This window comes from Methanosarcina mazei S-6 (assembly GCF_000970205.1).
Taxonomy (GTDB): Archaea; Halobacteriota; Methanosarcinia; order Methanosarcinales; family Methanosarcinaceae; genus Methanosarcina; species Methanosarcina mazei.
In genome coordinates this window covers 2,016,036-2,073,706 of sequence record NZ_CP009512.1, presented here as the reverse complement: position 1 = coordinate 2,073,706, position 57,671 = coordinate 2,016,036, and the positions used below count along the sequence as shown (strand labels likewise).

The window sequence follows — 57,671 nt, the reverse complement described above, 5'->3', positions numbered from 1 at the left end:
ATACTTTTTTTGAAGAGCAGTTTAAAAGCATATCTATGAATATTTATTACAATATTTTGTTTAAGAATAATGACAGTCAAAACAACTGACTTCTTTCTAAATCATATGACCTGTATTGTATTTTCTCATACAGAAACGAAAAATAGTAATATTTAATAACCTTTAAATTTCAGTAATTATTCAATAATGATATTAAGTTATCCTGAATTATTTTACCTTCTCTAAAAAATCTACCCAGAATAAACGGAATCCAGGCCTGCTCAAGTTGACCTCATTCTGGAATGAAGTGAAAGACTATGGAAATAAGTCCTGCAAAGATAATTGTACTGTTTATTATCCCGATTTTTCTGCTGGCATCAGTAGATCTCGCCCTTGCCAGCTATTCTTATGAGGGCATGCCCTTTGCTCCTGATGCCCAGGGCACATTCAGAGGAGAATTCTACATGGATGGAGGTCATGGACTTGGTTTTTCTCCATACTCCCAGAATTTTGATGTTCCTGAAGGTTCTGTCCTCTGGGCTCGCCTTTATATTGGAGTCTGGGGTGGTACGGATAGTGATGAAGGCTGGGTCCAGCCTGAGTTTAACGGGCAAAGGCTTGAAAAACTACATCTTGAAGGAATCAATGATGAAAACGAAAATGTTTTCTGTGCAGGCCACGGGGTTTACTGGGTGGCTTATGATGCAGGCAATCTTATTAAAAACGGTGAAAATACGGTAGAAATCCTTACAAGCACAGGAGAACCCGGAAAAAAGATGGACGGGAGGATTTATGGTACAGTGCTTGCTGCTGCCTGTGAAAACCCGAAAGCTCCCATGGTCTCCTACCAGCTCCTGACAGGGAACATAAACCTTCATGGGGAAGGCTGGAGTGAAAACATAAAGGAAGTAAATGACAGGGCAGAGGTTAATTTCAGCGCAGGGCAGGCTTTAAACAATATAGATTCTGCAAACCTTTCAGTCGTGTATCTTACAGGGTCAAAAGGTCTTCCTGATTATATTGAATTCAACGGAGAAATACCCGGGGTTCCGCCTCAATACCTGGTCGAGAAATGCGGAGAAAATGTAAGGGATATCGCAAATGAGGTCAGCTTTGATAGCTCGGGAGACAAAGGCGCAGCCTCAAGCTATTTCGATATGGAACACATTGATGTGCTCAATTATTTGAAGGCAGACAACTCCGCAGTTTTTGTAAGAGGATTTGATATTAACGGAGACGGAAAAATAGACGACCAGGAAGGGGAAGACTACCTTCATCCTGTCCTTGCAGCCCTGGTCCTTACTTCTAAAAATACCGAATCCGTATTTCCTGACCTTTACCCGGAGATAAGAGTCTCTGAAGAAGAGCTGATTGATGGGAAACCTGTGGAAATTTCCCTTACAATTAATAATCCCGGAGGAATCTGTGAGGAAAACTGTACTGCTGTTTTCCTGGTAGATGGAAATGAGATCTCCCGGGTCCCGATCCAGATGGGGGCAGCTGGAATACACAGGTCAGGCATTTTGTGGTCCGGTATTAAAGGCGAGCACAGGCTTGAACTCTTTCTGGACCCTGAAAACAGTATAAAAGAGTCCAGTGACAAAAACAATAATTGTGAACTGAATATCCTGGTCAGGTCCGCACCCGACCTGTCGGTTTCCCTTGGGGAGCCTGTAAAAATAGAGAACAAAGAGATCTCTTCAGCTTCGACAATCCTTCTGGGTTTTATCGCTCTTTTCAGCATCAGGAGAAAAAAACCCATTTTTCTCATCCTGCTGGTCGTTCTCATAATAGCGACTTTTAGCGGCTGTGTTGAAGAAACCCAGAAAACAGCTAAAACCGATTATTCAATTTCTGTAAAAATTACGAATAATGGAGAAGCTTCAGCCAGGGATTTTGATGTAAACCTCTACCTTGATGGGGAAAGTGTTACTGTCCTGAACATCCCGGAACTTGAAGGTCAGACCTCAATTGTTGAAAATATAAGGATTGATACTCAGAAGGGGGAACACGCCCTCAATGTGAATGTAGATGAAAATAACCGTATTACCGAGTCGGATGAGAATAACAATGAATTTGAAATCAGCTGTACTTTTAATTAACCTCCTGCTGCTTATTATGCCGGCTTCAGCTTCATATGCCGGAGATAAAAACCTGCAGACAGTCATTCATGATGAGCACTGTGGAACCCTTGATTTTTCTCTTGGGGACAGCAGATACAGTGGAGAGCTCGAATCAGGTGAAAGCTATACTGTTAACTTCAGTGTCAATCCTCCGGAAGGTTCTTCCATAAAGGTTGCAAGAGCTTATATTTACTGGACATGGAGCAAACAGGGGCTTGATGGCATATATCCGGAGTTTAAGTCTTCTCTTGTACATTCCGGAAGTTCTGTACTTTTACTGGAAGAAAAAAGGTATACGGACACAAAAGGTTTCGTCTCAAGATACGATTTTTTTTCGGGAACTGACGTTTATGACCTGAGTGAAGATATTTCGGAGGCTGGCAACTATTCTATATCGCTTGTAAATGCTGGTGGTGACGAAAAAACCTTCTGTGTACAGGGCGCAGGGCTTCTGCTCGTTTATGAAAACCCGGATTTACCACAGACAGAGTACTGGATTAATGAAGGCTGTGATGTGCTGTATGCAGAATACGGGATCGATCCTGATATGGCAACAACAACCACTTTCTTTGAAGGAGATATTTGCCCTGAAAATATTGAAAATGCACGGCTGATAACAGTTTCTCCTTCAGGAGGCTATAGTTCAGGCACAGAAGCCAGAAACAGGCTTTTTTTCAATGAAAAAACCGGGAGTATTCCGGTTATCGGAGACATCATAAAGCTTCTGTTTGCGGGTGGAAAAAGCTGGAAGAATGTATACCAGACAAACGAAACTGTCCAGATAGCCCTGGATGAAAGGTCGGTAGGAAATTACCTTGATTCTAATGGGAATTTTGCCAGTATTCAGGATAATGGAGATTACCTCATGGCTACGAATGCAATACTTTTGCTCGAGTTCAAAGAGCCTGAAAATCCTGGAAAGAGATACGGATGATTTTTGCAGGAACTGAGTACAAACAGGAAGTGGACAGAAATGAATATTGTCGAAACCAGAGATCTATCAAAGTGTTACGTGTTTGATTCCGGGTTGCGTGTGGAAGCCTTAAAGGATATAAATGTGAAAATTGAAGAGGGAGAATTTGTTTCCTTTATGGGACCTTCCGGATCCGGGAAGTCCACTCTGCTTAACATTGTCGGGTGTCTTGACCAGCCCAGTTCTGGAAGAGTCTTTATAGAAGGAAACGAAGTGGACTACAGGAATTCTCCCGCCATTGTAAGGCTGCACAGGCAGACAATAGGATTCGTATTCCAGGCTTTTAACCTGATACCTGCAATGGATGCTCTTGAGAATGTCTGTTACCCGATGCACTTTAATGGAGTAGGTCGTTCCAGGCAGAAACAAAGAGCATCTGAACTTCTTAACCTTGTAGGTCTTGAGGATAGAATGTGCCATCTACCTTCCGAATTATCCGGAGGAGAGCAGCAGAGAGTTGCCATAGCAAGAGCGCTTGCAAACAGCCCGAGAATTATTCTGGCAGACGAGCCTACTGGAAACCTTGATTCAGGAACCGGAAGAAAAATCACGGACCTCATGAAAAACATAAATCGAGAGCAGAATATCAGTTTTATCGTTACAACTCATGACCCTGAAATGGCCAGAGCTGCGGACAAGGTGCTGAAGCTGAATGACGGAACAATCATAATCTAAAAATAAAAGTTGTTAATAAATCTCTAAAATGGCCAATAAAACCTTAAAATGTTAGTGGAGCTATAAAAACGGTTTATGAAATTATGAAGGAACAATTTTAACATTCAATTTTATTTCCTGTGGAGGTTCTGCAAGAACCGCGTATATCGAAAAATCCGAAATGTCTGCTGATATTCTATTTTCATTCACAATACAGTCAGTTAGATTCCAGATGGAATTACTTCCACAGTAGCGGTAAATTGCAGGAAAATTGCCTTTTACCGAGTCACTCAGGCTAAGATCAAGCCTGCAGAAAGGATCAAATTCAGCTCCTTCAGGTTCAAGTCCATAGCATTTTTCTGCAAGGAGCAGGGATGCGGGCAGTGAAGGCTGGTCTACCTCTGTTATTGTTATTGCTTGAATGGACTCTTTATGGCTATCAAGAAGCCTTGTCCCCTTTGGAATGAATATAAATGCATCAAGCTCCTTATTTTCCACCCGAATATCCAGAAGAGAGTATCCGTTTTTGTCCAGATAAGATGAGAGATCAACCCCTGAAGAAATGGTCACTTCTGTATGAGTTTCGTTTCTGTATGGCAGGTATGAAATATTTTCAAATATAGTGATTATATTATCGGAATCGGAACATTCATTATAGGTCTGCCCGCATAGATTTGAGTATGTATGGACTTGCGGCACTCTGTGAGCTCCAGGCTGGTCGGATTTTATATAGTAAGAAAAGGTCTTTTTTTCTTCCGGAGCAAGTACAAAATTCCAGTTTAAATAATCCGGACTTTCCGGGCCCATGCCATCACCATCTGACCTGGAAATGCTGGTTACTGTAAATGTTGCTGGAGGCAGGTCAAGCAGTGAAACATTGACCTTTCTTTTCTGGATATTTTTTACGGAAATAGTAACACACACGGGGTTCCCTGAAAAAGCTTCCAAACCTGCACTTTTGTATATTTTCAAGGGCTCTATAAGCTCAATTTCTACATCCTGGTAAAGAGAATGCTTACCGGAATTATCTTCCCAGTTCAGAGTTACAGTAATATTATATGATTCTTTTAGCCTTTCAGGAAACCTGAGCCTGAGTTCACAGGACTTTTTTGAACCCTTATCGAGCGTTATAATTTCCGGACCTCCTTCTTTGACCAGAAGCCCGTCAGAATCCAGATCAAGCCTTATTCTGTCGGATTTCACTTCTCCTACGTTTCTGAGCTCCATATCAATAATTATATCTTCATCAAGAAAGTACTCGTCTTTATTCGCTTCCAGATCAAGCTCCAGAACCACATCATCTTCAACAATTTTTTTTGTTTCAAATACGATTTCTGCTTCAGGAGAGCAGAGGCTTCCAAACATTGGAAGAGTTTTCTGGTCTGTGACATTGCACGCTTTTAGCCTTACATTGTTGCTATCCAGATAACACCAGGCAGTACTGTTATTCTCAAGTACGGCATCTCCAAGTCTTTCATCTTCTTTTGAAACCTGGACCAGAACCATCCCGTACCCGTCGAATTTTAATGCTTCCAGAATGTATACGTCTTTTGAGACAATGGAGTTTTCAGGACTGAGGGTAACTATCAGGCTGTCCCAGTCGTCTTCATTCGCCGAGGCAGGGGTAAGGCACATTACCAGATACAATGTGAGGAAAAAAGCTGTAAAGGCGAGAAAAAAACATTTTCTGCTCATGATTCTGCTCATACCTGTTTTCCCCTTTTTTTATCTCTCAGGAACAAAGCCGCAAAAATTAGTCCGAGTTCTCCATAAAACCCCGGAAACACGGCATCCTTTTTATGTATATCACTCCGGTAAACCGGGATTGTACTGCTAACCGGTTCCGCGTTAACTTTCCGGTTAACATGCTCTCTTTCACCACCGGACACAAAGGATTCATTGTTACCAGATCCGGAAGAAATTCCTGTAACAAGAATGAACTCTTTTCCGGTGTTGTTTGTTCCGTCTACTGCAGAAACAACTATTTTATTGGGTCCGGGGGCAACAGGTATGTCTGCACTCCATCTTTTGTCTGCAAGCAAAGCTTTCTGGCCGTTAACATCTACTGTAGTGTTCCGGCTGGTATCTTCAACTGTTCCACTGACCTTCAGGTATCCTGAGCTTACTGAACTGCCGTCAAGAGGAGAGTCAATTTCAATCTCAGGAGGAGTCAAATCAATAATATTGGCAAGAAAAGGAATATTCCAGTTGTTTATTTCACAGAGTTCTTTTTTCCTGTTAGTGTAGTCAACAGATACCTTCAGAACATGTTCCCCACTGCGTCCGGGTTTCCAGTTGAAATCAATGGTTTTACTTTTCCCGCTTGAAAGTGAAGACACAGAAGCGGTTGAGACTATTTCGTTGTCAGCGTAAAGTGCAGCCTGAAAGCCATATGCAGAATCCCGGCCTATGTTTTTGATATTTGCCTTTATGATGTTTTCCTGCCCTGCATAAAGTACAGGTAGAGTAACTCCTGAGACTATAAGGTCAGAACTTCCTTCTTCTTCCGTTCCCAGACTCAGTGCGGCAAACACAGGATGTAAATAGTCTTCATCATCCCTCTGAAACCTGAGTTCGTTATCATCCTCTGCAAGAAAATCAAGTACATCAAAGAATTTTAAATCGAAATAACTCTTAGAATTTGCAATATCGTTACTGTTTTCTCCGTCAGAAAGCTGTTCATCATTGAAGTACAGGGAATCTCCGAGCCCCGGACTGCCACAGAGGTATACGGCAGCAAGATTTGCAGTCTTATACCTGTCCACATCCACTTTTCCCGAGAAATCAGCATATGCTTCATCGTGGGTTGAGGACGCTTCTTCACTCCTGCCTTTATCATGGAGGTTTATGTTTCCTTCTTCAACCCAGTACCTTGTATCCTGTCCTTCTTTATCTTCATATACTGCTGCAAGGACTATTCCATAGATCCTGCCGTCGATATCCCCGCTTGTTTCGGCTTCTACCTTTACAGGTCCCGTACTTAGAGCAGTCCCCATGTCATAAGCCACCCAGTAAATCCCATGACCTGCACAGTATATAGAAGGGTTCTGGTCTTCGTTATCTCCCTTATCTCCCGTACCTTCCAGCTCCACGCTTTCGAAACTATTTCCATTCACATTAATGTCCAGAGTACCGGTTTTTTCTTCATTCCCCCCCCATATACCCACATATATCTTTGCCCATGTTACCGAATCTCCGGGAATATTGAATTCCTGCACATAAGGAGTCGGGCCAAGCCCTTCCCCGCCATCAACATAAAGTCCTCCTTTTACCGTACCTGATGTTACTTCAACCAGTTCGTCCTGTTCAGGAGTACCTTCAAAATTATAAGTTGCCAGACATGGAGTAATACATATAAAAAATATAAAAAATCCTGCAGTATACAGGAAAAACCTTTTCAAACCCCATGCCTTTGATAACACATATAACATACTGAACCAGCTTCTTTTCCAGATATTCCAGGTTCAAGCCGTGCTTTTCTGAATAACCTTCAAGCTCTGAAAACCACCAATAATAATCAGTTCTCAGGCTTCAAAGAATATAAATTCTCACGAATTTTTAATTTTGTATTACTTTATATAGTATGTGTATATTAATTTTTCGAATTAGTGGCATTTTGTATTTAAAAAATATCATTAATATATCTTCTCAAATAAAGTATTTCAGTAAGCGATTGGAAGATAGATAAAGTAAATTAAATCCTACCTTTTAGCATAAAGAAAAGATAAAATTTGTTTAACGAAAAAGAGAACTGAATGTTCTTATCTGAATTATAAAATCGGCGCTGGCTTACCTTTCAAAGCTATCAATACTCTCAGGGAGCACCTGAAACATTCGGCTGAAATCCAGGCTGGAATTCATTTTTTCGAGCAGGGACATAATCTGGCTACGCATATAGCTAATTCAGATCACTTTTTAGAATTCTGTAAGCAGGCCAATATGGAATTGATTCTTTAGAATTTCGTAAAAGGTCAATAATCATAGATTCATACTTTATGCCTTAAAAAATGAATCGGTTTATTGCAGTTTGAAATATAAATGAATTAGTTAGATAGAGCTCCAAAATAAAAAAAGTATTCTTTACTGTTCTCTTACAATTATGTACTGGTTTTTATATAATGGAGCAGATTCAGGATTTGATAATCTGATGCCTATTGTAAATCTTTTGGCATGAAAGTTCTCTCAAGTACTTTCATTTTTTGGGCATGTTATTTGAAGAATATCATGTGTGTTTTTTGTCTATTATTTTTTTGTAATATATATTATGAAAAATTTTTTAATATTTGTTATTAAACTAAAGAATATTAATAATTATTAAATTAATTTTCAAATTATGATAAAGATAAATAAGCCCATTTATATAATAACAGCTAATTATTTTGGCGGCTCCACAGTTTTGATATGATTTATTAAAAAAATCGCAACAAAAGACGTAAAAATACCACAGGACAGCTGGATAATCTTCTAGGATGTCTGATTTATTGTGAAATTATTATTCAATTTACACAAAAAATTAAGTATAAGTACTTTTAAGAAGCATTTAGAAAGCTTAATATATCTGAAAAATTGTTACTAAAAAGATTATTTGTAATAATAATCAACTATTAACTGGGAAAACCCTTAAGGAAAGATTTTGGAAAATCTGTGGAAGAGAGTCTCATTAGAAGCAGGAATATATTTAATCTCACTTGTCATCAAATCGAGTAATAGGGTATTTTTTCCCCATATACCGCAGAAATTATCTGGCCCTATTTTTACTGACAACTGCTAAAATTCCTGTTATATATTAATGGGAACCGATTGTGCACAGAGTTCTGGAATTCTTTCTCTAACTTATTTACAGGAGGAAGATCTACGAACAGAAAAATTATTTTGGTGTTGCTAATAATGGTTCTGAGCAGTGGAGTCTGCTCGGCCGATAATTACGTAGGTGGAATCCCCCTCACCTCCGCCCACAGCGGAACAGTAAGCGGTGGGGTATATTGTGATAGCTATTACGGAATGGGAGACCAGGAAGCAAAAGCATCCAATACTATAGAAAAGACTTTTACTGTACCGGATAATGCCAATGTCGAATGGGCGATGCTGCTCACAAATGTTTACTGTGGGCATATGCAAAACAATTATCAGGGAAAGGCAAAAGTGGATTTTAACGGCAAAAACCTAGGAACTGAAACTCTGAACGTTCCGTACACATATTCTTACAACGGAGGAAACGGGCATGTTCAGGTTAACGACCACGTGAACAGGGTAACAAGTGACTACATGATGTATTATGATGTCACAGGCCTTGTAAAAGCCGGGAAAAACACAGCTGTAGTAAAAACCGATCCTCTTGATAGCTCATTCGATGGAAGGATAAGACTCGTCACCCTTGTAGTGGCTTACAACGATGGAAGCAAGAAAACTATCTGGTATCAGGTCAACCGTGGACATGATGCAGACAGTTATTATAGTGACGACGAGATGAATGAAAATTACATAGGAAGTACGGCTTTCCAGGCAGCTTTACCTGAAGGCTCTTCTCTGACAGATTCAAAGCTAACACTTGTATACCAGGCAAGCTCAGACGGAGCATACGCCTTTAATGGAAATGCCCTTAGTTCAGGCACGCCTCAGGGAACTTTTTCCGGGTCCAATACATGGGACGTCAAGGATTCATTAAAATCGTCAGGCACGAATACTTTAACCTATGATAGAACTGCCTCGTTCTATAAAAGCGTCCTTGGAATTCTGACAGCAGAGTACACCACATCATCCTCAGGTGATAGCACCGATGATACCCCTGCAGATAACACTACCGATAATGGGTCTGCAGGCGACACCACCGATGACATATCTTCAGACAACACTACCAATGATACATCTTCAGACAACACTACCAGTGATGTACCTGCAGGCAACACTACCAATGATACACCTGCAGATAATACTACCGATGCCAAGTTTTCAGCTGACCTGGGCGTACAGGCGATAAAAGTATCACACAACAGCGCGGCAAAAGCCTGGAAAAACCTGGTAAACACTGTAAATGTTACTGTAATAAACAATGGACCTGAAAAAGCAGGCAGTTTTGCTCTTGAACTGTATTCCGAAGGGTCCCTTCTTGAAAGCAAGCCGATTAACGGACTTGCAAATGGGGCTACAGAAGCAGTTGAATTTGTCTGGAAACCTGAAGACGCAAAGAATTATACCCTAAGGGCAGTTGTCGTTCCGGGATCCACCATAAATGATGCAAACGCGACAAATAATGAGCTAAGCAAAACCCAGGAAGTAATGCACAACGGTTATATCGGAGACAAGCCCCTTGAAACCTATCTTCACGGTACTGTTAAAGGAAACATTATTTACGATTATGGAAACAGCAGTTACGTTAAAGTATCCTCCGGGGACGTCTACACAGCAGGTCACTCTCTGTCACTTCCGGAAGGGGCAATCGTGAAGTATGCAAGGCTCTATAATTTCTGGACATGGAGTGCAACAGGTTCCAGTGGGGTCATTCCTTCCATGAGTCTTGATTTCGCAGGAAGCTCCTTGACTCCGGAAGCCGAATACGCTGATCAGAAAGGCTGGGGACAGTATGATTATCCGACCGGGACATGGGCTTATAATGTAACAGGGCTTGTGAGCGGAAGCGGAAATTATATTACAACAGTCAAAAACACCAATAGCGATGCTGAAAACAGTTTCTGTATTGATGGCATAGCCCTGCTTGTGGTTTACGAAGATGCCTCAGGAAAGGAAACCCAATACTGGATCAATGAGGGCTGCGATGCAGTCAGTACAATGAGTTCTTCAGGAGGCCTTACTCCGGATGAAGCTACCGTGAAAATCGCTTTTGCAGGCGACTCTATAGATCTCGGCAATGTGGACAATGCCCGGCTCTGGACCACAGTCCAGTCAGGAGGTCACGAAGGAATTGCTCTGAAATTTAATGAAATGAGTATATCCGGTGTTTATGACTCTACTCCTTCCTCGAATCTGGATATCGATGAAGCAAGAGATGTTACATCCTATCTCCTGTCTCAGAACAATGAGGCTCAGATAATAGCCCCCTCTGTTACGGATAACAGTGGCGACTACATGATTCCTTCAAGTGCAATCCTTGCAGTCAGTTATAAGAGTGAAACAACTGATGACACTAACATAACAGACGATACAAATGTAACAGATGACACTAACGTAACAGATGGTACAAATGTAACAGATGACACTAACGTAACAGATGGTACAAATGTGACTAATGATACAAATGTGACTAATGATACAAATGTAACAGATGACACTAACGTAACAGACGGTACAAATGTAACAGATGGTACAAATGTAACTATTGATACAAATGTAACTATTGATACAAATGTAACTATTGATACAAACGTGACTGACAATACAAATGTAACAGATGACACGAATATGAAAGATGACACAAATGTGACACTTAAAGTGAATATTATCCCTGTGATTTCCCTGACCGTTTCACCGGATTCACTTGATTTCGGGACGGTTTCTCCGGGTACGCCAAGCGAGTCACTGCCTCTTGCCCTCAAGAATAATGGAGGCATCAGTATAAAAGTGACAGCTGAAGTGCATGACCAGGAGAATGGGCCCTTTGCAACGGGACTTCTACTGGACCAGAATATCTGGTCGAATTACAGCAAAGTTCTGGCTGCAGAAAGTGCGGAAACCTCTCAGGCTCAGCTTGACCTCCCGCTAAATTATTCATCAACAGGGCAATTCCAGGGAACCCTCAGTTTATGGGCAGAAGCAGCTTGATAAGGCTGTTTCTTCATTTTTTCGGCTCTGAATATTGTGAACTCATAAAAAATTATGAGTTCAAGCCGAAAAACTCTTATTTTTTGTATACTGCCAGACTTACGGTTTTTTCTCAAAACAAGCGCACATATTAAGAGAATATTTTTTTACTCTAAGCAAATATTTTTTACTCAATGAGCTCATCCCGAAACCTATTTTTTTCAGACTTTCAGGACTTATATCCAGGAAGAGTTAAGAGACGAATACTCTGTTTAATAAATTCCGAAGATGTAAAATGACAGTTATATAAGAGAAAATTGGAAAAAAATTGGAAGAAAAATTTAGATGGCAGAGAAACAAATAAGCTTATCATACTTTTAATGGAAAACTCTGAAGTTAGCCCGTGCTCTAACATATTAACATTTAAAACAATGAAATTACTGTAAAATGTATTGAAAAAATAAGGAGGAATAGAGAAATGAAAGCATTTTACAGAACAGTAATTGCGGTGAGCTTTTCCCTGGCAATTCTTTTTCTAATTGCAGGAACTGCTACCACCGGTTATGTCAGTCCCGGACCCCCGGCAACAGATACAGGGTTAAAACAGGTACCATATGATATCACCGGCGATTTTACAACATTTTCAGGTATCACTTATGATTCTGCGTCCGGTGAATTTTCCGCAGAGAACTCAGGAGAAGATTATACAGTCACTCAATATGACAGGCTGTTTACGATTATGGAGGATGACTCCTGCTCTCCTCTGTTCTTTGCTATTGACGATAAACACGGCAAGCATTTCTTCAGCTATGAAAGTGAAGGGAATACCAGAGCGTACCGAAGCGGCATCATAAGGTCAGATGACATTTTCTCAACGAGAATGATCTCCAGTTCAGGAGGTGTTGTTACGGTCCGGACGGCTCTCGCAGTACGTAACGGAGCAGAAGTTCCCTGTGACAGAAAGCCGATTCCTGACCTCATGGGGACGTGGACAACTGCCCAGAACAGCGTTTACGAAATAGACAGTCAGGAAGGAAACGTTTTCTCCGGTAAAATCACTGCACATGGGAAAACAACATCCACGCCTTTCGCCGGATACATCGAAAAAATTGCCGAGGATGGTACAATCGAGCTTGTTATGCTCTGTGAAAAAGGTAACTTCATCCTGGGCAATATCGACCAGAACACGCATAATATAACCATCTCATATGCTCTCTATGTTAATGGTAAAATCTCATCCCTGCCCCTGACAGGGGACGGAACTGAGTGGGCGGAAACTAACAGAACATTGACCGGGGAATATACTGCTGTTTTGAATGGTGACGGAATTACAGAAGATACATTGACACATTTCAGGCTGCTAACAGTCTCTGATGAAAAAGCAGGGCAGTACAATCTGACTTCCGCTTCCGACGAAAACAAAATTATCGGAGCTGTTCAGAGAGAAAATTCATTCATCGAGTATTCTCCAGAGACTGGCCTCATCCGCGGTTTCGTTAAAGGTAACCAGAAATATGATTTCCGGGGACGACATGACCTGGCAGAAGTCTCGGTTTATAACTTGAGGCAAAAGGAAAGAATAAGAGGAACTCCAGATTAAACACCGAATCTAAAAAATTAATTTTAAAAATTCCCCTGAAAAAAGGGAATTTTTAGATTTTATCCTTTAAAACTCAAAAATGATATTTTCAACCAGCTCTCTCAATGAGTGATATACCAGCTCTCAATAAATGATATATCACTCAGGAGCTTCACTATCCGGAATTGGTGTAAGCCCTGTTCCGTTTGATCCCCAATAGTACGTAACAGTATAATCATAGCCTGATTCCAATTGAGTATGTCCACTATTAGTTGCCTGGATTACACGGTACCATGAACATACCTCCTGAGGATATGATATTCGGATATATTCATCGACAATTCCAGTAGGAGTTGTAACTGTACGATTTTGCTCATTAAGAATATTCACTTTGAAAACTGGTTCTCTGGAATCTGCCTTTGTCCACACCACCAGGATATCTTTTCCAACTTTATTTATTATGTTAAGATTAACGCCATTGGTGTATACTGGCAAATAATCTTTAATTTCCTTACATTCCGGCCCTGCGGGTGCAGCAGAATTGCTTACTGACCCTGATATAAACTGCCCGAAAGCTCTGGGAGTATTTCCTGTAGGCACCGTGGCTATGACAATATTGCTAGCAGTGTCAATAACAGATACATTGTTGCTGCCACTGTTTACCACATATACCTTTTTTCCATCCGGCGTGACTGCAACTCCAGAAGGATCGCTCCCTACATTCACCGTAGCTGTAACAGTATTATTTGCCGTGTCAATCACAGAAAGATTATTGCTGACATTCGTCACGTATACCTTTTTTCCATCCGGGCTTACTGTAATTCCAACAGGTTTTGTTATGTTCACTCTGGCTGTTATATTGTTTGATGTCGTGTCAATAATAGAAACATTGTCACTGCCCCAGTTTGCCACATATACCTTTGTTCCATCCGGTGTGACTGCAACTCCGTAAGGAATCCCTCCGGCAGTCACCGTGGCTATAACATTATTTGAAATCGTGTCAATTACGGAAACCGTGTTATTTTCATTGCCAATATCGCCATTTGTCACATATACCTTTTTTCCATCCGGGTTGACTGCAACTCCATAAGGAATTCCTCCGGCAGTCACGCTGGCTGTAACATTGTTTGTAACTGTATCAATAACAGATACATTATTGCTTGCAGAGTTTACCACGTATATTTTTGTTCCATCCGGGCTAACTGCAATTCCTCTCGGATTTATTCCTGCATCTATCGTGTCCGTAACGCTGTTCGTGGCCGTATCGATTACAGAAATATTGTTACTGCCCATGTTTGCCACATATACCTTTGTTCCATCAGGTGCAACTGCAACTCCAAAAGGATCGCTCCCTACATCCACCACAGCTATAACAGTATTATTTACGGTATCAATTACCGAAACATTGTTACTGCCGCCGTTTGTAATATATGCAAACGGAGCCGAACTTGAAGAAGGAGTTTCTTTTATATCCATTGATATGGATTCCGGATTTGTTCTGATTTCTACCTGATCTATTTTGAATCCATAAGCGGTTTCATATCTGTTAGTCTCAAGTTTGACTTTGATTGTATTTCCTGTATACCACTCTGTCCAGAAATCTTCATTATTATAGTCTTTAAAAGTTACAAGCTTGTTTCCATCCTTATTTAAAAGGATTAACTTGTCATCAAAATCAAGCTCTAATTTCGTAAAATGAAGACGCATCTGAGTTGCTTCAGGCCTGCTTATCTCAGGCCAGATATAATTAAAATTGTTTGCGTAAGAATGGTATGATTCAGGTAAATCACCAGACGGAGCCATATCATTTCTGGTTTCTACCTGATCTATTTTGAACCCATAAGCAGTACCATACCTATTAGTTTCAAGTTTGACTTTGATTGTATTTCCTGTATACCACTCTGTCCAGAAATCTTCATTTTTATAGTCTTTAAAAGTTACAAGCTTGTTTCCATCCTTATCTAAAAGGATTAGCTTGTCATCAAAATCAAGCTCTAATTTCGTAAAATGAAGACGCATCTGAGTTGCTTCAGGATGACTTATCTCAGGCCAGATATAATCAAAATTATTTGCATATGCGTGGTCTGATTCTACCAAAATATTGGTCAAAGCTGTTGTAGTCGTAACAAAGCCTGTTAGTAAACACATTCCTGCTACTAACAAAATTATCATTTTGGTTATTTTATACATTTAATCCCCCTGAATTTCCCATTTTTTCCTAATTCTATCACCATGGATGTAATGTGCTTTTATTCTTCACATTAAATTCATGCCAGCGTTGATTATGAATCTGGAAATTCCCTTGACTTTAACGGACTATCTACCAAAAACTACTGTTTTCAGTATCTGTTCGCCCACATAAAACTCTGAATTCAGACTGTGGTAAAGAGCTCCTGGTAAATCATGACATTTATAGATAAGAATAATAAAAATATTGACAGCATTAGAAAGCGAAAATATTAAAATTATATCTTCATCATATATAATAATCATTTGTGTATAAATCGTTATTCTGTATATTAAAAAGCTAAATGAATTATCATTTAATCAATATTGTCTAAATATATTTATTAATATAAAATTAAATCTTGAATTGACGTTATTGCAGACACAATAAAATTGTAGACAATAATAGAAGTGAAACTTTATAAAAATGGTTTCAGGATAAACATTTATCTGAAAGAAACTAAAAAGGACAATATTTCCGATTCGTCTATTTACAGGGTAAGCAAAAAAGAATTTTTATTCAGTATAGTTATTTTATCATGAAATTAAGAGCTTGCAGGCTTCCTTAAATATTTCCATTATCAGGGTTGAGCCTTCCGAACAGCAGCCAGCCCTTTCCAGTCTTCCAGATCCAGATCAGGCTTTTCAGCTTTATATTTCGCATACAATGCTATTCCCGCAGGGTCTTCAAGGATATCCACTTTTACTCCCTTTTCGCGCAGCATCTGCTCAGTGCCCGAAGCATTCGTAACATCGCCAATTACCACGCGGTTAAACTGGCGCATATATATCAGTGTGGCACAAACATCGCAGGGACTGAGGGTTGTGAAAATCGTAGTGTTACCGAAATCCTGCCGTCCAGCATCTCGTATGGCTGAAGTTTCGCCGTGGTTGTAAGGGTCATTATCCTGCACAAGCGTATTGTGCCCTTTGCCAACAATCAGGCGCGTCCTGTTATCGATAATTACACCACCGATCGGGCAGCCTCCTTCATCATAGCTTTTTTGTGCAAGTAGAACTGCTATACGCATAATATCGCGGTCGCTCAGTTTAACGAAGAACTCATCTTCAACTATCGCAGGAAGGCTTTTCGTGGGCAAATAAGCGATGACATTGAGAGCTTCTTCCGTAACAGGCGTTTCCTTTGTAATAAAATGTTTCATAAGGTCCCCCTTTTCAAATCATGCTGCATTCTTTTCAGCAGTATTGAAGTATCTAAAGCCGTTTTATTTAATATGGCTTCTCTTATTTAATTAAATAAACAGCTTTAAAGTAATTCCTGATAATCATTATTAATTTTTATGTTTAGATAGAGAAATCCGACATTTCACAACTGCAATTCTCATAGAAACCCTTTCTTTTGCTCCTAGGGACTTTCACGCTGGAACTTCATCTTAATGAAATTATATCATCCCAATGAAATTATAATTACATTAGGTTCAATATTAAATGGTTCAATATTACATATTACTGTAACTTTTTAATATACATGTCAACAATTTAATTCGGGCAAGATTCTGGACGATGCTCATTGCCAGGGCACTCACCAGTCTCAGGAGAACAGAGGGAGGAGTAAGCAATGTTTAAACGTATTGACCATGTGGAGATTTTACCGGGTAATTTCGAAAAATCGATGGCGTTCTATCAGAATGTACTGGAGTTTCGTCTGTTATCCCGGAAACCAGTGAATACCGGGCCGCTGAAGGAGACCGCCTATCTGCAGCTGGGCGATACCGTCATTGAATTAATGCATGTGAAAAACCTTGCTCACATGCCTTCATCCATGACTGTGGGCTGCCGCGCGATTGCCCTGGAAGTAGAATCAATGGAAGGAGCGATTAATTACCTTCGTGGTCACGGCGTCTATATTACCTGGGGACCTGTGGATCTGGGCACATCCATTCGAGCCGAGATTAAAGATCCCGATGGTCTTGCCATAGAATTGCGGGAATGGAGGCATAAATCCTGGTGAATTTTGGTGAACCCTGCTGAAGAATCTATCATGTCATGCTCTGCCAGGCACAATATTAAATTATTTTTATTTTATATAAATAATTGATGTGTGGAAAAGAAATAGGAAGAAGTAAATGTTAAAAAAGTAAATATAAAGCTCAGTTCAAGCTCACTTAATCAAGCTCAGCTTAAATTAGAATGAAGTTATTCCAATTTATTCAGGTCATGGAAATTTGATAGACTTTTTCTCTTTTCATTCTTTAAAACCGCAAAAATAAACAGGTTACCCGCTTTCTCCTGAATTACTCGATGATCAATAGTGCTTCATAAAATTTCCAGTTTCTCTCCATGAACTTTAATCTACCGTTTTGCTTTTTTCCGTTTAAAAAACAGACCAACAACAGCTAAAACCACAACTATGAAAGCCCAAAAAATAATAACTAAAGGGTTAAGTGGTTTTTTTAGCAGATTCATTTTCTTTTTTATCATAAGCCAGTTCCGCTAAATTTTAATCTTTGCTAAGTTTTAATCATTATATCCTGAATTCGTAAATATCATCAGGAACCTAAAATTTCTCGTAGATTTCTTTTTCTGTTAATTTCATATTCTGTTATTTCTTTTTCTGTTATTTCATATTCTGTTATTTCTTTTTCTGTTATTTCATATTCTGTTATTTCTTTTTCTGTTATTTCTTTTTCTCTTCATTAAGCTTTTTCTGTTATTTCTTTTTCTCTTCATTAAGCTTTTTTTGTTTTAATTCTCCCACACCTGCATTCTTTAAAGTGAGCAGGTACCGGGTTCTCGCAGGAAAAATGAATAAATATCGTCTCCAGGTCATCGGGAAAATCGACAACGAGTTAGATCAGGCGTATATAAAACAGGCGTATATAGAACATCACTGTTTGAATAGTATCTATTTGAGAAATGTCAAAAAAGTTGAGGAATTGCAGCCAGAACAGGAAAAGAGAAATAATGCCGGAGTAAATAAGTCTTTATCTGTATGCTATAATTATCTGTATGCTATAATTCTTATCAAATAGGGCAATTGATATCTTTCATGTATTTAACATCTCTTTTTTCTTTCAAATAGGTGAATACTATGGATAGGAGACAACGTTTTGAAAAATACGACTGGTTAATCTCAAAAACTCAAAGCATACTTAAAAATTATGAATGTCCAGAATCATGCAACGCGAGCTGCTGCAGACATCATATTATTGATTTTCGCAGAAAAGAATATGAGAAAATCTTAAAAAATGTAGATAAAGAAAGTGCCAATATTTTAAAATCGAATGCAGTAAAATCAGAGCTGGAAGGATGTTATAAAGCAATCGTCGGGCAGTGCCCATTATTGACAAACTCGAAATGCAGAATATACAATAACAGGCCGGAAGCATGTAGAAATTTCCCGTTTGTAATTTTTCCGGACCCGGAAGCAGGATTTGGTTTAACATTGTTATTGTGCCCGATATCTGTTAACATAATTCAGGATTATGCGCAGTGGTATAAGTCCGTAAACTTAACAATGTATAACCAGCTAACTGCCGTGTACGAACAGTATAAAAACATAGGCGAAAATAATGATTTTTGTATTCAAATGAAAGAGCAGAATTTAGATTCGTTCATAGAGTTTCTTGAAAAGAAGTAATTGTTATAATTGTTATTCATTTTCTTTTTAAATTTCTTTTCAATATACTGAGGTTCTGCATAAAATATACTCCCTCTCTGCAAGAAGTGTACTGCTGGGATTAGATATTGAAATACACCTGTTATTTTTCTTTTTTCCTTCTAAGTATACCAAGTATCATATCCAAACTTCCTATACACCCCCACATCACAGCTATAGATATGTAGGGAGAATATCCACCGACAAAATATGCGATAATAAAACCAATTGCCGCGACATAACATAACGAGGCAATTATAAACCATATGTTTTTGAGTTCGATAAATCGCTTCTCGATGTGTGCCGTTGATTCCACAGATGTCAGTTAGTCTTAATGCTGTATAACCTTATTTAACCGGAAACTTAAATTTTTCTGCTATTTACTAAGATGTGTTTTCGATGGAGTTTTCAAGCTCGATGTGAGTAAATTAAATTAATCTGAAACTTTCCTCCACGCTCGCATGCTCGCGAAGGGAGTAGATATCGAGCGACATCTGGATAAAAGAAAAAAGTAAAATCGATAGCTTTATTCACAAATCGATAACTTTATTCACAGATCCCCTTGCTGAGCAAAAATTGTGTTGCGGAACAATATTATCAAGAATTTCTATGAATCAACGAACTCACTCATTCCAGGCCCCACTTCTTTCTGAACTCACGCTTCTGCTGGCTGTTCATCCAGTGGCTGCCGTCACAGTAGGGCTTATTCTCTGACTTTCCGCAGCGGCAGAGGGTTACTCTGTTCCGGGGTTCGTACATGCTGCCGTCTGCAGATTCAATGGGGACACCGCCTCGAACCCAGAGAGGGCCTTCACAACCTTTTTGTTTGTCGTGAACCAGTATAATAGACGGATCAAATTCTTTTTCAAAGGGTTTGCCTGTCTTTTTGTCCCACAGGACCAGCCGCCCCGACGGGCAGATCATGGCTTCCTCTATGGCGGTTTGTCGGGCTTCCGGGTCGTCTGATTTTTGTATGAGATCCCTTATTCCTCCAGAACGCTGGCAGAAACGGGAATGATCGCAGAGCTCGTAGACATCAGTGAGTTTTAGATCAGGACCTTCAAAAGTTTCCGCCTTTTCCAGGTAAGGCGTTCTGCTGGCTGTTTCGCTACCGTCAAAACCGACCTTACGGTGTGCCCCATCACAGAAGGGCTTGTTTTCGGATGAGCCGCAGCGGCATAAGATATAGGCTTCCCGCCGGGGGTATTCCTTTATATCAATTAAATCTCTCGTGTGGCCATCGTCGTCTGTAACAATTACCTGTTCTAAAAGCGGCACTCCACCCGTAACCCGATACGGTCCATCCTTGATTATCTTAATCCTCATTTCTTTCTCATTAGCTGCCATAATCATAATCCCCATTATCTCATATAATGCGGTACTGGATATTTAGTCTGACTGTTCGCATCTTTGATGATTTTTATGTTTTCCCGATTTATACTGTATCCAATAAGAGAGCGTGTTCTAGGATTGGTCAGGTCCTCCAATCAGGCAATAGATGATTACTGCTGTGGACGTATTAGATAGCTATCAGACTACCTGACGGTTTTAAGACATGTCTCATTTCCTTAAGTGCTTTCAAAGTAGGCAGGAATCGAACAAAGGTAAAAGTTGTAACAATCAGAGTTTTGTTACGATGATTTTTCCACATATACACGCTCAAAGACTATTCCGGTCTGGACTTCGATATCTTCGTAATTAAGAGGACAGTCATGCAACTATTTTCTGAGTTTATTGGAAGTCAAAAATAAGGCTTGTAAGTGTAAGGGTTTCAAGGCCGAGGGAGAGGGATCAGAGACAGATGATTACGGATTTTTAAATCTCACTTCTCCACTGGAGATAAAATAAGGTTTATCAAGTCTAAGGGTGCTGGGTAAAACAAAAAATCTTTTAACTTTTTAAAACATATAAAGAAACGTGAACAATGAAAGTGCAGTCATTGACTCTGGTGCAGGAGAAATAGAAGTTACGAGTCATGCTGTAACAACGAGTCATACTGTAACATTATATGGGATACCGGTTGTTTACATTGTTATTGTAGCATTATTTGTATTACTTATTTTATATTTATACTGTAGAATGACAAGAAAAGAAAGACACTGTATGAGTAAATCGAGTTACTTAAAATTGTTTTTTGTTTTATTTATCCCGCTATTTTTTTATAATATGTATAATATGTATAACAGTTCATGGTTTTACAATGTCTATGCCAAATCGTGGTGTAATACTTTCTGGTTTACCCATACTATTTTTATTATTATGAATGCAAGTACTGTATCTATATTGGAATCTATCTTTCCGTATTTATTCATAACTCTGAGCATATTAATAATAAATTGTTATCGTAAACCAGCTTAGAGAGGGTCTTGAAATTAAATTTTTATTGTAAAAACATTTGTTTAGACTGTCATACACGGATATAACGGTAATGATTTCAACGGTGAAAAATGGGAGAGAGGTGTAAAGACCCAGCAGTGCCTTACTAACTCGGAAGGAGTTATTAAATCTTTTTTAAATAACTATCTTAAACTTCCCTCCACTCCCGCATGCTCGCGAAGTGAGCAGATATCGGGCGGTTACTGGCAGACCTGTTACTTCAGTACAGCTGTTTCACCTTACGGTGCCAGAACAGGAGTTATCTATCAATAGGGATATATAAGTATAATCACAGATTATTAAATCACATAAACAGAGGGAATTATTATGGCGAAACCTATTGAGTTCGGGCTTGTCCTTGAAGGAGAGGATGTAAAAGAATTCATGAAAAATGAAAAGAATCCTGTAGTGACCGATGAAATGGTAGAGATGTTCAAAAAAGCTAAAGAGATATATGATAAAAATAGGTTTTGAGTTTGTCTTCTATCATTCTAAATTCCGAACTTACTATCTTTCCTCTTAATAAAGCAATGACTTTTCTTCTTTTAGTTGTGCAAGTCCTGAATTAAGTGATTTTTTGAAAGAAGATGCTTTTAACGATCAGGAAGATTTGATCAGTAAAACGAGTCTATGCTTCTGGAAAGGTGAACTCGCAGGATATATTACTTTAGCAACAGATACAATAGGAACTAAGGAAATATATGTATCAGACGGACTCAAACGTTATAAGTACAGCAAATATCCGGGAATTAAAATTGCAAGATTGGCAGTAGACTCGAGATTTGAAAGAAGAGGAGTAGGCACATACCTGTTATTTGCCGGGATAGGTAAAGCCTTATCAATTTGCGACAGCGTAGGATGCAGATACATTCTTGTAGATTCGAAAAAAGAATCAATCGGCTTCTATGAAAAATATGGATTCAAGCTTGCAGAGAAAAATAAGAAAAAAGATTTCTCTCCTATGTATCTTAACATGCAGCCGATTGTTGCTAAATTAAAGCTTGAGAAATCAAGCTGAGAATAAAGTGAATCCTCGTGATATTTCTGCATACTCAATAAAAAATTGATAAACCGTTGTTTCTTTTTAATATGACATTTTTTGCACCAAAGATCGTTATTGTTTTTCTTATAGCTTTTAGTTTCCAAATTTATTTTTTAATTTATCTTAAAACTTCCCTCCACGCCCGCATGCTCACGAATGCATTTTTAACTTTTCAGAATACAATTTTGTGGTTTAAATCTCCAGTAATTCATCAGGCAAGCTATGAGTATTTAAATAAAGATTCATAAATTAATATTCATAATAATTATCTTATAAGTTTTTACCAGGAACTAATATTCATTGATTCAGGTTATAACAGTTAGAAGCGTCGCAAAATGGGGAGGATGTCAGGCGCTGAACAATAACCGGTTTAATTCTGCGGGTCCGAATCATTCTGAGTTTATCAGGAGCTATGGGAGGAATATGTTCCTGATAATTCATAAAAAGAACCGTCTGTGGGCTAAAACTACTGTATAAAATTGGGATTGGGTTATGAGGAATTTGCATGCCGGGAACTTCTGACCGAGAGGGAATCCGCGAAGCGTGGGACATATACAAGAAGCACACCCTGTCTACCAGCATTATCAATGAGATGGTTATACGGGACAATGAGCTGACGTTCGTAACGCAGGAGCATGGTGAGATACCTGTTACAGAAAATTATGGGTATGGTCTCTATTACCACGATTGCAGGTATTTGAGCGGTTTTCTCATCCGACTCATGGATACGCCTCCAACGCGGGTTCTGTCCAGTGATGAGAAGGGGTTCAGATCGACTCTCATGGTTACCAATCCTGAAATGAAGGATTGCACTGGCACCACAGTCCCTAAAGAAACGCTCCTCGGCACCATTGCCACGGTCATACCAGGCTGCATCCGGCAAAGCCATACTATCCGAAACTTCAACACGTTCCCGGTATCCTTAAACCTGACATTTGAGTTTGATGCAGATTTTGCAGATATGTTTACTATCAGGGGAATATACCCGCCGACTGCTGCGAAAGTGCTACCAGTCCGGTACGATGGTAAAAGTCTTTACTTCTCCTACGAAGGGGAGGATAAGCTTTGTCGCAACACGATTATAACATTTGAGCCATCGCCCACGAGGGTAAAAGAGAAAGTATGCACCTTCGAGCTGAAGATAGCCCCCCATGATTTACAGACTGTAAACGTGGAAATCTCTGTCAAGGAGATCAGGCCCGGGCAGGAACCGGAGCGGCCAGTAAAAAATCCCGACCAACGAATGAACCAGATCATGAGGTCCTACGTCGCAACCCTTGAATGCTGCGACTACATACCAACCAGCAACAATATTTTCAATAGCATCCTGTCTCGTTCGCTGGCTGACCTGAAGATGATGCGCATGAGCCTTAAAGGACATGAGTTCCACTCGGCAGGGGTACCGTGGTACGACGCACTATTCGGGCGGGACAGCATCATTTCGGCACTCCAGATATTGCCTCTCGAGGCTGGGCTGGCAAAAAGCACGCTGCTGGTGAACGCAAAATACCAGAGCAACAGACTGGATGACTGGAGGGACCAGGAACCCGGTAAAATGCTTCACGAACTGAGGTTGGGCGAGCTGGCTAATCTGAACCTGATCCCACAGACACCGTATTACGGCACTGTCGACGCTACTCCTCTGTTCCTGATCCTCCTTATCGAATACGTGAACTGGACCGGGGATATCGAACTGGTCAAGCAGCTGGAAGGCAATGTAGACCAGGCACTGAAATGGATCGATATCTACGCCAACACGGAAGGAAATGGATTTACCTATTATGCAGTGAAATCCCCGCTGGGCATTTACAACCATGGCTGGAAGGACTCACCCGACTCGATTAGCCGTTCAGATGGAACCCTGGCAAAACAACCGATCGCTGTTGCCGAAGTTCAGGGATACGTGTACATGGCAAAAAGAGGGCTTGCACCGCTGCTCAGGCAGCTGGGCCGGAAAAGTGATGCGTCCAGGCTGGAAAAGGAGGCAGGAGAACTGAAAGAGAGATTCAACCGGCATTTCTGGATGAAAGACAGGAAATTTTTCGCCCAGGCACTGGATGCGGAAGGGGTATGTGACGTGATATCGTCTAACCCGGCGCAGTGCCTGTGGACAGGAATCATCGATCAAAAATACGTAAAATACCTGGTCGACAGAATCTTCAGAAACGACATGTTCACAGAATGGGGCATTCGAACGCTGTCCTCAAAAGAACGCCGGTACAATCCACTCGGGTATCACAACGGCACTGTCTGGCCGCATGACAATTCAATTATTACCATGGGCTTGAGAAAATATGGTTTCATCAATGAGATGTCCTTATTGTTCACGGGCATGTACGAGGCTTCCAGGGCTTTCGAGGGTTACCGTCTGCCTGAGTGCTTCGCCGGGCTTGCACGCTCGGAATACGGCATTCCCGTGAAATACCCGGTAGCCTGTAGCCCGCAGGCGTGGGCTTCTGGAACCATACCGTTTATGCTCACAGCCTGCCTGGGCATAGCTCCAGACGCCCTGAATAATCGGCTGATCATCAACAAACCCCATCTGCCTTCGTGGCTTGACAATGTGCAGTTCAACAACGTGAAAGTCGGAAACACACTGACCGATCTGAATTTCAGGAGGATGGAAGAGGATACGCTGGTCAACGTATCCAAGAAGAGCGGGGACATCAATGTGCTCATCGAGTATTAAAGATACCAGGAAATAAATGGAAAAAGTTGAAGGAAACAGGATTAACGATAAAATCAGGAGAGCATTATGGTAAAAATATCAATCTACATCATAAGCACCTGCCCGGTATGCCGGAAAACAAAGGAATTTTTCCGAAAAAGAGGCATACCATTCGATTTTGTAGATTTTGATCTCGCCAGCGAAAGAGAGCAGGACAGGATAGCTGCCGAGATGGTGAATGGCACCTGCGATACAGGCTTCCCGTTCGTCAGGATCGGCGATGTTGTGGTCATCGGGTTCAGTCCAGAGAGGTTTGAACAGCTTTTGAAATCGGAGAATCTTGAACAGGCGGCCAGCCAGGCTTAACGATATGGTCATTATTGCAGGAGACAATGACCTTTTTACAGGGTCATCAAATAGTAAAAAATTGGCCTGTTGCACGTAATAGTTGCAAACTGGGATATATTGACATGACCACATTAAAAAGATGCTAAATGCAACTGCCTCATCACTGAAAATTCAGAAAGAAATAGATGAAGCTATCTGTGGATTTCCAATGGAAGGCCAGGTGAAATTTCAATACGAATAATTATCGATATTTGTCAATTTAATTAACATCAATTATTACCTGGCACTTTTGCTACTTTTTTGACTTTACGCAAAAGATCTTTGCTAGCCATAAGGAAATCCAGGAAACGGATTGAGAAAGGAAACATTGAGAATTGTCGCTTTCTCCTTCCGCAAAAGCATGATAGGGGCACAGGCAATTTTAATCTTGTGTCCTTCGGAACGGCTTGCCTCGCAAATATAAAAAGCCCGCTTCTCATGTTCCACAGAATGCAAAAGGGTGAATCCACCCCCATATTCGCTGTAGGTAACACCGAATAATTTCAACAGTAAAAAAAGAGTTTAGGCGTAAGGATCCCTTAACGCCTTATTAACGCCGAAATTCCTGCGCTCCTCGAGGGTCTTGCGGTTCTTGTCGATCTTTTCCTTCGCAAGCTTCCTGAGGAGATCGAGACCTGGCTTGACATCCTCGATGGGCTTCGTCTCGAACAATCCCTCATCGACTGCTCTAGACCAGACTTCATTACCCTTTCTGGTGCGGATAAAGACCGTAGACCAGCCTTCCGGGCTCCCGACTGAACCTGTCGAGATGTCGCCGAGATTGGATACATAATCGAGGCAGACATGGCATCCTGGCTGCTCATATTTGTGTGTGTCCTTGAGGGGCACGGTGGCAACATTTCCACGGTCGGTGTATACCCAGAACTTGCCCTTCGTGATCTCCATTTTCTTTACAGAGCCGAGGCTCTGAGCCGCATGGTCCTCTACAATGGTCTGCATTGACTTGTATGAGAAATTCTCCATACAGAAGAGACCTATTGCGAGGCCGATCTTCTCCGGGACATCCCGCATATTCATGGGATAGAGTTGAGCCTTCCTGACAGCCTGCATCTGACAGCAAACACCTGTAACACCTACCCTGTCGAGTCCGTAGGACCTGGTTGCTTCCTTAAGCCAGGAGATCTGGGGGCTGATATTGTAAATTGTTCCCCGTGCCTTGAGGATGTCCTCTCGGCTCATAGCAACGAACGGTTTCGGCTCCCATGGTCGGTCTCCTTTGCCTGTCACAATTGCCCCGTCTATTATCCCCTGCTCAAGGGCGTAGACCATAAGGGTTGTGGCAATACCGCCGTCCTGTGACTTCTTAAGAATCTCCCTGTCCGTGCTCCGTGCCGAGACGCAGGCCGTATATTTGCCGAGATATGGATCTTCAATCATCTATCTCACCTCACTTAAGTGCTTCAGCGATCATATCGCTAATGGCCTCGAATTCATCAATCACTTCAAAGTTGAAGAACGACCTCGGGCAGGCACCATAACAGGAGCCGCACTTGATGCAGAGGTCACTCTGGCCCTGCGGCTTCCCTAACTCAATCGTGATTGCACGCACCGGGCAGGATGCAGCACAGGTGCCGCAGCCAATGCAGAGCCCCTGGTTGATCACGTCGTCCATAAGGTCGCAGAAACAAGCACTGGTACCGCGCTTTGCAAGATCCATAAGGGGCTTCAGGTACTTGCCAGCTAGAGCCTTCTGGTCCTCATCGCCTTCAAGGAGCAGGTATGCCATTACAGCAACGTTCCTTATGAGCTCCGGACTCGGGGGACATCCCGGGATGTAGACATCCACGTCTATGAGGTCCCCGATAGGGAGAAAAGACTCGTGCTGGGGCTGGTTATGCTGCCCACCGCGGCTGAACCTTGTTATGTTCCCATAGCATGCGCAGGAACCGAGGGCTACCACAATCTTTGCTTTCTCTCGCGTTTCCCTGATCTCTTCCACAGATTCATGGTCCTGAATGCAGACCGATCCCTCGACGAGCGCCACGTCCATCTCAGGAACATGCCGGACGTCTGCAAGCGTGAGGCTGTAGACGAGGTCGGCGTAGTTGTCCAGTATCTTGATGAATCCCAAGTTGTTATCGGCAGTGGACACGAGGCAGCCTGTACAGCCGCTCAAGTGCACATGCCCGAGCTTGATCTTGTTTGCCACTGGTTTTGCCTCCATTGTAGCTTCCATCTTCTTCTCCGTCGCAACCTGGGTGGGCTTGCCTTCCCCGCCAACGGTCTTCTTGATGGAGTTAAGCATTTCCATAGTTCATCCTGATTTCCTTTATTATCTCGGATACAGCTCCGGGAATGGCTCTCTGTACCTCATCTGTAATCCCGATGTCCATCTCGGGGGCAGAAACGTATTTTTTCTGGCACACAAGGACCCGGATAAGGATATCGTCCTTAATGCACTGGAGAGGCTCGGTCAGGTCCCAGGAGTGTGCATCCAGATAACTGCCTTCCGGGAGTTCGTCAACAGTAAGCCACCTGAGCTCACCTGGCTCTCCCCCGAAGTCCGCTATGTCAACGATGATAAGGGCTTTTGTGGACTCGGGGTTAAGGAGAGTAAAGACGAAATGCGGCCCACCGAGTCCGGCATCAACAACCGTGACATTCTTCGGGAGCTCCATGCCCTTGAGCCTCTCCACTACTGCAGGTCCAAACCCGTCGTCCGCATAAAGAGGATTGCCACAGCCTGCCACCACGATCTCGGAGTACAGCTTATCCATTTCCTTCACTGGATGATCCTCTGAGCTACTATCCTGTTCTTCTCGTCTACCACAATCATGTGGGTTGCACATGATACACACGGGTCATAGGCACGGACAACCATCTCTGCGATCTGCCAGGGAGCACCCTTAAGACCGCGGCTGCAGGTTGGGAAATTCCATGTGGTAGGTACAAGCATTTCATACCAGAGCACACGCCCGTCCTTCACCTTTGCAAGGTGGATATCAGTCCCACGTGGAGCTTCGTTAGCTGCCCAGCCCATAGATCCGTCTCCCTGGGGGATGTGGTCGGCAAGAACCTTACCCGAGGTGTCCAGGTCATCAAGGCACTTAAGGATTGTATAGAAGCAGTCCGGGTATTCCATCTGTCTGGCAATGTGCTGGGCGAATGTGCCCTTCTCGTTAAAGTTCTTGAAGGTAGCTAGCCTTGCCCTCGGACCGACCTCAACCGGCTGACCGTCGTAAGTCGGAACACTGTTGCACGCCTCCATCTGGGGGTTTGCTCTGGTTCCGGCTTTTGTTGTGCCGCCTATCGGATAGTTCGGGTCCTCGAGATCGATTGTCACCTCACCCATATACCATTCCCATGGCCGGGTCTCTTTCCACCTGGTGACATCCCATGTGGGGTTTTCATCAAGGCTGGATGAGCCATACATAGGAGACGTGGCCATAACACCCTGGTTGTGATACCCGAGCGTCTTTGGAATCGGGATATTCTGGCCCCCCACGGTGACGTACTCACGGTTCTGCATGTCCCTGATAATATCAAGCATAAATTCCATCTGCTCGTGGACAAGAACAAGGCCTTCTTTTGCCAAGTCAGCCATCTTCTGCTTTGCCCGCGGACTCACGTTCTGGTACATCCCTCCGATTCTGGGGTTAGAGGGGTGGATTGCCTCACCGCCTACGATAGCTGCAATGGTCTGTGCGATTTCACGGATGCGGAAGATTCTTGTCGCAACGCTCCTGAAAGGCTCCTCCTTGGAGAACGGGTTGATCTTCGTCTCCGTCCCGGGGATATAAAAGTCAGGGAGTATCAGGATGTTGTGCAGGGCGATGCTGTGCAGGCGGTTTGCGGCATGAAGAATTACCCTCAGATGCTTTGCATCCTTGGGGATCTCGCAGCCGATAGACGCCTCCATTGCCTCGATGCTCGCCAGGCAGTGGGCGACGGGACAGATTCCGCAGACCCGAGAGGCAATCTTCGGGACCTGTTCCATCGTCTTGCCTATGGCGAGCTTCTCAACACCCCTGACAGGGGTGATAGAGAGCCAGTCTCCTCGCTCGACTATACCCTGATCGTTCACCTTCAGAGTAAGCTTGGAGTGCCCTTCATGTCTCGTGGTTGGAGAGATCTCTACAACTTTCGTCAATGGTATTGCCTCGTTTTCGATTAGATGTTCTCGCATCTTCTCTTTTCAGAGAGTCACGATTATAGCGATATAGTATTAAATTCAGGGAATTCGGGTTCAGTCAGGACCTTCATCTGATAAAGCACTCCATGTGGAATGCATCTCTTCCTTACTATTTCAGTCTCCGTCAAATTACTGAATTTCCGGTAAGGATGTAGGCCTGATATCTTAAAAATATACCAGAAACATGAAGCAAGAATGAGAATTGAAGTTAATCGTCATTCATTGCCTTAAATGTCTCTTCAATAAAATCACTTCAAAAAAATATCTGTTCATATATAAAATCTTCTATATTTAGCCTGGTTATGAAAATTTATGAGAAAATGGGAGATATGAAGCCCTGCTCACATAAATATTTATATAAAAAACAGAAAATAATTTCTGAGCAAAAAGAAAATAATTTCTGAATAAAAGTCAGTTCAGCACAGGACTGCAAACATGTTTTCTGAAGGAGGTAGACTGCCAGTTCAACTTCTAAATACTGTTTTATCGAAAATGATTTAGAAAACTTTAAACCTCATAAAAAACCATATTTAAATAACGTCACAGGCACTGTCCTTGAAAAATGAGAATTGAAAGATGACCTGAGCTGAATTCAGAAATGCATCTGCATTTTACTGGGGCTGAATTCAGGAAAATATGTCTGCATTTTAACTGACGTATGGTCATTGTTGTGGCTATTTTAAATAGATCGTCCAATCTGACGAACTGAATTATCTACATACTGTGCAGGGGATTAGAATCATGCAGGACGCAAAACTGATCAAGGTAATTGCAGAGTATCTCGCTAAATGCGCGGAAATACATGCAAGAGGCGAACCAATACCACCTGAGAGCCTGGAAGGTTTTACGATTGATATTGTAAGCTGCCTGGACGTGGTTGACATAGGTGATATCGGTAAGGAATTGGTCCCACTGAAGAGAGCACGTACAATTATCAAACTTGCAAGGCGTGAATTTGAATGGCAGCTGGACAATATGGAGCACCCGGAAGACTGGGAAACCTGCCTGCGGAATGCAGCATCCGGAAATGTATGAAATAGATTTAGAATTTCCCTGAAAAAACTTAAAAATTAGAGCCTATTTCTTTTCTCTGAGTGTGAGATCTCTTGATTTTTCATTGAATTTATTAGAACTTACGTGTTGGAACAGTAGTTCCGATTTGTTATAGTTCCGAATGACAACTTTCATTCGTTTACAATTTTTCCTTAATAGTTCATGAAAAATGTTTTCATCTCATCGATTCTGATTTCATTTTTTATATAATGTTCTAAAAACTTCAGTATTTTAAAGTCCTGAAGTAAAATTTGTGCATAGTTTCCACTAACTAATTTTATGATTTTTTTTTTGGTTATATTTAAAAATTTATAAATCTCTTAATCGAGCGCGAAGCGCTCGCCTTCTTTCTTTATTATATCTGGTTAAGCACTCAAGAAATGACCTGACTGTAATATTGGATAATGAATTAACTCCTTCTTTTACTGCCTTAATAATGTCTTGATTTATTACTGATTTCATTTGGTATGCTGTAATGTCAAGAACTGACTTTAATACATTCAAAATATTATACATGATACATTGAACTACAAAAAATAGTGTCCTTGCAACAGGTGATTTAGAACATGTTCGTATCTTAAAATCCTTTTTTACTCTATACCCTGTTTCTATATTCCATCTCTTCCTGTATTCTTCAGGTATTTGCTTTACAAATGTGTCTATTGAACTCACTTTTTTATTTGTTGCAAATATACTGTATTTTTTTTTCTTTATCCCACACTGCTACAATGTTAAAAGTTTGTTCTTCTCCTTGAAACTTATATTCAAAAACCGTAGAAGTATCTCCATTTTCTTTTCTATGCCTTTCAAGCATCTCCTTAATTCTTTTGTTTGATTTAGCTGCAATTACGAAATCGACTTTGTATTTCTCCATCTTTGAGATAACTTTTCTGTTAAAAAATTCTCTATCCATGTATACTGTTCCCACTTTTACTCCCATTTTTTCAATCCTTTCAAACAATGATTCCATAAGAATTGAATAATCTTTGCTTAATCCGTTGATGTCAATAACATCAAGTGTTAGCTTAGAATTCCCAATTACATCTAAGGTGCAGAAAGAATATCCCCATGAAGTTCCATTCTTTGGTTTGATTCCCCTTATACAGAGAGTGTCTCTGCATCCATAATATTCAACGTCATGAAAGTCAATAGCGATGTCATGAACATTGTTTTTAAGCTTCATCATCCTAAAAATTTCATTATTTATTTTTCGGAAAGAAGAGAGGATATATTCAATAGAATTGGATTTTATGTAATTGAAAATAGTATCAGCTGAAGGTATTCTTGTGTTTGGAACTTTTGATTTGAGATCATTACTTGCAGATTCAAGAGAATCAGTAGAAGATGTTGCCGCATGAAGTAAAACGTTAAGAAACTCTTGATAGCTGTAGTTTGCTCCATCGGGTAAAGTTATTATATCAACGATGCTAAAGAATTCAGAAGACAAAGCCAGTAAACTGGCTGTGTCTACATCAGACATGGAGTCGTTTTTTGGAGTCATAGCAAACGACTTCATAGTCTTCAATACTTTTTTGATTATACCTTCAATTGTAAAAAACAGGTCTCGGAACTAAGGATATTCGGAACTACTGTGGAAGCATTTTTTGTAAATAAACTTAAGAGATACTTTTCTCTACATATTTTTCAAGCTAGCGTCATCAACACCTGACGCCATGCACTATACCTGTGAGAAGCAAATTACTCAATCCATGTACCATTACTTAGAAGATATGGAGAATATAAAAAAGCTAAACCACTGTTTCTCTTATTACGTGCTATTTGTATATCCAATGTTGTATTTGTATATGTGAAGTCACTGATTATGAGCTCAATATTTTGTCCGTCGGAAGGTGAATCCAGTAACCACAAATTCATCACGGCATATTGGGGTACTGCAGGAATTCTAGAAATATTTGTATAAGTTTGGGATGCTATAACTTTTCCGTCTGCCTTCCAGGCTGTGAATCTAACATAATTAGGTTTCCATTTAATCCTGTATTTTGTGTTTGTGCCATTAGTACTGGATGGAATCGAGTAACTGTATTTGTTCCCTTTAATTAACCCGGGCTGTACAGTGTACCAGAGTTGAGAATTTATATCCTCCTGCCATCTTGAGATTTCAATATCAAGTTCGTGATCATTATCGGCATATGTAAAAAGTCCAACCACACTGTTTTTATCAAACGTGTAAACAGGTGAATCTAAGGACCATGTGAAAGTACCATAAAGATATTTATTTTTCGTACTAACAGTTGTTTCGGACCACATATCCCCATAATTTTTAACCGTTAAGTGAAGTCTGTCTTGATCATCTACCCAGGTATTGTTTCCTGTATTATCCCAGAGATTATCCCATTCCTACCCTTTCCAATAAATGGTTCCATTTGATGGATATGTATTTGCTTCCGCAGGCACAATCAAACCCAACATAGCCAACACAATAACAATAGAAAACAACATTAAATATTTGGTTATTTTCATGCCAGCTCTCCAAATAATATATCCATTTTCTGCTAATTAATTTATTTCACGCGTTTATCCTGAAACCAATTTTGATCTTCAAATTAATAAAATTTCAGAACCATTTTCATAATAGGAAACTTGGTTGATCATTCGGAATTTGAATGTTAAGAGATGCTGTTATGAAGTTTTGGATAATTTCCATGTCTAAAAACTATCCTGAAGATCCCTTCAAAATGAAAATAACATAAGAGATTTCAAGAATTCTGGTGATCGGAAACATCTGCTGTTTGCAGTAGAGTGGTTCAGCCCAACTTTGATTTTGCATACAAGTGACAAATCTTATTCTATTGATTCCTTAGAATTTCTAAAGTGAAGTAAACAAATGCTTATTTAATGTAAGCTATACATTTGAAATAATATTTATTGTAAACTATACATTTGAAATAATATTTATTGTAAACTAATGGGTGAAAGATATTACGTTAAAGTGAGGGTCATTTAATATCTTTTTTGTGTTTTAGCTAAAACATCAGAATTAAAAATTCATGTATTTAGAAAATATCTATTGTAACGTAAAATAGCTACTAAACATATTTTCTTGATCGATTTTATATTAATATCTACATTTATGATAGTACAAAACTTCTTAACATTTTCCGGAATAGCAAAAATCACCTAAAACTTCTATCAAGCTCGAATTTAGACCAGTTAAAGATCATTCAATACAAATATTTTGGAAGTAATCGATTATTATGAGCATAATCAATTCTTTTGGATACACTCCATTGGATACTTTTGTGAGAGCTAATTCAGGGGTCAAGTTATGAAAATTTTAGTTATATCACAGCACTTCCCACCTGAAAAATCTGGCAATGCGTCACGTATTTTTGATATGTGCAGTCATCTTCAAAAAATGGGCGAATATGTTACTGTCCTTGCTCCACATCCCAGTTTTCCTCCTAGCTCTTTTAAAAGGAAGTGGAGTGTTTTTGAGTCCAGAAAGATGAATGATGTAAATATTATAAACTTGCTAGCGTGGCAACCAAAAAGCCAGGATCCGGGTTTTGTGGGCAGAATGGCTTATTACCTTTCATTTCCTCTGCACGCTGTTATTTGGATATTTTTTAATTTCCGTAAATTTGATGTAATTATTACTTCTGCACCTCCAATTTTTACAGGGATTGGTGGAATTCCGGCTAAGTTGATATTTAAGAAAAAGTGGGTCATGGACGTTAGAGATCTCTGGATAAATGCATCCATAAGCCTTGGTTTTTTGAAAAAAGGAAGCTTATTTGAAAAGATGAGCAGGGTATATGAACAGTTCTGTTATTCGAGTGCCAGCTTTGATTTGCGTTACTACTGAAGAGCTTGGTCAGGATATTGTTAAGACCTACAAAAATATTGATAAGAATAAGTTAAGGATAACGCCCAACGGTGTGGACATCGACTTATTCTATCCCATGGAAACCCCAAAAAAGAATCAGATTATCTATGCAGGAAATATCGGACATGCTCAAGACCTTGAAGACGTGATCCTGGCAATGAAAAAGGTCAATGAGCATTTTGATCTGAAATTCTTGATAGTTGGTGATGGTGATATCAAAAGGGATCTGGAAAAAGTAGCTCGGGATAACAATCTCATGGATTTCGTTGAATTTCCGGGCCTGATTTCAAGGGAAAAAATCCCTAAAATGTATTCTGAATCTCTGATGGGCGTGGCTCCCCTGAAGAAGCTAAAGACACTTGAATATGCTGTGCCTACCAAAGCTTATGAATATATGGCATGTGGGATTCCATTTGTGGGATGTGGAGAGGGAGAAATAAGGAAACTTGCAGAGCGTTCAGGCTGTGGAATGATTGCAGAGAATTCCCCTGATGCAATTGCAGATATTATACTGTACCTTTTGAATAATCCCGAGAAACAGATCGAGATGGGAAAAAAAGGCAGGGATTTTGTTGAAAAATATTACAGCCGGAAGCAGATCGCATCCGACCTTAAATCAGTACTTGAATGCATTGAATTTGAGAAGCCAAATCCTATTATGAGCGACGGTATAAATTATGCGCGATCTCAATAACCGGATGTATTCATTGATCTCAGAGACTATTCAAAAAGGCATCCTTCCGAATCAGAAAGTTGAAGGAAACCTTGCTTATACAGTTGATCCTGTCTACGGAATCATTAGAAATAGAGTCAACGCCGAATGTGTAAAAACTCTTATCAGGATTAATGGATTGAGAGGAAGTGAGTATACCGATCATATCGAAAAACTCTTGAACTGGCTGCTGGATAAACAGAATTCTGACGGCTCCTGGAATGAAGTGCACGTCAATTATAATCACCCTTCTGCTCTTATTACCTCTATTGTCGGTGAGGCCCTTGTTGACGGCTACCTGCTCCTGAAAAATGAACGCCTAAAAATGGCGGCCTTCCAGGCAAGAGACTTTGTGCTGGAAAACCAGATATCTCCAGGCTATTTTAAAAAATCTTCCGTTTATACAGGAGACCACCTCAATGTGGATGCCACATGTGGGGCGTTTCTTGCAAAGTTCGGAAAAATGTTTTCTGACTCAGAATGTCTTGATGCTGCAAAGACCGCAGCAGAGCACATCTGCAAGTGCCAGTTTTCCGATGGGGCATTCCCTTATACGAATGAAAAAAAAGGCAACTACCAGTACTGCCTGAACATTCCCTGCATCCATTACCAGGGTGTAACCCTGTATTATCTGCTAAAGATTATAGATTCCCTTGATAATGGCTGGCTTGACCATGAATTCGAAAAGGGGATTAAATGGCTTGCATCTGTTCAATTTCCTGATGGTAAATTTGACTGGTCCAGAAGTGGTCTTATGTTTGCCTACTATTTAAGCGGAGCCTATGCTTTTTCTATCCCCTGCTTCATTTATGGGACAAAATGGAATTCCACTTATTCGGAAAATGCAGAAAAAGCTCTGAATGTACTTGGATTAAATGTCAAAGACATTGTAAACCGCTGGGAAAACGCTTCGATGATAAGTTTTCCTGCTTCTATTTTTACAACATTTAATACCGCAAACATAGGAAATTACCCTCTCAGCCACAGGCTCTTCAGATTTGGATATGGTATGTACAGACAATTTTCCAGACGCAGGTTTTCAAATTCAGTGAATCCAGAAATGTTCAACCTGCTTTCGGGTATCTTGGGAATTGAGTCAAGTACTATAGAACCGGATAATAATTTTCCTGACCTCTTCATGACCTCGGAAGTACTGGATTGTTTGAGTTATTCGATATCAAGAGGATCTAAAAATCAAAGCTAACTTCACAAATTACTTGGAGATTCATTAATGAAACAGGTTGTCCTTAATCTGAAAGATGGGGATTTGACAGTTGAAGAAGTCCCCATCCCTACAATAAAAGGCAGCGGTGTACTTGTAAGGAACCATTATTCCGTAATCAGTGCAGGCACAGAATCTGGAGTTGTGGATCTTGCAGACAAATCTCTGATTGGAAAAGCCCGTGCACGTCCGGACCTTGCAATGAAAGTGATCAATAAAGCAAAGCAAGACGGGCCGATATCAGCTTTCCAGCAGGCTATGGGAAGGCTTGAGAAAAGAGAGCCCCTCGGGTACAGCTCTGCAGGCACTGTAATTTCTGTAAGCGAAGATATTAAAGATATAAAACCAGGAGATAGAGTTGCCTGTGCGGGTGCAGGCTATGCAAACCATGCAGATGTTGTCTTTGTTCCGAGAAATCTCTGTGCAAAAGTCCCTGAAAATGTTGATTTTAAAAATGCCTGTTTCACAACCGTTGGTTCGATTGCCATGCAGGGTGTTCGCAACGCTGATGTAAAAATCGGAGAAAACATTGTTGTGATCGGTCTTGGTCTTATCGGTCTTATTACCTTACAAATCCTCAAAGCTTCCGGGTGCAGAGTTTTTGGGGTTGATCTCGATGAATCCAAAGTAAATCTCGCACGTGAACTTGGAGCTGATCTTTCTTACTCGAGAAATTCCCCTAACCTTGAAGAGAGAATAAAGCAATTTTCTCGTGGAATTGGCGCAGATTCTACAATAATAACAGCGGCTACCAGATCAAACGATCCCGTAGACTTTGCCGGAAAAATTACTCGTGAACGCGGAAAAGTGGTGATTGTGGGTCTTGTTGGAATGGACATTCCTAGAGAAGAATATTATAATAAAGAACTCGAAATGCGGATTTCAAGGTCATACGGTCCGGGCCGATATGACCGAAACTACGAGGAATACGGCCAGGACTACCCAGCACCATACGTCCGCTGGACCGAAAACAGGAATATGCAAGCTTTTCTTGATCTCATCTCTATGAAGAAAATCTCAATGGAACCAATAATCACACATGAGTATGAAATAGAGCAGGCTCCAGAAGCTTATAACATCATAAAAGAGAGAAAACCCTACCTTGGACTCGTCCTCAAGTACGATACAGATAAAAGAATAGAAGATAAGGTTATCCTGAAAAGTCCCGGGCCGGTATCTGCAATAAGCGAAAGCTTCTCACCGGTTTTGGGAGTTATAGGTGCAGGGATCTTTGCAACAAGCATCCTTCTCCCAAACCTTTCAAAAATAAAAGGCGTTAAATTGAAAGGTCTCTCGGCTGCAAGTGGGCTTAGCTGTGAATCCGTTGCCAAAAAATACGGTTTCGAATACTGCACTTCTGATTATCATAAGATTTTATCAGATCCTGAAATAAACTGTGTTAGCATTGTGACCAGAAACAGCCTGCATGCTTCTCTTGTAATTGAAGCTCTTAAAAACAAGAAAAATGTGCTTGTGGAAAAACCTCTTGCCCTGAACGAAGAAGAATTAAACGCAATCATAGAAGCTAAAAAAGAGAACGGAGGGTTTATTATGGTTGGTTTCAACAGACGCTATTCTGAACTCGGGGTAAAATTAAAAGATTTCTTTAAAAATCGTTCTCAATCCATGGTGGCCTACTATCGTGTAAATGCCGAATCCATACCAAAAGATCACTGGGTATATGATGAGTCAGAAGGCGGAAGCCGAATTATTACGGAATGCTGCCACTTCATTGATTTTATGCAGTTTATCATAGGTTCTTCTCCAGTTGAGGTGTATGCCAGGAAAATAGAGTCACAAGTCAAGACTCCAGAAGACAACGAAAACGTTTCAATAACAATTGCGTTTGAGGACGGCTCAATCGGAACCTTGATATATACAACTCATGGAGACAGTTCGGTATCGAAAGAACATGCTGAATTCTTTGCAGATGGAATGGTTGGAGCAATTACAGATTTCAAACAACTTAAACTCGTGAAAGATGGGAAATGTACACAGATTAATAAAAGGTTGATTACTGAAAAAGGACATAAAAATGAGCTTGAGAATTTTTTTAAGATGGTGAAGCAGGGACCTTCAAAGTATAGTTTTGAAGAGAATGTTCTGACAACAGTTTCAACATTGAAAGCTGCAGAACATGTTATGTCTGGGGGACCTGTAAAACTAATTTAAGTCCTATTTTTTTGAGTATTTATGGGGTTTTCTGATAATGGGGGATATAGTAGATATGGCAAATTGCAATCTTTTTGAAAACCTTCCTTCTCCTATAAGAAAAAAACTTAAAGACCTTTACTATATACTTTATGAAACGGCTCCTCAGTCACTTGTTATGAGTAAGGGCTACTTCAAGATTATTGAATTAATGCAAAATCCAGAAGTATTTGATGAAAAAAGCTCTTTTGTAGAAAATACTCAAAGAGAACTGCTTGCAAAAGTTTTAAGAAATGCTCTTCTGAACGTTCCTTACTATCGAGACTGTGTTCCAATCAGTGCTAATGAGGTGGAACCGGTTAATGCTCTGGAAGTCCTCAGAAAATTTCCTTTGCTTACCAAGGACGAAATAATAAAGCATCCTGAGGATTTCATTTCTGACTGGATCAACAAGCATACTTTATATTGTGCCGCCAGTGGGGGGTCTACCGGTGATGTAATTAAAGTATGGAGAACCCTTGAAGAATTGCAGATAGAAAGAGCATTCATTGATCATATGTGGAGTTATTATGGATATAGCAGAAAATCAAAAATCCTCCGAATGGGAGCAAATTCAGTTGTTTCTCCAGAAATGCCTCCCTATCAAATAATAGGGCGAAGGTTACTGGTTTCTCCTCCTCATTTGAATGAGAAATGGCTAGAGAAAATAGTTGAGAAAATCAAAGATTTTAGCCCTGAGTTTATACATTCTTATCCTTCGTCTGCAGAGCGTTTAGCATTATATCTAAAAGAACATAATATTACAATAAGGGTTAAGGGTATATTTCTGGCTTCTGAAGAGGTTAAACTCGAACAGATAGAATTATTCAAGAAAGTTTTTAGAGCACCTATATGCTTTCATTATGGGGCAACAGAGCAGGTTTTGCTGGGATATGGTTGTTATGTTAATAAAAATATTGTTTATCATTTTAATCCTTTATATGGCATCGTAGAAAATTATCAGGACGAAGATGGTAATTATGAACTGGTGGGAACAAGCCTTTGGGATTTTGCGATGCCAATGATCAGATATCGAACTCAGGATTATGGAGTAGTTAGCGACGTCGATTATGGAAATAAGAATGATGGAAAAAGGTGGAAAACAGCTCTTCATCTTGATGGAAGAAAACAGAGTTGTCTCATAACCAAACAAGAAACGCCTTATTTTGAATGTTCGCTCCCGATTGATGAAATTCTATGGGATTATGTAAAGATATTCCAGTGTGTCCAGAATGTTCCTGGGAAACTTGAAGTACACGTTGTTCCGAATGAAAAATATTCTGATGAGATCGAACAAAAAATTATTACATCACTGGAAGAAGAGTTTTCCGAATGGTTTGATTTAGAATACTTTAAGGTAAATGATATTCCACTCACCAAGAGTGGGAAACGCAGATTAGTGGTTGTTAACCATGACTTTAATCAAAAAGACTGACTGCCACTTTTTGAAGAGAGTGCTACGATATTGTAGGTTTGGAAGTATACCTTTCACTTGGAATTCGGGCTTAACACTATTCAAAGTATGTATAAATTTAAACACTTGGAGTGGGTTCGGAGCTAATCGTCTGTTTGCATTGAGAAAATCTATGCTGGATCAGGATTAATTTTCATAAAATCTAGAGTGATCTTCATGAGTTTACTGGAGCTATATGCGGTGGGGGATATTTGTTTACAGACAAAAGGAGCTGTACACCCTTTTAGAAATATGATGGAGATATTTAAAAATAGAGATATACTATTTGGAAATTTAGAAGTAGTTTTATCGGATGAAGGCAAGAAAGCCAAAAAAGCTTTTGTTTTGAATGCACCCCCGGAGAACGTTAAATTTCTTAAAGAAGCGCAGTTTAATGTTTTAAATATAGCTAATAATCATATCCTGGACCTGGGAGTTTCAGGGTTCAGGAATACAATAGATCTACTGAAGGAAAATAATTTAAGATTCATTGGTGCAGGCAGTGATTCTTCAGTTTCTAATTTTCTGATAGTAGAGAAAAATGGACTAAAACAGGAATAAAGGTGCATGATACTGCAGAAAAAACTGAAATGACTATATGGTTACAGGATCTCAGCAATTTTATAGGCAACAATTGCACTGAAAGATATTAGCAGTGGTAAAATCACCATATTCGAAGAACTTTCCAGATCTTTTCTCCAGAATTTTGACTGTGATAGAACTTCCTTGAATATCATGAATAAAATCAACCCGATTATTGTTATGTAACAGAATTCAGGAACTCCCTGAGTAGTCAGCATTGAAGGGTTACCGGAAATGCCATCAGGTGAAACTACACTTGTTAACCTTCTAATCCCCCACGTTCGTCTCTTCTTAGTTATAGTAGAATATATGCAATGATATATAAAACGGCCTTAATCTTAAAACGGAGATAGGATTGAAACAATAGGCTCCGAAAAACAGTTTCAAAATAATAAAACAAAATATCAGTGATATCCTGGTGAAACTTACAGAATAATAAGGGAAATAACCTTTCCATTAATCAGGAAATATCCATCTTGTCAATAATATCACTTCAGCAATACAAGACCAGCAATATCAAACCATTTTATTCTTAAATAACCTGACGATTTTTTAAATAATATTATGCAAATAAAAAGGTTCAAATGAAATATAAAAGGCAGCTTAATATAAAATCTATTTATATTGTTTGGTAAAAAAGTAGGTAAAAAACTGGTGTGATTGGATTGACGAAATCAGGAAAGAAGTCAGGGAATAGTTTATTACGCTGGATTTTTGGCATAATATTTGTTATTATAGTTATCGTGGGAATAAATGCCGGACTGAAAGACGATCAGGCTGCTGAAGAGCCCCTGCAGGGCGCACAGCAAGCAGGAGAGGAAAATCTGGCAGATACTCAGGTTCACGCTGAAGAAACAGAATCAAATCAGGAAGAATCAAATCAGGACAGCGGACCTGAAGAAAACAATCTGACAGATAATGGTCCCGTTACCAGGGAAAATCCGGGAATAGGGAACCTGACAGTTCATTTTATTGACGTCGGTCAGGGAGATTCCATCCTTCTGGAATACAATGGAAAGACTATGCTTGTAGATGCAGGAGAAAGGGATAAAGGAAAGGTTGTTACGGCATACCTTCAGGATCAGGGCATCTCAGGCATTGATTATGTTGTTGCAACTCATCCCCATTCTGACCATATAGGAGGCATGAATGAAGTGCTTAACAGTTTCCAGGTTAAGCATTTTGTTGACAGCGGCTTTCCGCATACCTCAAAAACTTACGAGAACATGCTGACCACCATTGATGAAAAGGATATTCCCTTTGAAGTAGCAGAGGAAGGTAAAGAGATCGAGTTTGACCCTGCCGTGGATGTTGAAATATTGAACCCTGGGCAGGAATACTCCGATGACCTGAATGAAAACTCAATTGTGCTCAAAGTAAGCTACGGAGAAACTTCATTCCTGCTTATGGGCGACGCAGGGCTTGAGACCGAAGAGAAACTCATGGGTGGAGGCTACGACCTTGATTCTGATATTCTTAAAGCAGGACACCATGCCAGCCGGTCAGGAAGTGGAGAGGCCTTTATTTCTTCCGTAAGCCCGGGAATCAGCATAATCGAAGTCGGGGCAGGCAATGACTACGGACACCCCCATGAAGAAGTCCTTGAAAGGCTGCAGAAAGCTTCCAGGGTCTACAGGACAGACCTTGACGGCACAATTGCAGTTACAACAGACGGGTCAACCTGTACAGTAATTACTCAGAAAACCGGGTCTGAAAAAGTGGTCACAGGAACAGGAACTTCAGAAAATGGGGCTGACAGCCCTTCAATTCCAATAATAACCAGAGAAACAGAATCAGAAGAAGTTAAGTCCGAAGAGGCTGGTGAGCCCGGAACAGGGACAATTTCTAGCTCTGCAGATCATGCAGTCTATGTCAGTGACCTGAACCTGAAGGACGAATGGATAGAAATTACAAATAGAGATGCCTCACCTGTTTTATTGGAAGGATGGAAAATCGAAGATGAAGGCAGTAAACACACCTATACCTTTTCGTCTTATACACTGAGCTCTCAGGCTGCCGTAACTCTATATACAGGAATGGGCACGGATACATCGGCGAAATTATACTGGGGATCGGAAAGTCCTGTCTGGAACAATGACGGAGATACAGCATATCTTTATGACAACAGCGGGAATCTGATATCTGAACTGGAGAGATAATGATGGAAAACTTCAAGGTTACTCTCGACAGAATAGAGGACTGCACCGCAGTATTGCTTTTAAGGGACGACGAGTCAATAAAAATTGACGTCCCTCTTTTTCTACTGCCCCGGGAAAGCAAAGAAGGAGATATTCTGAACGTTAGCATTGAGAGAGACGTTCAGGAAACGGAAGCAGCTAAAGAAAGAGTATCTGCTTTACTTGAAAAGCTCAAAAACAAAAATAAGGGGGCTGAATAATACTACCTGCTTTCGGCAGGTAAACCTATAAATTAATATCATTAATTTTATATCTCTCTCTTGGTAATCCCATGGCAGAGAAAAACAGCAGTAGAAGAGTCGAATCCTCCTTAAAACGTACAAGGTTCTTAGGTCACCTCGGTCTTATGGCTGGAGTTTTCCGAGAACTTGAAGTTGACAAACTGATCGATGAGAAACTTCCTAAAGAACGGAATCATAATGTTCCTCACTCAGTCTGCATCCTTGCCATGGTACTCAATGGCCTTGGTTTTATAGGGCAACGTCTGTACCTGTTTCCTGATTTTTTCAAAAACGTTTCTACTGAAAGGCTCTTTGGAGACGGTATAATAAAAGAAGACCTGAATCAATATGCTATCGGAGAGACTCTTGACAGAATCGTAAAATATGGCCCTACAAAACTGTTTACGGAAATTGCTCTTCACATTATGGCTCGTCTACCTATTCCTGTCCACTGTTTACACGCTGACACTACAAGTGTCAGCGTTTTTGGTGATTATGACGACGAAGAAACTGAGTCTATTGATATTACTTTTGGAATTCCTAAAAACGGACGATGGGATCTCAAACAATTTGTGTTGAGCTTGATTGTTAATCAACATGGGATACCTCTTTTCATGAATACACATTCAGGAAATGCTTCAGACAAAAACACAATTCTGGAAGCAATAACGTCTCTCAAATCAGTTTTAAGACCTGAAAGCAAAGTTTACTATGTCGCTGATAGTTCCTTTTATACAGACAATAATATCCAGAACATAGGGACGTCTTTCTGGATAAGTCGTGTTCCTGCAACAATTACCGAGGCAAAGGAACTGCTAGCTGCAAATCTGAACCTGCAAAAGCTAAAAAGTGATGAGAGGTACTCATTCTATCAAACCTTTGTGGAATATGGCGGAATCAAACAAAAGTGGGTTTTGTTGCTTTCTCACAAGATGAAAGAGAAGAAAGAGGGAACTTTCAGGACGAAGCTTGACAAAGAGGTAGAAAAAGCAGAGAAGTCTTTTAAAAAGCTGAAAGTAGAGGACTTCTTCTGCGAAGAGGATGCATTAAAAGCCGCAGAGAAATGGATTCAAGATTTTCCTTCTGTTTCATTTGAAAAGGTAGATGTGAAATCCATTAAAAAACGTGAATCGGGTAAAAAAGGCAGACCTTCAAAAGATGAAGAATTAAAGACTTATTTCAGGATTGATGGCATCATAAAGGTTAATGATGCTTTTGTTTTGAAAGAAATGGAGAAAATGGGACTTTTCATTCTTGCAAGTAATGATATCAGTCTTTCTCCTGAAGAGATGCTGAAGTATTACAAAGGACAGGACAATGTAGAAAAAGGATTCAGATTCTTGAAAAGTGATACATTTAGCATATCGAAAGTCTACCTCAAGAAGAAAGGAAGAATTGAAGCATTAACCATGATAATGGTTCTATGCTTAATGATTTATTCTATTGCAGAATGGAAACTGAGAATTAAATTAGAAACAGAAAATGAAACGGTGCCAGATCAAAAAGGGAAACCAACAAAAAGACCTACAATGAGATGGATATTTTTCAAGTTCCAAGGAATTACAGAACTTATTTCTCAGAAAAAAGGAAAAATGAAGTCAGAAATATTGAATATGGAGGAGATTCACTGGAAGATATTGAGTCTAATGGGAGAGAAATATGAAAATATATATCTCTAATTACGTTAACCTGCCGAATGTAGGATACTATCTTTCTCCCTCCGAATGAAAAAGAGTTCTCAAAGTGCTTGATGTTGCCACGCTGAAAAATTATGAAAGGTATTGTAATGCTTACAGAGGAGCTTTCATGCCTTTTTTACTGACCGCTTTTTACTGATTATTCAGGAAAAATGATGGCACATACAGGGCGGGTAAAAGGTCCGGAAAATCTCTTTTTAATCGGAAAATGGTTGCAGCCTCCTGAAAAGCTACCTGTAGCATTCATAATAGGAAAAGATATAATTATGCGGATTTGTAAACAGGAAAAAAGCCTGTTGTAAGCCGCGAAAAAGCTTGGAAAAAACGGGTCTTGCTTCATTTTCAGAGCATTATCGTACCTTACCGCTTGATGATGAAATCAAAAAGAAGTTAAAAGAGGATTACGAATCTATTCGAAAACTTTTTGTCTTTTTCTGCTATCCTTTTTGTATCTTTGCAGTTTCTCCAAACGCACAATAATAAAGTTTTAATTAAATACAGTACTCTTATTTTTACAAATTTTATGAATTAGAGAGGGAAAACCATGAAAATAGTCGGTATATCATCAAGCCCGAGAGGTAAGAACAGTAATACATTAAAACTGCTGGATGCAGCCCTGGAAGGAGCCGAAGAAGCAGGAGCCGAAGTTGAGTCTATCGACGTTGCAAAGATGAAGATAAAATTCTGCATAGCCTGTGACAAATGCCATAAAACAGGCGAATGCTCCATAAAAGACGACTTTTCGGCTTTACTGACAAAGCTGCTGGAGGCAGACGGTGTAATATGGAGCAGCCCGAACTACATAACAAACGTGACAGCGCAGCTCAAAACCGTCTTTGACAGATGTCCCCTTGTTATCCATGAACAGCTCTTTGACGGAAAATATAGCATGTCCTTAACAACTGCAGGCGGAAATGAAATTGATTTCATCCTGGATATAATGAACAATTTCATGATACAGTGCGGAGGTAAAGCTATAGGAGGCGTGGGATGTTCAATGTACCTTGGCCCTGAAGCGGTAGAAACAGCAATCGAAAAGTCACGTGAAATGGGCAAAGACCTGGTTGAAGCGATAAAAGAGAAAAGGCAATACCCTGAGCAGGAAGCCAGACAGAAGGCATGGAAAGAAGGGTTCAAGTATTCTATCCTTGCCAATAAAGAACACTGGACGCATAACTGCGACTATTGGATGGAAAAGGGCTGGATTAAAGAGTAAGAGTAAGAGTAAAAAGTAAAAAGTAAAAACCAGAAATAAGCAGTAAAAATAATCATAATCCGAAATAAGACTAAAAACAAAATTTTCTAAGCAAATTCAGGGGAAAGTGATGCAATGGGGAATGCTGCAACGTTAAGTGTTGAAGAGCTTGGAAAAAAGCTTACAGAAGCCGGCAGGCTGCAACTGCGTCCTCTCTGTGTTTATGCCACGGATGAGGTCCCGAAAGGTGCAGTCCCATCGTATACTGTAGACCGCTGTGTGGCAAAGGCGATCTATTCCTCCGCCCTCTTTAAAGAGACACCTGCCCTCTATATTGAAGCAGGACACGAACAGTGCTGCCCTGGCGGGCTTACGTGGATGGGACTGGCTGAACCTCATCCAAAGCTGAAATATTTCGTAACTGTGGGCACTCCTGACTTCCACGGCGGTGCAGCCGAACACTTAAAAGCAACCCCGGAATTGTTCGATGAGCAGAAAGAACGTGCAGGAAAAATTACTCCCCACGGCAAATACACAGTCATTGCGCCGTGTACCGATGAAATCGCACCTGAAACTGCCAGGGCCTTTGTCCTGTTTGCAGGCTGCGAGCAGATCAGAAACCTCTGCGGGCTGGCTCAATTCAATAACTCCGACCCCTTTTACAGGACAGTAATACCCGGAGGACCTGTCTGTGCCACGATGATCGCTTTTCCGGCTGGAATGGCAGAAAATGCGCCAAAAGATTCCGCTTTTGTCGGGCCTGTCGACCCAACGGGAAATCCATGGCTTCCACCTGATCTGATGATTATGGGCATCCCTGCAGAGCTTGCGCAGCAGATGGCTGCCTGTCTGGAGGAATCCTTTATCTGCAAACGGAGCAGGATAGCTTATCCCGAAAAACGTATGGAAATGAATTTAAGATAAATTTTATAAAAGTTCTTTGATTTCCTGTAATACTGAAATGTGATAACTGTTCAATTCTGGCAAAAATATGGAATCAGGAAGATTCAGCCTGTCCTTTGAAGAAGTCTATTAGCTTAGTTCGAAACTCATCAAGTTCAGGCAAAGAAATCTTCATCTGCGACAGCCGGGAAACTGTGGATTCAGCATATTTTCGAGCTGATTCCCGATCTGTTTGCCTGGCAGTCCAAACGGCACAGAACTGGTAGGCTGCAAGCGCGTCAATTTCAGCCATAACACCTTCTGTCGTACCAACATGCATAAGGTAACGATTAAATACCACATCGTGCCCGGCTTCTATGTTTGCAACCACGGACGGGTGCCACTCCGTTGAGTTAGTTAACGACCAGTGCGTATCGAAGCGCAGAGTAATTGGTGTACCAGATGGTACGGAAAGCCTGTAAGTACCATCTTCGCTCGTGTAAGTACGGTCTGCCTCATATTGAGGGCCGAAATTGTCTTCTCGCCATATCGATACCTGTACCATAAAAATCGGTTTTTGGTCATACCCCTGTATCTTTCCATAAATCGATATTTCCCCGGACATAAAAACTCCCACAATGTTTTGTTTGAATGACGCATAAAAGAGAATCTTATTGAAAGATTCTTTATCATATGTGTTTGCTCTACATAATCTTCTTTCTTATTCAATCCTCAAATAGCTACTCAAATAATACGTGAGGCTATTGCTTCAAATATTTCGATTTTTCCTTTTTCAGGAGCATGCCTGGCGAGAAGGCGATCAGAAAGAGCTGTATCCTCAAACCAGGGTTTACCTTCATATTTCTGGAGCTCTCGAGGATTTTCAGGGTTTGAGAGGTCAAACAGAGTTCCCCCCTGCTCCATGCCCACGTACAGGGTTTTCTTGAGTTCTCCTATCCTGGGGTTGCCGATAGCAAGGATATTCCCCAGCCGCGGACGGAGCAACTCAAGAGTCTTTTCGTGCTGCGTTATCGAAGAGGCAATCTGCTGTTCTCTGTGTATGACCTGTGTTTCTTCTACAATATGCTCGCTTTCTGCTATGAGACCCTGTAGCACCGGGACTGTCGGAGCGCTAACATCCAGCTTATGTTCCTCGTGAAGAGAAGAGTATACAAGAAGGTTCCTCTTGCCGTCTTTATCAAATGACAATCGCTGCAGATTTAGAGGCGCCGGAACAGAGGAACGGTGAGCATAGAGAGTTTGCCGGATTTCCATTTTCCTTGGTTCCTGGTTTTCATTGATTATTCCGTCCAGTTCTAGCGACAGTTCTGAAGGCGCATCTTTTCCTTCGAAAAGCAGAGTTAGACCTGCTATCCCGGTTTCTGACGGAAGAGCGGATAATATCCTCTTACCTGCCTGATCTTCAACCCGGATTCGATCTCCAGGCTGGAGGTTGCTCACATCTATCTGCCAGAGCTGAAGATACTGCTCCGTGTCTGACGGCGGGTCAATGAGCCACCTGATTTTTTCCCTGGGGGTAAAGTGCTTCTCCCAGCGGTAACAGGAGGCAATAGCCCTTAACCTCCCTGTTTCCAGGTCCTGTGTTTCCTGGATTGTTTGTTCCCTGGGAGGGGGAATGGTAATAGTCCTTACCCCATGTGTGGTGACCAGCCTGATGCGGCAGGGGTACGGGTTCTGCACATAATCTGGCTTGAACCCGGGTTGAATGGTAATCTCATTATCTCCCGTAACCAACGTGAACTCATTTAAAGGGTCATCTACTATTCTGGCTGAGCAGAGGGCTGCTGGCGGTTCCACACCGATGAAGATAGAAGCCTGATTTGTTATGAAAAATCCTGACTTGCATTGGCCTGTTACCTGCCACTTGAAGGCGGCTATGTTCACGCTTGTAATCTGCCCAATATCGAAATCCCTGAGGTTCGCAATAGTGCCGCTCAGGATCGGACCCTGAGGAATTCCTTTAATATTGTTAAGTTCCAGGCGACCTCCAAGACCTGCCAGGCTGAAATCAAAATCATCCTCGCATTCATAGTTCTCATCATCCTGCTTCTTGCAATTCCTCCCGAGATCGCGGGAAATATCATCCGACAGTCCCTGCGTTTCGATCGCAAAGACGAGGGCAACGAACCTTATCAAGGGGTGAACGAATACGCCGATAAGGTACTTTGGCAGGTCAATCTGGCCCCGGTCAAACATAACAAGTCCTACAAATGGCCATAGAAGCGCTGCGGTAACCGCACAGGCTACCTCTTCGACAATGTTTGATGCAGAGGGATTGAAGTGATAATGCGTCCTGAGTTTTTTTGTATTAGGAGGAACGGAAAGTACTGCCCTTATCTTCACATCCACATCCATATCAATATCATCTACAAAGAATGGACATGCATCCACAGCCTCGCCTCCCAGGTTTACGTTAATAGCCGGACCGCTGGGATCCCAGGACACTGATGGGCCTCTCCGTAGCCTGAACTTGGATACATTCTTGAGCCCATCTTTTATCTTCGTGCTCGCCTCTTCCGTGAAAATGCGGGCGTCAACCAGTAAGGCCCAGTCACATCCATTGAGCAGGCTCACAGGATCCAGAGTAAAAAAATCAGGCATCAGGTCTGCATCTGCACTGATCTCGATACGCATTGCAATGAGATCACCCTCTGAGTTACATGTGATACCAGCATTGATCGCAGTAACCGGGCGGTTGAGCAATCCTGATAACGATGAAAGATCGATTGTGGTAGGAGTCAACTGGTGACTTGCAAGGATCTTCTCAATCCTTTCCTTATAGGCTGGAGGAATCAGAGCGTCCAGTATTCCATATTCTACATGGTCAAAAGCGTACCGTATCTGTACAGGTCCTCCCTTCCCGGCCTGTGCTGCAACAACCTGCATTGAAACATTAAAAACCGGAAAAACAGTAAACTCTTTTGAAGGCTGGCTCGCTTTTGGCCCGTTTTGTTCAAGGTCAGAACCCTTGACCAGCCTCACGGTAACTCCCTGTTTGACCTGAAGGTAAGGAACAGTAAAAAAGGTGTAGTTTTGCAAAGAAAAAATCCAGGTGATCTGGGTGGGTACAGTTTGTTTACTGACAGTGATCGAGTCAATAATATCTACGTGATCAATAACATATCTCGTCCCTTCAAAGTCGAACTCCTGGTCAATACAGAGTGGAATTGCCCTTATTCTGTTCCGAACTATCTGTCCGAAAACCTTCGAAGAAAGCTGCAACTCGAAAAACATGGGTGACCTCCTTTATCTACTAAAATTTTATTTAGCAATTATTTACGCCACAGATTTTCGTCAGCTTTTCGAGTTGCTTGCAGATCAAGTGGTGAGACAGCAAATTCTTCTCTTTCCTGTCGGCCGCCAGTAATCTCAATCCAGGGTGCATTGGCAGCCTGCTGATCTGTTGTAGAGTAGAGCATATTACTTCCTGGCATAGCTGAGGTGGCTATGCGGTAATAAAGGCGCTTTTCACCGCGCAGACGTTCCCATACCTCTTTCGGAAGAGTATACGTAGTGGCAGCTCCGTGAGCTTCTATGAGTCCTTCCCTTTCCAGAGAACTGTAAAAATTACCGGGATTACGTTCAGCTTCGTACTGACTGCTGAACAGGTCTGTGTGCGTGGCTATTTCAACCGCATAGTAAGAGTTTGGTCCGATTTCGATGTAGAAAGCAGGCGCTTCGTCAGTGGCAACATAGACCTCCGGTCCGATTATTTTGGGCAATACTCTTTCGCTGTATTCTGCCCTTTCTGAATGCCGACGCCCAAGTTGCTGACATGTATCGCGTACCCACTGATCAAATTCATTTTCGCTTAATTCGGCTCCCTCATAACGCCAGCTGGTTAACTGGCCACGCAGATCAACATGAATACTGTTACGTCCTAATCCGATTCCTATATCACAACCCAGCTCCTCCAGGGCAATGCGTGCCAGGTCGAGAGGACTTTTAGCAGAAGCACGGATATCTGCCGCTCGGCCGGTAATGTGCTGACTTTCATCTGCGCCGCCAACCGTTTCATTAAGTACGTTGTGGCGGTACCCGGAATTTAATACGACAGCCGAACCCACACGATCTCGAATCCGCTGTAAGCCTGCTACCAGTTCAGGGGAAATGCGAGCATATCTTGCGCCGTCCGTAGCCGCAAGTTCCTTAACTTTAAAATTCTTTGAAATATTTTCCTGCATACGGTCGCGTACCTCGATAAGAGGTACCGTACCATTCCCAACAGGATCACTATAATCGATGCCATCCTGCGGTGTATCTACAACCCTGAAAGTTGAACCGCTCGGAAAAGTTATTGTTTTTTCCGAACCTGTCGTACCGCTCATAATTTGAATGCTGGGTGCAGTATCAGCCTAGCTATCAGCAACAGTAACGTCATGATTTGACCAGTTAACATCGTTAGCTACATGCAGTCTGTAAAAAAGGTTGTCAGCCTGCTTGAGCCGATCCCATACATCTGCTGGAAGGTTGTAGGGCGTCACGTTTTCCAGACCTGCAGTCCACGAAGCATAAAAGTTGCTGGAATTACGCTCGCTGCCATGAGAACCTGTATTGAAAAGTTCTGCTCTGGTAGCAACTTCCACAGCATAAAAGCTGCGTCCACCTGTGTTAATCTGGAAGACAGGAGGCTGGCTGCTACGGCTAATGCTGTCAGGCCCTTTGATAGATAGCCCTGTTGCTGGAGAAGAGGGACTTGAAACTGCCAGGATCTGAACGCTGGGTGCGGTATCAGCCTGGTTATCAGTAACAGTAACGTCATGATTGGACCAGTTAACGTCGTTAGCCACATGGAGCCTGTAAAAAAGGTTGTCAGCCTGCTTGAGCCGATCCCATACATCTGCTGGAAGGTTATAGGGCGTCACGTTTTCCAAACGTACAGTCCACGAAGCATAAAAGTTGCTGGAATTACGTTCACTGCCGTGAGAACCCGTATTGAAAAGTTCTGCTCTGGTAGCAACTTCCACAGCATAAAAGCTGCGTCCACCTGTGTTAATCTGGAAGGCGGGAGGCTGGTTGTTGCGGCTAATGCTGTCAGGCCCGTTAATGGTCGGCCGTCCAACAGTGCCGATCGTACCCTGACCTGAATCCCGGGCCCGTTCCACAGCCTTCAGGGCATTTATCCTGCCGTATCCGTAGAGGTTACTGTGGCCATTGACATCATAATTACCATTGCTCGGGTCAATCTTATCGGCAGTATCTCGCAGAATCTGCTTCACGTCCTCTACCCGCAGGTTTGGGTTTATGGAAAGCAGAAGACCAGTGATGCCGGCAGCCAGCGGTGTAGCAGATGAAGTCCCTCCAAAGTCATCAGTATAATCGTGATCATTGGCAGGGTGAGAGATACCCGTATCAGGATCAGGGTTGTATCCATTACTGCCGCGGCGGTCAACGGTAAAAATTCTCCACTCTCCAAGACTTCCGCTACCGCTTGAGGGGGCACAGATGAAAACCTCCGGACCAAAATCACTATAAGGAGAGCGGCGTTCATTGTTGCTGGAAGCGGCTACAGCCATGACCTCGGGGTTGGAGGCATAACCATCATTACTTACAGATTCGTTCCCGTTTCCTGCAGCCCAGAATATAGGGATGCCAAGACCGTTGCGCCCCTGGGTAACGCAGTAGTGAACGGCAGCACGCACATTATCCGGTAAAGGGTCAACAGCCCCGGTGCCATCCTTCGGGCCCCAGCTGCAGCTTATGACGTCGCTACCTTGATCTTTTGCCCATCGGAACATCTGGGCTTCTTCTTCCAGGCCGAGGAAGTCCGGATAACGAACAGCAATTAAAGAACAGCCCGGAGCAGCCCCTGAGGCACGTACCCCCTTAGCAACAGCAACGCCTGCACAGGCTGTGCCGTGGTTATCGTCATTGGTATTTGGACTGCCGTCATCGCCTCCAGAAGCAAAGTCGTGCTGGGCTACAATTTTACCAGAAAACTCCTGATGTCCGGTATCAATTCCATCGTCGAGGATAGCTACTTTTATGCTACCGCTGCCGCGGGTGATTCCCCATGCATCCAGAACTTTTGCCGTCTTCAGGTGCCACTGTTGCAAAAGGTACACTGGCTGCTCAGCCCGCGCCGAAACGACTGCCGGATTAAAGCTCCCTCTCACCCGTTCACCTGTTTCACGCAGGTGCCTTCTCCTAATAAAATCAGGATGGGAAAATATTACCTTACCTGATTCATAATAGATATTGGAGAGAACTACCGGTCCATTTTCACCTTCTGCCTCGGGCGCTTCAAGCAGGTAACCGTTTTCGACATAACCCAGCTCTTTTATTATGCGAACGCCGTACTTTGCGTTGAATGCTTCTATTTCTTCCATTGCCATTCGTGGTTCAAACTGTACTATAAATTCACGAGTGACAAACATAAGGTCATCAACAAGAGTTGAACGTTTCTCCGGGTTTCGCAAGTAAGCCACAGCAGCGTAATCCACGGGCTCTTCCGTACTCAACTTCTTTACACGGGTAATCACATCCTGCAATTGTTCTTCAGGATCGGTGCGCAGGCTGATAGCTTCAGGGTTGGTCTGGTACAGTTGAAGGCCGTAGTTTGGAATGAACCCGATATTCTTTGATTCCTCCCTTAGCAGGCGGAGCGCATGAGTAGATAAATTTGAATCGCGTGAACTTCTTCCGGAACGGTAACGCACAGCAAAAACTCGAGGTTCACGCACTAAAGGTATTCGTCTTTTGCTGGCAGCATCATAGTAGTAGTTGCTTCTTTCCCCATTACTTTCGGATCTATTTCCATTACCATTTGTCATATCAATATCCCCCTGCTCGGTTATCCTCACAAATCCACTTATTCGGTTACCCTGATGTGTCTTCGGTCTGAAATCCCGGCTATAACAAAAGGCGTCTTTTGCAGGCCAGGCTGTTATTAGTTTAAAGGCCAAGGAGCTCGCGCGTCAGGCTGATTGGAACAGCAGTACCAAGATCCCAATGAATCCATTCAGTCGTCTCCGCACTACGATTATTGAATATCTTGATTACACGGAAATCCAGTATATGCTTCTCCAGGTAGGTAGTTAGAGGCAGCACAATAGGAATGTCAGCCACAGGCAGCTCTTCTGTGAGCTGGGCTGTGTAAAGGCTGTTCAGCCCCTGCAACCGGGCCTCCACATCAAGTCGAAGGAGGTTATGGTTGCCGAAATTGGTCAGGTTTATAAAAATAAGGTTACTGTAGATGTCTTCAACGAAACTGCGCACTTCTTCAATAGCTACCGGATCACCCGGAGGGTAGCTGTAGACAGGCTGGAGTCCGCTGCCGGCAGACACGGTAAAAGTCTGGTCTGGAACAAGTGAGACCCCCACAGGCACTCTTTCAGCCACGCTGTTTCCGGCATAACGTACGAGGTCGCTGACGTCGATGGCCCTTTCAATACGGTTGGAAAGTTTTACTTTACCGTCCTGAGATGCTACCTCCAGGGGACCACCATGCCAGGGTCCACGTATCCTGTCCAGCTTAAGCAGCAGGTTAGAAACAAGCTTGCTGCCGTCTGCCAGTGTAAAAGAAACACTTCCGCCAAGCCCCGGACTGCTCAAAACGCTGCGCATTAATTGCCAGTCGGGCAGGCCCATACTGAAGTAGGCGCTAATGAAAGGACCATTGACTTCCAGTAGATCTGCCTCGCTACTGGCAGTGATGGAGGTGTGCATCGCCCAATTGAAATCAACCTTTTCGTATGGAATGTCAGTTGGGTAATGGATTTTCGGATTTTGATCGTATGCTTTAAGCTGCTCCAGAAGTGCGCTGAGCTTAAATAAAGGCAAATCGGGTTCAAGAGTGGCACGCAACTCGACACGGTTGTTTGAAGCCACTGCTGAATCAATAAGAGCATTGAGGAAAATTAAAGGACGGTAAGCGTCAGTCTCACCAGCGGTACGCCTACTGATGCAGAAAGAAGCTGGAACCACCAGGAAATGCCCGGGCTGCTGCAATGATCTGTAGACCAGATATGCCGGGTCACGTAGAGCACTTATTTCTTCATACTGGTTATAGCTTATCCGGCCAAGTTTGAAGGCATCCTGACAACCAATAGAAGCTGGCGCTTCATTGCGTATTTCCTGATAAAAATTGCCAAAAAGGTTGCAAGGGACCAGAAGAGCCTTTATTTGCTGCTGTACCTCAGTATGGATAGCGTATTTTACTTTTTTTATAAGAGATGCTACACTGGTGGCGACAGTCAACTGCGGTCTCACCCGAACAGCCGTAGAAGTCACTGGCTGGCTTGAAAGAACCGGGAACTTGACCGGGGTGGAAACCTCAAAACGTGAATCGAGGCGAGGAAATAAACCGGACGCCTCACGAATATAATGTACCTCCTCTACTGGCCGGAAATGTGTAAGAGTAGTTGCATCCAGATAGGGTGTACCCTTTAATGCAGAAGCTTCCGCAGAAGAATAGGTAACTGGAGTGTATATCGCTTTTCCGCCAAATGCAAGTTCCAGATTCTTACCTTCTACAGGCACGTAACTTTTGAAGGTGTAAGCAACCTGAACCTGTGCGGAAGACTCCTGAAAATCCTCTATGGCAAGCGCACCGTAAGTGAGACGTACCCATTCGTTAAGCATCGATACGGTCGCGATCACAGTATCCCCCTGCTTTTGCACAGCCGCTTCGAAAAAGTGCTGCTTGACCCGACCATCGGTTTCATCGACAAAGGGTACCAGTAAAGAAACGGAGAGATTCTCAAAGTTTACGGGTTGAGCTTTATTAACAAGGTTAATCTGGCTCAGGGCAGATTCGGTCTCTTCACTCATTCTGAAACGCAGGGTAAATCTTACGCTTCCGCGAAGAGCAGGTTCTCCGGTACCGGTAGCTCCAAACCGTTCAAAAGAAAACAGAAATGGACTGCTGCCGGGATCAGCATTGGGTTCAGGCTCAATTATTTCGTATACAGGAGCGTACCATAATTTATTGGCATCTATGCGGTCGCTCCAGTAAGGTGCGTTTCGGTTACCAACAACAGGCAGGCTGCGTCGATTAATAGGTTTCCCCAGGTCCAGACGGAAATCGTCCAGCTCGATATGATGGATCGCTTCCTTCGAAGGATGTAACATTCCCTGATTTGGGAGAGGAGTAAAAAAGGTGCCGGGAAGGGCAGCTAAAGAAAGTGAAACGAGGCTATTGTCAATTGCAGCCATTTTTATGCTGCTGCCGCTACGTTCTCCCCGCCGGCTCCTTGTTGCATGCACCTTTTTAGGAACCGGTGATAAGATTTCGGAGGAATTGGACTCCTTAGCCACCAGGTGCACATATTCTGTCCAGTTACGACCCTTAAGTATACCACCAATAATCTGGTCCAGAGACGTGCAAAGCTCACAGGTCTTCATGCCAGCGGTGACAATAGATTCGGTGTAGCTGAGTCCAAAACCTTCATATGGACGGGGACGAAGCGCGTACCGAACTTTATCATTTTCGGGATCTGGTTCCCTGCGTAAGATAACCATTGCCTGGCGCATAAAGAGGTGCACCAGATCCTCAGAGGGTAAATGTATTGGACTGCCATTTTCTTCGGTAACCATGAGAAGCCCTTTCTCAGCCATATCTGAAATGAGCTGGTAGAGTTGAGTTTCACTGATATAGCCGCTATCGTCCTGATAACCACTGATGAAGTCGTGCATGGCAGCCCAGGAACCAGAGAGGTGAACGGAATGAGAAATTCCGGCAGTCTGATAATGAATGGTGGCGGAGAGATGTAGGCGTGATGGTGTGCTGTCAAGTGCTGCAAGCACATCCAGAGCCTGCATATGGTCAAGGTGAACACTTATGCCTGTGCGGCCTTCGCTCCCGCTGGCTTTCGCCTGTGTCAGAATAACAGGTGGCTTCTGGTCATCTTCTGACAAAAAAAACTGGTAATCTATACTACGGGCAAAGAGCCTGCGGCATTCCCCCTGGCAGGAAGCGAACATTGCGTCCAGTACACTCGCTTCTATCCCTATCCTTACATCCATTGTAAGGAGTGCGCTTTCTATCAGCGGATAAACGCTGTCCTCTTCGGGACCCGGCTGCCTGCTGAGAATAAGAGAGAGGGAAAGCATCGGCTCTCCAGATGTACTATTAACAAGAGAAGGAATTTGTGGCAGCACGTAGGTAACATATCCGCTGGCAGCAGGTATGGTCAGGATAGAAATTACCTTACCGTTACCTAGGGTTACCGAGCCAGGTATCCAGTCTTCTTCGCCGGGCTGATCATTAGCTATCATATCGGACATAAGGTTCCTCCCCTGCCTGCTCAAAAGACTCTCCGTAAGATAAAAACTGGAAAGAGAAGAGGAATAGAATCCTGTCAGGTCAGAATCCGTAATCCTCAAAAGCAAGCAAGTTACGCTCGACAGAAATGCATTTTATAACTTCACCCAGCTTTTGTCCCCGGTCAGTTCTTCAAGTTTCTCGGTTTTTTCGGCTACTGTTTTTTTAGTACGGGCTGTTTTTTTAGTTGTTTTGGTTTCGCCGAACTCTCCTGGAGGTGCTTCTACCCGGGGCTGGTTGACATTGTATCCGGCAACGATATGTTCCTCCTTTTTTTCAGGGACGCTCTCTGTACGCGGGCTTCCCGGCGGTGCAGTAATTGGTGACGTCGTTCCACCGGATTCATCACCTGGAGGCGCTGATGTTGACGGCTTGCTTTCCTCAACGGGCTGACCTACCGGGGACTCGACTGCTACCTGCCTGGGCTCCATACGGCGTGTATTTACTCCTGCTTCATCAGGAGAGGGAACGTGTACCATAAGCGGGCCATTGCCCAGGCCTGATGTCCATGGTCCTGTCCACGCCATGCCCCGGCTGAAAAGTGTGCCTTTGACATCAACAGTGACGCGGTAATCGTATATAGGCGCGTAATCAGTTTGA

At 42.0% G+C, this 57,671-nt stretch carries 38 protein-coding genes and 2 pseudogenes (1 of these 40 only partly in view); 23 read left to right on the top strand and 17 right to left on the bottom strand.

Annotated features, from left to right (window positions below; all coding sequences use genetic code 11):
* Positions 1-296 precede the first annotated feature (296 nt).
* Genes MSMAS_RS08830 through MSMAS_RS08820 form a run of 3 tightly spaced genes read left to right on the top strand, consistent with a single transcriptional unit; the run spans position 297 to position 3,750 of the window.
* Positions 297-2,081 (top strand): CARDB domain-containing protein, encoded by a 1,785-nt coding sequence (locus tag MSMAS_RS08830; protein ID WP_048046453.1) that lies wholly within the window; start codon positions 297-299, stop codon positions 2,079-2,081.
* The gene (locus MSMAS_RS08825; RefSeq protein ID WP_226987627.1) at positions 2,050-3,036 is read left to right on the top strand and encodes a DUF3344 domain-containing protein; all 987 of its coding nucleotides are present in this window, start codon (positions 2,050-2,052) and stop codon (positions 3,034-3,036) included. Before MSMAS_RS08830 ends, MSMAS_RS08825 begins: the two co-directional genes overlap by 32 nt.
* Before the next feature lie 39 nt (positions 3,037-3,075).
* A complete protein-coding gene (locus MSMAS_RS08820) occupies positions 3,076-3,750 on the top strand; it encodes an ABC transporter ATP-binding protein (RefSeq protein WP_015412989.1) in 675 nt (224 codons plus the stop codon).
* Between the two features lie 81 nt (positions 3,751-3,831).
* Here the strand turns inward: MSMAS_RS08820 and MSMAS_RS08815 are convergent, their stop codons facing one another.
* Complete coding sequence (locus MSMAS_RS08815; RefSeq protein WP_226987628.1) at positions 3,832-5,436, bottom strand: COG1470 family protein; 1,605 nt, start codon at positions 5,434-5,436, stop codon at positions 3,832-3,834.
* On the bottom strand, positions 5,433-7,160 hold the full coding sequence (locus MSMAS_RS08810) for a DUF3344 domain-containing protein (protein WP_080503088.1): 1,728 nt from the start codon (positions 7,158-7,160) through the stop codon (positions 5,433-5,435). Before MSMAS_RS08810 ends, MSMAS_RS08815 begins: the two co-directional genes overlap by 4 nt.
* A gap of 1,456 nt (positions 7,161-8,616) precedes the next feature.
* Between MSMAS_RS08810 and MSMAS_RS08805 the strand changes: the two genes are divergently transcribed.
* Together MSMAS_RS08805 and MSMAS_RS08800 are read left to right on the top strand one after the other, a co-directional pair.
* Positions 8,617-11,505, top strand: a complete 2,889-nt coding sequence (locus MSMAS_RS08805; protein WP_230633365.1) for a DUF3344 domain-containing protein — start codon at positions 8,617-8,619, stop codon at positions 11,503-11,505.
* 457 nt (positions 11,506-11,962) lie between these two features.
* Complete coding sequence (locus tag MSMAS_RS08800) at positions 11,963-13,084, top strand: hypothetical protein (RefSeq protein ID WP_011034926.1); 1,122 nt, start codon at positions 11,963-11,965, stop codon at positions 13,082-13,084.
* A 138-nt stretch (positions 13,085-13,222) separates the two neighbouring features.
* Here the strand turns inward: MSMAS_RS08800 and MSMAS_RS08795 are convergent, their stop codons facing one another.
* Both MSMAS_RS08795 and MSMAS_RS08790 read right to left on the bottom strand, forming a co-directional pair.
* On the bottom strand, positions 13,223-15,253 hold the full coding sequence (locus MSMAS_RS08795) for a YVTN family beta-propeller repeat protein (protein ID WP_230633364.1): 2,031 nt from the start codon (positions 15,251-15,253) through the stop codon (positions 13,223-13,225).
* 617 nt (positions 15,254-15,870) lie between these two features.
* Positions 15,871-16,452, bottom strand: a complete 582-nt coding sequence (locus MSMAS_RS08790; RefSeq protein ID WP_048040224.1) for a nucleoside deaminase — start codon at positions 16,450-16,452, stop codon at positions 15,871-15,873.
* A 416-nt stretch (positions 16,453-16,868) separates the two neighbouring features.
* On the opposite strand from MSMAS_RS08790, the gene MSMAS_RS08785 reads away from it, so the two are divergent.
* Both MSMAS_RS08785 and MSMAS_RS08775 read left to right on the top strand, forming a co-directional pair.
* Entirely contained in the window at positions 16,869-17,261 is a 393-nt protein-coding gene (locus tag MSMAS_RS08785; protein ID WP_011034929.1) for a VOC family protein, read from the top strand.
* Between the two features lie 1,080 nt (positions 17,262-18,341).
* The gene (locus tag MSMAS_RS08775) at positions 18,342-18,890 is read left to right on the top strand and encodes a YkgJ family cysteine cluster protein (RefSeq protein ID WP_011034930.1); all 549 of its coding nucleotides are present in this window, start codon (positions 18,342-18,344) and stop codon (positions 18,888-18,890) included.
* Positions 18,891-19,535: 645 nt separating this feature from the next.
* Here the strand turns inward: MSMAS_RS08775 and MSMAS_RS08770 are convergent.
* A complete protein-coding gene (locus MSMAS_RS08770) occupies positions 19,536-20,255 on the bottom strand; it encodes a CDGSH iron-sulfur domain-containing protein (protein ID WP_230633363.1) in 720 nt (239 codons plus the stop codon).
* A 1,356-nt stretch (positions 20,256-21,611) separates the two neighbouring features.
* Here MSMAS_RS08770 and MSMAS_RS18820 point away from each other — a divergent pair.
* The 4 genes from MSMAS_RS18820 to MSMAS_RS08755 all read left to right on the top strand — a co-directional run bounded on the left by MSMAS_RS18820 (position 21,612) and on the right by MSMAS_RS08755 (position 25,360).
* Complete coding sequence (locus MSMAS_RS18820) at positions 21,612-21,758, top strand: hypothetical protein (RefSeq protein WP_155395221.1); 147 nt, start codon at positions 21,612-21,614, stop codon at positions 21,756-21,758.
* Positions 21,759-21,861: 103 nt separating this feature from the next.
* Entirely contained in the window at positions 21,862-22,302 is a 441-nt protein-coding gene (locus MSMAS_RS08765) for a GNAT family N-acetyltransferase (protein ID WP_050035446.1), read from the top strand.
* A 529-nt stretch (positions 22,303-22,831) separates the two neighbouring features.
* Positions 22,832-25,015 carry an amylo-alpha-1,6-glucosidase gene (locus MSMAS_RS08760; protein WP_050035448.1) on the top strand — a complete coding sequence of 728 codons (2,184 nt, stop codon included), beginning with the start codon at positions 22,832-22,834 and terminating at the stop codon, positions 25,013-25,015.
* A 66-nt stretch (positions 25,016-25,081) separates the two neighbouring features.
* Entirely contained in the window at positions 25,082-25,360 is a 279-nt protein-coding gene (locus tag MSMAS_RS08755; RefSeq protein WP_048037899.1) for a glutaredoxin family protein, read from the top strand.
* Positions 25,361-25,903: 543 nt separating this feature from the next.
* Here MSMAS_RS08755 and frhB read toward each other — a convergent pair.
* The 4 genes from frhB to frhA all read right to left on the bottom strand — a co-directional run bounded on the left by frhB (position 25,904) and on the right by frhA (position 29,528).
* Positions 25,904-26,779, bottom strand: a complete 876-nt coding sequence (gene frhB, locus MSMAS_RS08745) for a coenzyme F420 hydrogenase subunit beta (RefSeq protein ID WP_048037895.1) — start codon at positions 26,777-26,779, stop codon at positions 25,904-25,906.
* Positions 26,780-26,789: 10 nt separating this feature from the next.
* Positions 26,790-27,566 carry a coenzyme F420 hydrogenase subunit gamma gene (gene frhG, locus MSMAS_RS08740; protein WP_230625194.1) on the bottom strand — a complete coding sequence of 259 codons (777 nt, stop codon included), beginning with the start codon at positions 27,564-27,566 and terminating at the stop codon, positions 26,790-26,792.
* Positions 27,567-27,639: 73 nt separating this feature from the next.
* On the bottom strand, positions 27,640-28,119 hold the full coding sequence (gene frhD / locus MSMAS_RS08735) for a coenzyme F420-reducing hydrogenase, FrhD protein (RefSeq protein WP_175413375.1): 480 nt from the start codon (positions 28,117-28,119) through the stop codon (positions 27,640-27,642).
* A 5-nt stretch (positions 28,120-28,124) separates the two neighbouring features.
* Complete coding sequence (gene frhA, locus MSMAS_RS08730; protein ID WP_230633362.1) at positions 28,125-29,528, bottom strand: coenzyme F420 hydrogenase subunit alpha; 1,404 nt, start codon at positions 29,526-29,528, stop codon at positions 28,125-28,127.
* Positions 29,529-30,275: 747 nt separating this feature from the next.
* On the opposite strand from frhA, the gene MSMAS_RS08725 reads away from it, so the two are divergent.
* A complete protein-coding gene (locus MSMAS_RS08725) occupies positions 30,276-30,569 on the top strand; it encodes a hypothetical protein (RefSeq protein ID WP_011034944.1) in 294 nt (97 codons plus the stop codon).
* A 327-nt stretch (positions 30,570-30,896) separates the two neighbouring features.
* Here the strand turns inward: MSMAS_RS08725 and MSMAS_RS18220 are convergent.
* Together MSMAS_RS18220 and MSMAS_RS08715 are read right to left on the bottom strand one after the other, a co-directional pair.
* Positions 30,897-32,103: pseudogene (locus MSMAS_RS18220) on the bottom strand (ISH3-like element ISMma1 family transposase).
* Between the two features lie 182 nt (positions 32,104-32,285).
* Positions 32,286-32,912, bottom strand: a pseudogene (locus tag MSMAS_RS08715) (family 16 glycosylhydrolase); the annotation flags it as partial.
* 961 nt (positions 32,913-33,873) lie between these two features.
* On the opposite strand from MSMAS_RS08715, the gene MSMAS_RS19520 reads away from it, so the two are divergent.
* The 11 genes from MSMAS_RS19520 (at position 33,874) to MSMAS_RS08655 (ending at position 46,828) form a co-directional block, all read left to right on the top strand.
* Positions 33,874-34,413, top strand: coding sequence for a glycosyltransferase family protein (locus MSMAS_RS19520; RefSeq protein WP_048046446.1), 540 nt, complete (start codon positions 33,874-33,876; stop codon positions 34,411-34,413).
* Entirely contained in the window at positions 34,385-35,128 is a 744-nt protein-coding gene (locus MSMAS_RS19515; RefSeq protein ID WP_011034948.1) for a glycosyltransferase family 4 protein, read from the top strand. The genes MSMAS_RS19520 and MSMAS_RS19515 overlap by 29 nt, the downstream gene beginning before the upstream one ends.
* Entirely contained in the window at positions 35,112-36,350 is a 1,239-nt protein-coding gene (locus MSMAS_RS08700) for a prenyltransferase/squalene oxidase repeat-containing protein (protein WP_226987634.1), read from the top strand. The genes MSMAS_RS19515 and MSMAS_RS08700 overlap by 17 nt, the downstream gene beginning before the upstream one ends.
* Positions 36,351-36,377: 27 nt before the next feature.
* Positions 36,378-38,540, top strand: coding sequence for a bi-domain-containing oxidoreductase (locus MSMAS_RS08695; protein ID WP_011034950.1), 2,163 nt, complete (start codon positions 36,378-36,380; stop codon positions 38,538-38,540).
* Between the two features lie 37 nt (positions 38,541-38,577).
* Entirely contained in the window at positions 38,578-39,993 is a 1,416-nt protein-coding gene (locus tag MSMAS_RS08690; protein WP_048036417.1) for a phenylacetate--CoA ligase family protein, read from the top strand.
* Between the two features lie 195 nt (positions 39,994-40,188).
* Positions 40,189-40,572, top strand: a complete 384-nt coding sequence (locus MSMAS_RS08685; RefSeq protein ID WP_011034952.1) for a CapA family protein — start codon at positions 40,189-40,191, stop codon at positions 40,570-40,572.
* A 686-nt stretch (positions 40,573-41,258) separates the two neighbouring features.
* Complete coding sequence (locus MSMAS_RS08675; protein WP_080503090.1) at positions 41,259-42,752, top strand: MBL fold metallo-hydrolase; 1,494 nt, start codon at positions 41,259-41,261, stop codon at positions 42,750-42,752.
* Between the two features lie 2 nt (positions 42,753-42,754).
* The gene (locus MSMAS_RS08670) at positions 42,755-42,991 is read left to right on the top strand and encodes a DUF3006 domain-containing protein (RefSeq protein WP_011034955.1); all 237 of its coding nucleotides are present in this window, start codon (positions 42,755-42,757) and stop codon (positions 42,989-42,991) included.
* A 71-nt stretch (positions 42,992-43,062) separates the two neighbouring features.
* Positions 43,063-44,691: an IS1634-like element ISMma4 family transposase gene (locus MSMAS_RS08665; protein WP_011032876.1), complete on the top strand. Its 1,629-nt coding sequence runs from the start codon at positions 43,063-43,065 to the stop codon at positions 44,689-44,691.
* Between the two features lie 562 nt (positions 44,692-45,253).
* Positions 45,254-45,925: a flavodoxin family protein gene (locus MSMAS_RS08660; RefSeq protein ID WP_011034956.1), complete on the top strand. Its 672-nt coding sequence runs from the start codon at positions 45,254-45,256 to the stop codon at positions 45,923-45,925.
* Between the two features lie 114 nt (positions 45,926-46,039).
* On the top strand, positions 46,040-46,828 hold the full coding sequence (locus MSMAS_RS08655; protein WP_011034957.1) for a DUF169 domain-containing protein: 789 nt from the start codon (positions 46,040-46,042) through the stop codon (positions 46,826-46,828).
* Positions 46,829-46,901: 73 nt separating this feature from the next.
* On the opposite strand, the gene MSMAS_RS17885 is transcribed toward MSMAS_RS08655, so the two are convergent.
* From MSMAS_RS17885 to MSMAS_RS08625, 6 genes are all read right to left on the bottom strand, one after another.
* Positions 46,902-47,411 carry a hypothetical protein gene (locus tag MSMAS_RS17885; RefSeq protein ID WP_050035743.1) on the bottom strand — a complete coding sequence of 170 codons (510 nt, stop codon included), beginning with the start codon at positions 47,409-47,411 and terminating at the stop codon, positions 46,902-46,904.
* A gap of 119 nt (positions 47,412-47,530) precedes the next feature.
* Entirely contained in the window at positions 47,531-50,041 is a 2,511-nt protein-coding gene (locus MSMAS_RS08645) for a hypothetical protein (protein ID WP_011034959.1), read from the bottom strand.
* A gap of 38 nt (positions 50,042-50,079) precedes the next feature.
* Entirely contained in the window at positions 50,080-51,135 is a 1,056-nt protein-coding gene (locus tag MSMAS_RS17880; protein ID WP_011034960.1) for a D-Ala-D-Ala carboxypeptidase family metallohydrolase, read from the bottom strand.
* A 27-nt stretch (positions 51,136-51,162) separates the two neighbouring features.
* On the bottom strand, positions 51,163-53,580 hold the full coding sequence (locus tag MSMAS_RS17875; protein WP_080503091.1) for a S8 family peptidase: 2,418 nt from the start codon (positions 53,578-53,580) through the stop codon (positions 51,163-51,165).
* A 121-nt stretch (positions 53,581-53,701) separates the two neighbouring features.
* Entirely contained in the window at positions 53,702-57,034 is a 3,333-nt protein-coding gene (locus MSMAS_RS08630) for a hypothetical protein (RefSeq protein ID WP_011034962.1), read from the bottom strand.
* Positions 57,035-57,166: 132 nt separating this feature from the next.
* On the bottom strand, positions 57,167-57,671 hold the 3' portion of the coding sequence (locus MSMAS_RS08625) for a hypothetical protein (RefSeq protein WP_011034963.1). Its footprint extends 1,913 nt past the window's final position; the window shows 505 of its 2,418 coding nt (coding positions 1,914-2,418); the start codon falls outside the window, past its right edge — the gene reads right to left on this strand; its stop codon occupies positions 57,167-57,169.

Coding starts and splice junctions, on each gene's coding strand:
- MSMAS_RS08760 (WP_050035448.1), top strand. CDS start 22,832: ATGCCGGGAACTTCTGACCGAGAGGGAATCCGCGAAGCGTGGGACATA.
- MSMAS_RS19520 (WP_048046446.1), top strand. CDS start 33,874: ATGAAAATTTTAGTTATATCACAGCACTTCCCACCTGAAAAATCTGGC.
- MSMAS_RS08725 (WP_011034944.1), top strand. CDS start 30,276: ATGCAGGACGCAAAACTGATCAAGGTAATTGCAGAGTATCTCGCTAAA.
- MSMAS_RS08755 (WP_048037899.1), top strand. CDS start 25,082: ATGGTAAAAATATCAATCTACATCATAAGCACCTGCCCGGTATGCCGG.
- MSMAS_RS08645 (WP_011034959.1), bottom strand. CDS start 50,041: ATGTTTTTCGAGTTGCAGCTTTCTTCGAAGGTTTTCGGACAGATAGTT.
- frhG (WP_230625194.1), bottom strand. CDS start 27,566: ATGGAGGCAAAACCAGTGGCAAACAAGATCAAGCTCGGGCATGTGCAC.
- MSMAS_RS08795 (WP_230633364.1), bottom strand. CDS start 15,253: ATGTATAAAATAACCAAAATGATAATTTTGTTAGTAGCAGGAATGTGT.
- frhB (WP_048037895.1), bottom strand. CDS start 26,779: ATGATTGAAGATCCATATCTCGGCAAATATACGGCCTGCGTCTCGGCA.
- MSMAS_RS08800 (WP_011034926.1), top strand. CDS start 11,963: ATGAAAGCATTTTACAGAACAGTAATTGCGGTGAGCTTTTCCCTGGCA.
- MSMAS_RS08685 (WP_011034952.1), top strand. CDS start 40,189: ATGAGTTTACTGGAGCTATATGCGGTGGGGGATATTTGTTTACAGACA.
- MSMAS_RS08660 (WP_011034956.1), top strand. CDS start 45,254: ATGAAAATAGTCGGTATATCATCAAGCCCGAGAGGTAAGAACAGTAAT.
- MSMAS_RS08830 (WP_048046453.1), top strand. CDS start 297: ATGGAAATAAGTCCTGCAAAGATAATTGTACTGTTTATTATCCCGATT.
- frhD (WP_175413375.1), bottom strand. CDS start 28,119: ATGGATAAGCTGTACTCCGAGATCGTGGTGGCAGGCTGTGGCAATCCT.
- MSMAS_RS18820 (WP_155395221.1), top strand. CDS start 21,612: ATGGCGAAACCTATTGAGTTCGGGCTTGTCCTTGAAGGAGAGGATGTA.
- MSMAS_RS17885 (WP_050035743.1), bottom strand. CDS start 47,411: ATGTCCGGGGAAATATCGATTTATGGAAAGATACAGGGGTATGACCAA.
- MSMAS_RS08695 (WP_011034950.1), top strand. CDS start 36,378: ATGAAACAGGTTGTCCTTAATCTGAAAGATGGGGATTTGACAGTTGAA.
- MSMAS_RS08805 (WP_230633365.1), top strand. CDS start 8,617: ATGGTTCTGAGCAGTGGAGTCTGCTCGGCCGATAATTACGTAGGTGGA.
- MSMAS_RS08825 (WP_226987627.1), top strand. CDS start 2,050: ATGAATTTGAAATCAGCTGTACTTTTAATTAACCTCCTGCTGCTTATT.
- MSMAS_RS08815 (WP_226987628.1), bottom strand. CDS start 5,436: ATGAGCAGAATCATGAGCAGAAAATGTTTTTTTCTCGCCTTTACAGCT.
- MSMAS_RS08770 (WP_230633363.1), bottom strand. CDS start 20,255: ATGGCAGCTAATGAGAAAGAAATGAGGATTAAGATAATCAAGGATGGA.
- MSMAS_RS08775 (WP_011034930.1), top strand. CDS start 18,342: ATGGATAGGAGACAACGTTTTGAAAAATACGACTGGTTAATCTCAAAA.
- MSMAS_RS08690 (WP_048036417.1), top strand. CDS start 38,578: ATGGGGGATATAGTAGATATGGCAAATTGCAATCTTTTTGAAAACCTT.
- MSMAS_RS08810 (WP_080503088.1), bottom strand. CDS start 7,160: ATGTTATATGTGTTATCAAAGGCATGGGGTTTGAAAAGGTTTTTCCTG.
- MSMAS_RS17880 (WP_011034960.1), bottom strand. CDS start 51,135: ATGAGCGGTACGACAGGTTCGGAAAAAACAATAACTTTTCCGAGCGGT.
- MSMAS_RS17875 (WP_080503091.1), bottom strand. CDS start 53,580: ATGACAAATGGTAATGGAAATAGATCCGAAAGTAATGGGGAAAGAAGC.
- MSMAS_RS08630 (WP_011034962.1), bottom strand. CDS start 57,034: ATGTCCGATATGATAGCTAATGATCAGCCCGGCGAAGAAGACTGGATA.
- MSMAS_RS08790 (WP_048040224.1), bottom strand. CDS start 16,452: ATGAAACATTTTATTACAAAGGAAACGCCTGTTACGGAAGAAGCTCTC.
- MSMAS_RS08655 (WP_011034957.1), top strand. CDS start 46,040: ATGGGGAATGCTGCAACGTTAAGTGTTGAAGAGCTTGGAAAAAAGCTT.
- MSMAS_RS08820 (WP_015412989.1), top strand. CDS start 3,076: ATGAATATTGTCGAAACCAGAGATCTATCAAAGTGTTACGTGTTTGAT.
- MSMAS_RS08670 (WP_011034955.1), top strand. CDS start 42,755: ATGGAAAACTTCAAGGTTACTCTCGACAGAATAGAGGACTGCACCGCA.
- MSMAS_RS08665 (WP_011032876.1), top strand. CDS start 43,063: ATGGCAGAGAAAAACAGCAGTAGAAGAGTCGAATCCTCCTTAAAACGT.
- MSMAS_RS08700 (WP_226987634.1), top strand. CDS start 35,112: ATGCGCGATCTCAATAACCGGATGTATTCATTGATCTCAGAGACTATT.
- MSMAS_RS08785 (WP_011034929.1), top strand. CDS start 16,869: ATGTTTAAACGTATTGACCATGTGGAGATTTTACCGGGTAATTTCGAA.
- frhA (WP_230633362.1), bottom strand. CDS start 29,528: ATGCGAGAACATCTAATCGAAAACGAGGCAATACCATTGACGAAAGTT.